This window comes from Xanthomonas sp. F4, assembly GCF_011761895.1.
Map to the genome: position 1 here is coordinate 341,699 of NZ_JAASQX010000002.1, position 57,671 is coordinate 399,369.

47 protein-coding genes and 1 tRNA gene (1 of these 48 cut by a window edge) are annotated in these 57,671 nt (G+C 68.6%); 21 read left to right on the forward strand and 27 right to left on the reverse strand.

Going from position 1 to position 57,671, the window contains the following annotated elements; genetic code table 11:
• Positions 1-76: 76 nt before the first annotated feature.
• From galU to cmk, 8 genes are all read right to left on the reverse strand, one after another.
• Positions 77-958, reverse strand: a complete 882-nt coding sequence (gene galU, locus FHR66_RS09430) for a UTP--glucose-1-phosphate uridylyltransferase GalU (RefSeq protein WP_160960088.1) — start codon at positions 956-958, stop codon at positions 77-79.
• Entirely contained in the window at positions 958-2,868 is a 1,911-nt protein-coding gene (locus FHR66_RS09435) for a polysaccharide biosynthesis protein (protein ID WP_160969914.1), read from the reverse strand. Before FHR66_RS09435 ends, galU begins: the two co-directional genes overlap by 1 nt.
• On the reverse strand, positions 2,868-3,857 hold the full coding sequence (locus FHR66_RS09440) for an MraY family glycosyltransferase (protein WP_160969916.1): 990 nt from the start codon (positions 3,855-3,857) through the stop codon (positions 2,868-2,870). Before FHR66_RS09440 ends, FHR66_RS09435 begins: the two co-directional genes overlap by 1 nt.
• A complete protein-coding gene (lapB, locus tag FHR66_RS09445; RefSeq protein WP_160947820.1) occupies positions 3,857-5,035 on the reverse strand; it encodes a lipopolysaccharide assembly protein LapB in 1,179 nt (392 codons plus the stop codon). The genes FHR66_RS09440 and lapB overlap by 1 nt, the downstream gene beginning before the upstream one ends.
• A 6-nt stretch (positions 5,036-5,041) precedes the next feature.
• Positions 5,042-5,338: a LapA family protein gene (locus FHR66_RS09450; protein ID WP_160969918.1), complete on the reverse strand. Its 297-nt coding sequence runs from the start codon at positions 5,336-5,338 to the stop codon at positions 5,042-5,044.
• 73 nt (positions 5,339-5,411) lie between these two features.
• Positions 5,412-5,732 carry an integration host factor subunit beta gene (locus FHR66_RS09455; protein WP_255419593.1) on the reverse strand — a complete coding sequence of 107 codons (321 nt, stop codon included), beginning with the start codon at positions 5,730-5,732 and terminating at the stop codon, positions 5,412-5,414.
• A 64-nt stretch (positions 5,733-5,796) separates the two neighbouring features.
• Positions 5,797-7,476, reverse strand: coding sequence for a 30S ribosomal protein S1 (gene rpsA, locus FHR66_RS09460; protein ID WP_010342889.1), 1,680 nt, complete (start codon positions 7,474-7,476; stop codon positions 5,797-5,799).
• 232 nt (positions 7,477-7,708) lie between these two features.
• A complete protein-coding gene (gene cmk, locus FHR66_RS09465) occupies positions 7,709-8,380 on the reverse strand; it encodes a (d)CMP kinase (protein ID WP_160969920.1) in 672 nt (223 codons plus the stop codon).
• Between the two features lie 172 nt (positions 8,381-8,552).
• Between cmk and ykgO the strand changes: the two genes are divergently transcribed.
• From ykgO to FHR66_RS09490, 5 genes are all read left to right on the forward strand, one after another.
• Positions 8,553-8,678 carry a type B 50S ribosomal protein L36 gene (gene ykgO, locus FHR66_RS09470; protein WP_010342887.1) on the forward strand — a complete coding sequence of 42 codons (126 nt, stop codon included), beginning with the start codon at positions 8,553-8,555 and terminating at the stop codon, positions 8,676-8,678.
• Between the two features lie 127 nt (positions 8,679-8,805).
• Positions 8,806-9,135, forward strand: coding sequence for a hypothetical protein (locus tag FHR66_RS09475; protein WP_048490248.1), 330 nt, complete (start codon positions 8,806-8,808; stop codon positions 9,133-9,135).
• A gap of 169 nt (positions 9,136-9,304) precedes the next feature.
• A complete protein-coding gene (locus FHR66_RS09480) occupies positions 9,305-10,342 on the forward strand; it encodes an agmatine deiminase family protein (RefSeq protein WP_160969922.1) in 1,038 nt (345 codons plus the stop codon).
• 131 nt (positions 10,343-10,473) lie between these two features.
• Entirely contained in the window at positions 10,474-11,358 is an 885-nt protein-coding gene (locus FHR66_RS09485; RefSeq protein ID WP_160969924.1) for a carbon-nitrogen hydrolase, read from the forward strand.
• 145 nt (positions 11,359-11,503) lie between these two features.
• Positions 11,504-12,796, forward strand: a complete 1,293-nt coding sequence (locus FHR66_RS09490; RefSeq protein WP_160969926.1) for a TraB/GumN family protein — start codon at positions 11,504-11,506, stop codon at positions 12,794-12,796.
• 113 nt (positions 12,797-12,909) lie between these two features.
• Here the strand turns inward: FHR66_RS09490 and FHR66_RS09495 are convergent, their stop codons facing one another.
• The 3 genes from FHR66_RS09495 to FHR66_RS09505 are packed head-to-tail and all read right to left on the reverse strand — an operon-like array spanning position 12,910 to position 20,611.
• Positions 12,910-15,987: an efflux RND transporter permease subunit gene (locus tag FHR66_RS09495; protein ID WP_167087730.1), complete on the reverse strand. Its 3,078-nt coding sequence runs from the start codon at positions 15,985-15,987 to the stop codon at positions 12,910-12,912.
• Positions 15,984-19,490 (reverse strand): efflux RND transporter permease subunit, encoded by a 3,507-nt coding sequence (locus tag FHR66_RS09500; RefSeq protein ID WP_160969930.1) that lies wholly within the window; start codon positions 19,488-19,490, stop codon positions 15,984-15,986. The genes FHR66_RS09495 and FHR66_RS09500 overlap by 4 nt, the downstream gene beginning before the upstream one ends.
• Complete coding sequence (locus FHR66_RS09505; protein ID WP_160969932.1) at positions 19,490-20,611, reverse strand: efflux RND transporter periplasmic adaptor subunit; 1,122 nt, start codon at positions 20,609-20,611, stop codon at positions 19,490-19,492. The genes FHR66_RS09500 and FHR66_RS09505 overlap by 1 nt, the downstream gene beginning before the upstream one ends.
• Before the next feature lie 194 nt (positions 20,612-20,805).
• On the opposite strand from FHR66_RS09505, the gene FHR66_RS09510 reads away from it, so the two are divergent.
• On the forward strand, positions 20,806-21,189 hold the full coding sequence (locus tag FHR66_RS09510; RefSeq protein ID WP_026143839.1) for a c-type cytochrome: 384 nt from the start codon (positions 20,806-20,808) through the stop codon (positions 21,187-21,189).
• A 7-nt stretch (positions 21,190-21,196) separates the two neighbouring features.
• Complete coding sequence (locus FHR66_RS09515; protein ID WP_019800789.1) at positions 21,197-21,658, forward strand: c-type cytochrome; 462 nt, start codon at positions 21,197-21,199, stop codon at positions 21,656-21,658.
• A gap of 406 nt (positions 21,659-22,064) precedes the next feature.
• Here FHR66_RS09515 and FHR66_RS09520 read toward each other — a convergent pair whose 3' ends face one another.
• Together FHR66_RS09520 and FHR66_RS09525 are read right to left on the reverse strand one after the other, a co-directional pair.
• A complete protein-coding gene (locus FHR66_RS09520; RefSeq protein ID WP_167087732.1) occupies positions 22,065-23,792 on the reverse strand; it encodes a transmembrane repetitive protein in 1,728 nt (575 codons plus the stop codon).
• A gap of 13 nt (positions 23,793-23,805) precedes the next feature.
• The gene (locus FHR66_RS09525; RefSeq protein WP_010343876.1) at positions 23,806-24,402 is read right to left on the reverse strand and encodes an NfuA family Fe-S biogenesis protein; all 597 of its coding nucleotides are present in this window, start codon (positions 24,400-24,402) and stop codon (positions 23,806-23,808) included.
• An 85-nt stretch (positions 24,403-24,487) separates the two neighbouring features.
• On the opposite strand from FHR66_RS09525, the gene FHR66_RS09530 reads away from it, so the two are divergent.
• The 4 genes from FHR66_RS09530 to FHR66_RS09545 all read left to right on the forward strand — a co-directional run bounded on the left by FHR66_RS09530 (position 24,488) and on the right by FHR66_RS09545 (position 28,123).
• Positions 24,488-24,829, forward strand: coding sequence for a 4a-hydroxytetrahydrobiopterin dehydratase (locus FHR66_RS09530; protein WP_160969936.1), 342 nt, complete (start codon positions 24,488-24,490; stop codon positions 24,827-24,829).
• Positions 24,830-24,834: 5 nt separating this feature from the next.
• Positions 24,835-25,272: an energy transducer TonB gene (locus FHR66_RS09535; protein ID WP_160969938.1), complete on the forward strand. Its 438-nt coding sequence runs from the start codon at positions 24,835-24,837 to the stop codon at positions 25,270-25,272.
• Between the two features lie 85 nt (positions 25,273-25,357).
• Positions 25,358-26,179 (forward strand): zinc transporter ZupT, encoded by an 822-nt coding sequence (zupT, locus tag FHR66_RS09540; RefSeq protein WP_160969940.1) that lies wholly within the window; start codon positions 25,358-25,360, stop codon positions 26,177-26,179.
• Between the two features lie 126 nt (positions 26,180-26,305).
• Positions 26,306-28,123: a DUF3300 domain-containing protein gene (locus FHR66_RS09545; protein ID WP_167087734.1), complete on the forward strand. Its 1,818-nt coding sequence runs from the start codon at positions 26,306-26,308 to the stop codon at positions 28,121-28,123.
• 45 nt (positions 28,124-28,168) lie between these two features.
• Here FHR66_RS09545 and FHR66_RS09550 read toward each other — a convergent pair whose 3' ends face one another.
• A complete protein-coding gene (locus FHR66_RS09550) occupies positions 28,169-29,158 on the reverse strand; it encodes an RluA family pseudouridine synthase (protein ID WP_048490262.1) in 990 nt (329 codons plus the stop codon).
• Between the two features lie 394 nt (positions 29,159-29,552).
• Here FHR66_RS09550 and FHR66_RS09555 point away from each other — a divergent pair, with 394 nt between their 5' ends.
• Positions 29,553-33,083 carry an Rne/Rng family ribonuclease gene (locus FHR66_RS09555; protein WP_167087736.1) on the forward strand — a complete coding sequence of 1,177 codons (3,531 nt, stop codon included), beginning with the start codon at positions 29,553-29,555 and terminating at the stop codon, positions 33,081-33,083.
• 660 nt (positions 33,084-33,743) lie between these two features.
• Here FHR66_RS09555 and FHR66_RS09560 read toward each other — a convergent pair.
• The gene (locus tag FHR66_RS09560; RefSeq protein ID WP_160947835.1) at positions 33,744-34,391 is read right to left on the reverse strand and encodes a response regulator; all 648 of its coding nucleotides are present in this window, start codon (positions 34,389-34,391) and stop codon (positions 33,744-33,746) included.
• A 432-nt stretch (positions 34,392-34,823) separates the two neighbouring features.
• On the opposite strand from FHR66_RS09560, the gene FHR66_RS09565 reads away from it, so the two are divergent.
• Positions 34,824-35,261, forward strand: a complete 438-nt coding sequence (locus FHR66_RS09565; protein ID WP_456361746.1) for a GNAT family N-acetyltransferase — start codon at positions 34,824-34,826, stop codon at positions 35,259-35,261.
• Between the two features lie 105 nt (positions 35,262-35,366).
• On the opposite strand, the gene FHR66_RS09570 is transcribed toward FHR66_RS09565, so the two are convergent.
• A complete protein-coding gene (locus FHR66_RS09570; RefSeq protein WP_160970637.1) occupies positions 35,367-36,554 on the reverse strand; it encodes a DUF2252 family protein in 1,188 nt (395 codons plus the stop codon).
• Positions 36,555-36,884: 330 nt separating this feature from the next.
• Here FHR66_RS09570 and FHR66_RS09575 point away from each other — a divergent pair, with 330 nt between their 5' ends.
• Entirely contained in the window at positions 36,885-37,463 is a 579-nt protein-coding gene (locus tag FHR66_RS09575) for a DUF3617 domain-containing protein (protein WP_202394984.1), read from the forward strand.
• 393 nt (positions 37,464-37,856) lie between these two features.
• On the opposite strand, the gene FHR66_RS09580 is transcribed toward FHR66_RS09575, so the two are convergent.
• The 5 genes from FHR66_RS09580 to FHR66_RS09600 all read right to left on the reverse strand — a co-directional run bounded on the left by FHR66_RS09580 (position 37,857) and on the right by FHR66_RS09600 (position 42,025).
• On the reverse strand, positions 37,857-39,161 hold the full coding sequence (locus FHR66_RS09580) for a hypothetical protein (protein ID WP_160970635.1): 1,305 nt from the start codon (positions 39,159-39,161) through the stop codon (positions 37,857-37,859).
• Complete coding sequence (locus tag FHR66_RS09585) at positions 39,154-39,699, reverse strand: hypothetical protein (protein ID WP_160970647.1); 546 nt, start codon at positions 39,697-39,699, stop codon at positions 39,154-39,156. The genes FHR66_RS09580 and FHR66_RS09585 overlap by 8 nt, the downstream gene beginning before the upstream one ends.
• Positions 39,700-39,733: 34 nt before the next feature.
• Positions 39,734-40,309 carry a hypothetical protein gene (locus tag FHR66_RS09590; RefSeq protein ID WP_160970633.1) on the reverse strand — a complete coding sequence of 192 codons (576 nt, stop codon included), beginning with the start codon at positions 40,307-40,309 and terminating at the stop codon, positions 39,734-39,736.
• Complete coding sequence (locus tag FHR66_RS09595) at positions 40,306-40,908, reverse strand: hypothetical protein (protein ID WP_237475464.1); 603 nt, start codon at positions 40,906-40,908, stop codon at positions 40,306-40,308. The genes FHR66_RS09590 and FHR66_RS09595 overlap by 4 nt, the downstream gene beginning before the upstream one ends.
• Before the next feature lie 352 nt (positions 40,909-41,260).
• Positions 41,261-42,025, reverse strand: coding sequence for a DUF2306 domain-containing protein (locus FHR66_RS09600; RefSeq protein WP_202394983.1), 765 nt, complete (start codon positions 42,023-42,025; stop codon positions 41,261-41,263).
• A gap of 63 nt (positions 42,026-42,088) precedes the next feature.
• Between FHR66_RS09600 and FHR66_RS09605 the strand changes: the two genes are divergently transcribed.
• Complete coding sequence (locus FHR66_RS09605; protein ID WP_160970631.1) at positions 42,089-43,009, forward strand: AraC family transcriptional regulator; 921 nt, start codon at positions 42,089-42,091, stop codon at positions 43,007-43,009.
• 111 nt (positions 43,010-43,120) lie between these two features.
• On the opposite strand, the gene FHR66_RS09610 is transcribed toward FHR66_RS09605, so the two are convergent.
• The 3 genes from FHR66_RS09610 to serS all read right to left on the reverse strand — a co-directional run bounded on the left by FHR66_RS09610 (position 43,121) and on the right by serS (position 46,098).
• Positions 43,121-43,210: transfer RNA gene (locus FHR66_RS09610), tRNA-Ser, on the reverse strand.
• Between the two features lie 233 nt (positions 43,211-43,443).
• Positions 43,444-44,433 carry a LysR family transcriptional regulator gene (locus tag FHR66_RS09615; protein ID WP_167087738.1) on the reverse strand — a complete coding sequence of 330 codons (990 nt, stop codon included), beginning with the start codon at positions 44,431-44,433 and terminating at the stop codon, positions 43,444-43,446.
• 384 nt (positions 44,434-44,817) lie between these two features.
• Positions 44,818-46,098 carry a serine--tRNA ligase gene (gene serS, locus FHR66_RS09620; protein WP_160970627.1) on the reverse strand — a complete coding sequence of 427 codons (1,281 nt, stop codon included), beginning with the start codon at positions 46,096-46,098 and terminating at the stop codon, positions 44,818-44,820.
• A 131-nt stretch (positions 46,099-46,229) separates the two neighbouring features.
• Between serS and FHR66_RS09625 the strand changes: the two genes are divergently transcribed.
• Positions 46,230-46,883, forward strand: coding sequence for an energy transducer TonB (locus FHR66_RS09625; protein ID WP_160970625.1), 654 nt, complete (start codon positions 46,230-46,232; stop codon positions 46,881-46,883).
• Between the two features lie 105 nt (positions 46,884-46,988).
• The gene (locus FHR66_RS09630; protein ID WP_167087691.1) at positions 46,989-47,240 is read left to right on the forward strand and encodes a hypothetical protein; all 252 of its coding nucleotides are present in this window, start codon (positions 46,989-46,991) and stop codon (positions 47,238-47,240) included.
• A gap of 67 nt (positions 47,241-47,307) precedes the next feature.
• Here FHR66_RS09630 and FHR66_RS09635 read toward each other — a convergent pair whose 3' ends face one another.
• Positions 47,308-47,535, reverse strand: a complete 228-nt coding sequence (locus FHR66_RS09635; RefSeq protein ID WP_167087693.1) for a hypothetical protein — start codon at positions 47,533-47,535, stop codon at positions 47,308-47,310.
• A gap of 90 nt (positions 47,536-47,625) precedes the next feature.
• A complete protein-coding gene (locus FHR66_RS09640; protein ID WP_160970623.1) occupies positions 47,626-49,080 on the reverse strand; it encodes an aminotransferase-like domain-containing protein in 1,455 nt (484 codons plus the stop codon).
• Positions 49,081-49,467: 387 nt separating this feature from the next.
• Here FHR66_RS09640 and FHR66_RS09645 point away from each other — a divergent pair, with 387 nt between their 5' ends.
• From FHR66_RS09645 to FHR66_RS09660, 4 genes are all read left to right on the forward strand, one after another.
• Positions 49,468-51,936: a TonB-dependent siderophore receptor gene (locus tag FHR66_RS09645; RefSeq protein WP_160970621.1), complete on the forward strand. Its 2,469-nt coding sequence runs from the start codon at positions 49,468-49,470 to the stop codon at positions 51,934-51,936.
• An 85-nt stretch (positions 51,937-52,021) separates the two neighbouring features.
• Positions 52,022-53,794, forward strand: coding sequence for an ABC transporter ATP-binding protein/permease (locus FHR66_RS09650; RefSeq protein ID WP_167087741.1), 1,773 nt, complete (start codon positions 52,022-52,024; stop codon positions 53,792-53,794).
• Positions 53,795-53,837: 43 nt separating this feature from the next.
• On the forward strand, positions 53,838-54,170 hold the full coding sequence (gene trxA, locus FHR66_RS09655) for a thioredoxin (protein WP_160970992.1): 333 nt from the start codon (positions 53,838-53,840) through the stop codon (positions 54,168-54,170).
• Between the two features lies 1 nt (position 54,171).
• On the forward strand, positions 54,172-56,979 hold the full coding sequence (locus FHR66_RS09660) for a S9 family peptidase (RefSeq protein ID WP_202395006.1): 2,808 nt from the start codon (positions 54,172-54,174) through the stop codon (positions 56,977-56,979).
• A 208-nt stretch (positions 56,980-57,187) separates the two neighbouring features.
• Here the strand turns inward: FHR66_RS09660 and aroA are convergent, their stop codons facing one another.
• Positions 57,188-57,671, reverse strand: the end of a protein-coding gene (aroA, locus tag FHR66_RS09665) for a 3-phosphoshikimate 1-carboxyvinyltransferase (protein WP_202395005.1). The gene runs 833 nt beyond the window's last position; the window shows 484 of its 1,317 coding nt (coding positions 834-1,317); its start codon lies off the right edge, out of view; the stop codon is at positions 57,188-57,190.

Here is a 57,671-nt window from a genome sequence, read left to right on the forward strand (position 1 = left end):
ATCGAATCAGCGGCTTGACGCTCTTGGATCAGCACTCAGCCGGCGCGCCGCCCTGCAGCGGCGCGCGGCGCCAGGCTCACTCCTCGGCGAGCATCTGGGTGAGCTTCTCGCGCGCCGGCTTGGCCAGCTTCTTGTTCTCCAGCGCGAAACGGATCGTCGCCTCGACCAGGCCCAGGTGGGTACCGCAGTCGAAGCGGGTGCCCTCGAAACGATAGGCGTCGACTTCTTCGCTCTTCAGCAGCGCGGCGATGGCGTCGGTCAGCTGGATCTCGCCGCCGGCACCGGTGCCGGTGCTTTCCAGCAGTTCGAAGATCTTCGAGCTGAGCACATACCGCCCCACCACTGCCAGATCGCTCGGCGCGTCTTCCGGCTTGGGCTTCTCGACGATCTGCGCGATACGGCCCTTGCGGCCGTCGAACGCCTCGGTAGCCACGATGCCGTAGCTGGCGGTGTTCTCGTGCGGCACGTCTTCCACCGCGATCACGCTTGCACCGCTGCGCTCGTTGAGATCGGCCATCTGCTTCAGCGCGCCGTCGCCACGGTTCCAGATCAGGTCGTCCGGCAGCAGCACCGCGAACGGCTCGTCGCCGATCACCGACTTGGCGCACAGCACCGCATGGCCCAGGCCCAGCGCTTCGGCCTGGGTCACGAAGATCGCGCGCACGCCCTCGGGCAGCACGTGGCGGATCATTTCCAGCTGCTCGTGCTTGCCCGCACGCTCCAGCTTCTGCTCCAGTTCGTAGGCCTTGTCGAAATAATCCGCGACCGCGTGCTTGTAGCGGTTGGTGACGAAGATCAGGGTGTCGCAACCGGCTTCGATCGCCTCGTCCACGGCGTACTGGATCAACGGCCGATCGATGATCGGCAGCATTTCCTTGGGAACGGTCTTGGTGGCGGGAAGGAAGCGGGTACCCAAACCTGCCACCGGGAATACTGCCTTGCGGATTCTCTTGCTCATCAGAGCCTTCTGGCCTCGCGTGCGGGGAATGGAACGATGGTAGCGGAGCCGTCGTGATCGCCTTGCTGACGCAGAGGAGCGAACTCCGGCATGGTCATGCGCAGCACCTTCTCGATGGTCTCGCTGTCGTAGTCGGCCACCGCCGCGCGCAACTGCTGCACGCCACGCAGCACGTCCTCGCGCGAGAAGCTGCGCACGCCGGCCTCCAGGATCTTCGGATGCGACGTCGGCCGATAGTTTTCGTCGGCGTAGAACAAGGTCTCGTGCAGCTTCTCGCCCGGACGCAGGCCGGTGTAGACGATGGCGATGTCGCGCCCGGGCTGCTTGCCCGCCAGGCGGATCATCTGCTCGGCAAGCAGGCGGATCGGTACCGGCTCGCCCATGTCCAGCGTGTAGATGGCGCCATGCGACGCCGACGCGGCTGCCTGCACGATCAACTGGCTGGCTTCGGGGATGGTCATGAAGTAGCGCGTCACCTGCGGATCGGTGACCGTCACCGGACCGCCCTGGCGGATCTGCTCGCGGAACAGCGGCACCACGCTGCCGGCCGAATCCAGCACGTTGCCGAAGCGCACCGTCACGAAGCGCGTGCTGACCGCCTGGTCGTCCAGCGACTGGCACACCATTTCCGCGTAGCGCTTGGACGCGCCGAGCAGGTTGACCGGGTTGACCGCCTTGTCGGTGGAAATGAACACGAAGGTCGAGACCTTCGCCGCGACACAGGCACGCGCCACGTTCTCGGTGGCCAGCACGTTGTTGCGCACCGCCTCGCGGCACTGCCGCTCCAGCAGCGGCACCTGCTTGTAGGCGGCGGCATGGAACACCGCGTCCGGCTCGGCCACCTTCATGGCGTGGCGGATCACCGCCGGATCGCCGCAATCGCCCAACACGCAGTCGATCTCCAGATCCGGGAAGGTGCGGTGCAGGTCGGCATGGATGGTGATCAGCGCCAGTTCGTTGATCTCCAGCAGCACGATCTTGCGCGCGCCGTGACGCGCGCACTGCCGGCACAGTTCCGAACCGATCGAACCGCCGGCGCCGGTGACCAGCACCGTGCGCCCGGACAGCCAGCCCTTGATCAGCTTCCAGTCCGGTGTCACCGGCTTGCGCCCGAGCAGGTCCTCGATCGCGACCTCCTTCAGTTCGCCCGGCAGGTAGTGGCCCTCGAGGACGTCGACCAGCCTCGGCACAGTGCGGAACGGCAGGCCGGTGCTCTCGCAGATCGCCACCACCCGCTGCATGCCGGCCGCGTCCAGTGAGGGGATCGCGATGACCAGCAGCTTGGCCGCGGTTTCCTTGGCGATCGCGCCGGCTTCGTCGATGCGACCCAGGATCGGCAGGCCTTGCAACTTGGCGCCGTGCAGGTGGCCGGCGTCGTCGACGAAACCCACGGGCTGGTAGGCACCGGAGCGGCGCAGGTCGCGCACCAGTGCCTCGGCGGCACGGCCAGCGCCGACGATCAGCACGCGCCGTGCAGTGTCGTCCGAATGGGCGATCTGATAATCCTTCCAGGCGCGGTACAGCAGGCGGGGCGCGCCGAGCAGCGCCGACAACGCAAACGGATACACCATCAGCACCGACAGCGGGATCGCATCGAAGCGGCTGTAGGCCAGCCCCAGCACGATCGCCACCAGGCCATAGAAGCTGGCCTTGAAGATATTGAGCAGGTCGGGAACGCTGGCGAAGCGCCACAGGCCGCGGTACAGGCCGACCTTCCAGAACACCAGCCCCTGCGCCACCAGCACGATGGCGGTGTTGAGGTTCCACAGCGGCAACGGATGCTCGCCAGGCAGCATGGTGTAGCGGGCAGCATGCAGCAGTTGCCAGCAGACCCAGACGATGGCCAGATCGTGGACGACCACGGAGGCCTTGGGAAACAGCTCGGTGAATCGGTCGCGCGTGGAAAGCATCAGTGATCCGTGAGAGTTCGGCGCATCCGGTTGCGCAAAGCCAGCCAAAGCACACCTGCCGAACAGAACCAGGCGATCGTCAGACCGGCCTGGACGCCCGCATCCAGGGGCCTGCCCAGCCGCGCGATTGTAATCGCGACGATGCTGAACAGACCGTAGGCGAGCGTGACGACAGTATGGCTACTGCCGGTGTGTACCCAACGCTGATAAAAATGTTGCGCGTGCGGTTGCCACCAACGTTCGCCCGCGAGCATGCGCGAGGCGAGCGTGAAGCCTGCGTCGATGGCGAAGGCCGACAGCGGCAATGCCGGCAGCCATGGCGCCTGCTCACCGGCCACCAGACACCAGGCGAACAGCGCGGCGATCAGGTAACCGAGTGCGCCACTGCCGACATCTCCGAGGAAAATGCGCGCCCGGGGATAGTTGAACGGCAGAAACCCCGCACAGGCGACCAGCAGCACCCAGCATGGCCACCGCAGCGGCGCCGGCAGCAACCAGGCGAATCCCATGGCCGCGATCATCGCCTGGCTGCTGGCCAGGCCATTGATGCCATCCATGAAATTCCAGATATTGATCAGCGAAACCGTTGCAAACCACACCAGCGCGACCACCCACAACGGTTGGCTCGCACTGTAGACAAGTGCAGCGAGCAGGGTCGCCGCCACCGCATGCACCAGCAATCGCAGCGCCGCCGACAGCGGCCGGTGGTCGTCCCACCAGCCGATGCCGGCGACCAGCAGCAGGCCGGCCGCGAAGGTGGCGACGCCGGCACCGTGCTGCGGCCACTGCAGCGCCGCCCAGCCGCAGGCGAGCAGCACTGCCGCCACGATCGCCACGCCGCCACCGCGCGGCGTCGCCACGGTGTGGCTGCGCCGCTCGCCGGGTGCGTCCATCAACTTGCGTTTGAGTGCGTAGCGGCGCGACAGCCAGGTGCCGGCCGCGCTGAATGCCCCGAGCGCCAAGAGCAGCGCGGCTCCTGCGATGGGCATTACACCACCGCGTAGTTGAGCAGCGGCTTGACCGTGCCCCACTCCTTGCAACTGGGGCATTGCCAGTGGTGGGTACGCGCACCGAAGCCGCAACGGGTGCAGCGGTAGCTGGGATTGCGCACCAGCAACTGGTCGGTGATGTGCTTGAGGTCCTGCAGGGTCGCGGTGGAGTCGGCACCCTCGGCGAGGGTCAGGTCGATCAGCGCGGACTCGCCGCGCACCGACGGGCGGTCCTTGAGCTGCCGGCCGAGATAGGAGCGCGCGGCGGAAATACCTTCCTGCGACTCCATCAGACGGGTCAACGCCAACACCGGGGCGATGCCGCGATAGTGCTCGGTCATCTCCGACAGGAACGCACGCGCGCCGCTGAGATCGTTGCCGCGCCGGTAGCAGTCCATCAGCGCAGGCATGATCTCCGGCAGGTAGTCCGGGTCGTGGCGGGCGGCGCGCTCAAAGGCGCGGATGGCGGCCTCGTCGTTGCCATCGTCGACGTCGATGCGTCCCTCCAGGATGCCGGCGCGCACCGACTTGGCATCGGCCTGGTAGGCACGCGCGATCGCCGCCCGCGCCAGGTCGTTCTTGCCCGACGCGCGATAGCGGTCGGCCAACTCGCATTCGAACTGGGCGATCAGCTTGCCCATCGGCTCGCCGGTCACCTCTTCGTAGCGGGTGGCGTTGTCGATGGCCTTTTCCCAGTCGCGTTCGGCCTGGTAGATGCCGATCAGGTGCTTGAGCGCCTGCGGCGCGCGCTGGTCGATCTGCGCCAATTCGGTGAACACGGTTTCGGCGCGGTCCAGCAGCCCCGACTTCATGTAGTCCTCGCCCAGCGCCAGCAAGGCCTGCACGCGCTGCGCGTCGCTCAGGTCGCCGCGCTGGACCAGGCCCTGGTGCAGGCGGATGGCACGGTCGACCTCACCGCGGCGGCGGAACAGGTGGCCCAGCGCGACCTGGGTCTCGAAGGTTTCCTTGTCCAGTTCGGCGATGTGCAGAAACAGCTCGATCGCCTTGTCCGGCTGCTCGTTGAGCAGGTAGTTGAGGCCGCGGAAATAGGTACTGGAGAGCCGGCTGACCTGGGTATCGCCATGGCGCTGGCCGCCACGGCGGCCGATCACCCAGCCACTCAGCGCTGCCAGCGGCAGGAACAGGAAGAACCAGAACCACTCGGTCAGAAAGTCCATCGAAGATCAGCGTCCGTCCAAGGGCTGGGCATGGGAAGAAACCGGCGTGACGGCCGGGGTCGCGGCGTTCGCTGCCTTGTTGGCGCGACGCAGCTTGGCATACAGGGGGATCACCAGGGTCGCCAGGACCAGCGAAGCGCCGATCAGCACGCCGGCGAACAGCGAGACGATGATGGCGATGCCGGAGGTGGTGGCGATGCTGGAGAACACGAAGTTGATCTGGATCGGCTGCGAATTGAGCGACCCGATGACCAGGCCGGCCAACAGCAACACCAGCAGGATCAGCAGTCGTGCAATCTTCATGAGCAACTCCAGCGTCGGGAGACACTAGATTAGCCGAACAGGCGTGGATTCCGGCAAACGCCGGACGCCGGACTCAGGGCGTGTCGGATTCGACCGGAACGACGCCGCTCACGCGCTCGCGCAGCTCCTTGCCGGGCTTGAAATGCGGCACGTGCTTGCCGGGAAGCGCGACGGACTCGCCGGTCTTGGGATTGCGTCCCAGGCGCGGCGGCCGGTAATGCAGGGAAAAGCTGCCGAAGCCGCGGATCTCGATGCGATCACCGCCGGACAGGGCGCCGCCCATCATTTCCAACAACGACTTCACCGCCAGATCGACGTCGTCCGACTTCAGATGCGCCTGCTTGCGCGCCAGGATTTCGATCAGCTCGGATTTTGTCATTGCGGATTCGTGCAGTGGGGTCGCAACCTGGCACGGCCCGGGAACACCGGGCCGTGCCAGTAACGCTGCGTGTGGCGGATTACTCGGACTTGTTGCCGTTCAGCTGTGCACGCAGCAGCGCGCCCAGCTGGGTGGTGCCGCCCGACGCGGACTGGTATTCCTCCAGCACTTCGCGCATTTCGGCATCGTCCTTGGCCTTGATCGACAGCTGCAGGGTGCGGCCCTTGCGGTCCATGCCCACGAACTTGGCTTCGATCTTGTCGCCGACCTTCAGGTGCTGGCTGGCGTCGTCGACGCGCTCGTTGGCGATGTCGCGCGCGGCAACGTAGCCTTCGATGCCGTCGGCCAGGTCGATGGTGGCGCCCTTGGCGTCCACTTCACGCACCACGCCCTCGACCTTCGAGCCCTTCGGGTTGGCGGCCATGTACTGGCCGAACGGATCCTGCTCCAGCTGCTTGACGCCCAGGCTGATGCGCTCGCGCTCCGGGTCCACCGCCAGCACCACGGCTTCCAGCGTGTCGCCCTTCTTGAAGTTGCGCACGATGTCTTCGCCGGTGGTGTTCCAGCTGATGTCGGACAGGTGCACCAGGCCGTCGATGCCGCCGTCCAGGCCGATGAAGATGCCGAAGTCGGTGATCGACTTGATCTGGCCGGACACCTTGTCGTTCTTCTTGTGGGTGGCGGCGAAGGTCTCCCACGGATTGGCGGCGACCTGCTTCATGCCCAGCGAGATGCGGCGACGCTCTTCGTCCACGTCCAGCACCATCACTTCGACTTCGTCGCCGACCTGCACGACCTTGGACGGGTTGACGTTCTTGTTGGTCCAGTCCATCTCGGACACGTGCACCAGGCCTTCCACGCCCGGCTCGATCTCGACGAACGCGCCGTAATCGGTGACGTTGGAGACCTTGCCGAACACGCGGCTGTTGGCCGGGTAACGGCGGGCGATGTTGTCCCACGGATCCTCGCCCAGCTGCTTCAGGCCGAGGCTGACGCGGTTACGCTCGCGATCGAACTTCAGCACGCGCACGTCCAGTTCGTCGCCGACGTTGACCACTTCGGACGGATGGCGCACGCGCTTCCAGGCCATGTCGGTGATGTGAAGCAGGCCGTCGATGCCGCCCAGGTCCACGAACGCGCCGTAGTCGGTCAGGTTCTTGACCACGCCCTTCAGGATCGCGCCTTCCTGCAGCTTGTCCATCAGCTGCTCGCGCTCTTCCGAGTGCTCGCTCTCGACCACCGCACGACGCGAGACCACCACGTTGTTGCGCTTGCGGTCCAGCTTGATCAGCTTGAACTCCAGTTCCTTGCCTTCCAGGTAGGCCGGGTCGCGCACCGGGCGCACATCCACCAGCGAACCGGGCAGGAACGCGCGGACATCCTTGATGTCCACGGTGAAACCACCCTTGACCTTGCCGCTGATGCGGCCGGTGATGGTCTCGTTCTTTTCCAACGCTTCTTCCAGCTCGTCCCACACCATGGCGCGCTTGGCCTTCTCGCGCGACAGCACGGTCTCGCCGAAGCCGTTCTCGAGCGAGTCGAGCGCGACCTTGACCAGGTCGCCTTCGGCGACGTCGATCTCGCCAGCGTCGTTACGGAACTGCTCGATCGGCACGATGCCTTCGGACTTCAGGCCGGCGTTGATCACCACCACGTCGCCGCGGACTTCCACGACGGTACCGGTGACGATGGCGCCGGGCTTCAGCTTGGCCAGATTGGCTTGGCTGGCTTCGAACAGTTCGGCAAAAGATTCGGTCATTTGAAATTACTCTAGTGGACACACGGACAGGGCGTTTTTCTTCTGGAAAAACAGCGACTGCCCACCTGTTAGTCGGCCCGAACAGCGGCCGGGTGTGGAATGGAAAAACCGCAGCGCGGGATTGCGCAGCGGAGCCTTTGACACTATCGGTGGAACCTGGATGTAGCGTGTTGCGAGGAACCGGTGGCATGCATGCCACCACCACTCTGCTGCCCTGCCCTGCGCACTGCTCTCAGACTGGCAACAACTGCAGGACGCGGCCCACCACCTGGTCGATGTCCATGCCGGTGGTATCGAGGAGGACGGCATCGTCTGCCGGCCTCAGCGGGGCCACCGCGCGTTGGGCATCGCGTGCGTCGCGGGCCATGATCTCGCGCAGCAGGTCGTCGAATATAACGGAAACCCCTTTTTCCTTCAACTGCTTATGCCGGCGCTGGGCGCGCTCCTCGGCGCTGGCGGTCAGGAACACCTTGTACGGGGCGTCCGGAAAAATCACCGTGCCCATGTCGCGGCCGTCGGCGACCAGACCCGGCGCGGTGCGGAAGGCGCGCTGGCGCTGCTTCAGCGCCGCGCGCACCTCGGGAATGGCGGCAATCGCCGAGGCCACCGCGCCGGTGGTCTCCAGGCGCAGTTCGTCGGTGGCATCGGCGCCGTTGATCCGGACCCGCAGGCCGCCGCCGGCGACCTCGTCGAAATCCACCCGGGTGTCGAAGGTGCAGCGCACCAGGGCGGCGGCGTCGGAAATGTCCAGATTGGCCCAGCTGGCCGCGACCCCGACCGCCCGGTACAGCGCCCCCGAATCCAGGTAATGCCAGCCCAGGCGGGCGGCGACGATGCGGCTGACGGTGCCTTTGCCGGCCCCGGACGGGCCATCGATGGTCAGGACGGGAGCGGGCTCGTTCATGCGGTTCCTCGGACGGGGGGCGGCGCATTGTAGCGCCGACGCCAGCCCGACTGGCGCAAGCAGTTGAAACCATGAAGAAAACCAGGCTACAATCGCCGGCTTACTGATCCCGCGCCATGGTTTCGGCCGTGCCGCCCTCCTTCGAATCCACAAGTTTACGCCGAGGTGTGCCATGAAAGTCCTGTCCTCCCTGAAGTCGGCGAAGGCCCGTCACCGCGACTGCAAGGTGGTCCGCCGCCGCGGTAAGGTCTTCGTGATCTGCAAGTCCAACCCCCGTTTCAAGGCGCGCCAGCGCTGATCCGACCCGGCCTACCCTGCCGCGCTGCGCGCAGCGGTGGCCGGTCGTCGACGAAAGCCGCCTTCGGGCGGTTTTTTGTTGCCGAAGTTTGCTGTAATCGGCGCTCGTCCTCTGGGGAGTACACGTGATGAAGCATCGTCTGTCCGTCCTGCCGCTGTTGGCCGTGTTGGGCCTGGCCGGCGGCGCCCACGCCGAGACCCTGCTGGTCGAGCGGGTCAAGGAAGAACCCGCCGCGGCGATGCCGACCCGCGGCCTGAGCATGGCCCAGGTGCAGGCGCGCTACGGCGCCCCGCAGCAGAAGCTGGAGCCGCGCGGCGGCCAGAAGCGGCAATGGCCGACCATCAACCGCTGGGTCTATCCGGCCTTCACCGTGTACTTCGAGAAGCAGAAGGTGGTGGACGTGGTCGCCAACAAGGCCGACGCCAACGAGATCGGCCCCAAGCCGGCGATCCGCTGACGTCGGTCCTGCGCCCGGTTGCGCGTGCGCCTGGCCGAACACCCCGGCGCTGCCGCTGGCGACCGTCCCGTCCCGCGGTCCTGCGCAACGCCCCCGCGCCCGCCGGTGCGGGGATATGAACGACACACGCCCTGGCGCGATGCCGGGCACAACCTGAGTACTGGTCGCAATGACTGATCGCCTTCGCCTTCCCGCAGAATGGGAACCGCAGTCCGCCATCCTGATCGCCTGGCCGCATGCCGGCACCGACTGGGCCGAGCGCCTGGCCGAGGTCGAGGAGACCTACATCGCCCTGGTCGCGGCGATCGTGCGCTTCCAGCAGGTGCTGATCTGCGTGGCCGACGCCGACCTGCAGATCTATGCCGAGGCACGGCTGCGCTCGGCGCGGGTGGACATGCAGCGGGTGCGCTTCGTCGAGGCCGAGTACGACGACACCTGGCTGCGCGATTCCGGCCCGATCACCCTGGCCCGCGCCGGCGGCGGCTTCCAGTTGCTGGATTTCCGCTTCACCGGCTGGGGCGGCAAGTTCCAGGCCAGCCGCGACGACCAGTTGGTGAGCGTGCTGGCCGAGCAGGGCCTGTTCGCCGACTGCGACGTGCGCCGCATCGATTTCGCCCTGGAAGGCGGCGCCATCGACTGCGACGGTGCCGGCACCCTGCTGACCACCTGGCAGTGCCTGCACGAGCGGCACCCGCAGCGCAGCCGCGAATCGCTCAGCCACGACCTGGCCGACTGGCTGGCGCAGCAGCGCGTGCTGTGGCTGGATCACGGCTATCTGGAAGGCGACGACACCGATGCGCACATCGACACCCTCGCCCGCTTCGCCAGCCCCGACGCGATCGTCTACCAGGCCTGCGACGACGCCGGCGATTCGCACTACGCCGAGCTGCAGGCGATGGGCGCCGAACTGGCCGCATTGCGTACCGCCGACGGCGCGCCTTATCGGCTGTTTCCGCTGCCGTGGGCGCAACCGGTGATCGACGATGGCCGGCGCCTGGCCGCGTCCTATGCCAATTTCCTGATCGTCAACGGTGCGGTGCTGATGCCGGCCTACGGCGACGCGGCCGATGCGCAGGCGCAGGCGGTGATGGCGCAGGCCTTCCCTCAGCACGAGATCGTGCCGATCCCCTGCCGCGCGCTGATCTGGCAGAACGGCAGCCTGCACTGCATCACCATGCAGCTGCCGGCCGGATTGCTGGCGGACTGAGCCGCCGCGCCTGCGCCGCACGCCGGCGCAGCGCCGACCACACCACGCGCGGCGCGGGATTCATCTCCCCGGAACCTGCCGCGCGGCCATCCGCGCTACCATGCCGGTTTACCGCGAACCTTGATTCCGCAATGACCCGAACCACTCTTTCCGTCGCGCTGATCCAGGAGCGCAACCACGGCGACGCCGCGGCGAACCTGGCAGCGATCGAATCGCGTGTGGCCGAGGCCGCCGCGCAGGGCGCGCAGTTGGTGCTGCTGCAGGAGCTGCACAACGGCGCGTACTTCTGCCAGCACGAGTCGGTGGACGAATTCGACCTGGCCGAGCCGATTCCCGGCCCCAGCACCGAGCGCCTGGGCGCGCTGGCCAAGCGCCACGGTGTGGTTCTGGTCGGCTCGCTGTTCGAGCGCCGCGCCGCCGGGCTGTACCACAACACCGCGGTGGTGTTCGAAAAGGACGGCAGCCTGCTGGGCAAGTACCGCAAGATGCACATCCCGGACGATCCGGGCTTCTACGAGAAGTTCTACTTCACCCCGGGCGATCTGGGCTTCACCCCGATCCAGACCTCGGTCGGCCGCCTCGGCGTGCTGGTGTGCTGGGACCAGTGGTACCCGGAAGCGGCGCGACTGATGGCGCTGGCCGGCGCCGAACTGCTGCTGTATCCGACTGCGATCGGCTGGGATCCCAACGACGAACAGGCCGAGCAGGAACGCCAGCGCGATGCCTGGATCCTCAGCCATCGCGGCCATGCGGTGGCCAATGGCGTGCCGGTACTGAGCTGCAACCGGGTCGGCCACGAGCCCTCGCCACTGGGCGCGTCGGGCATCCAGTTCTGGGGCAACAGCCACGTGCTCGGCCCGCAGGGCGAGTTCATCGCCGAGGCCGGTGGCGAGCCGACCGTGCTGGTCTGCGACGTGGACCTGCAGCGCAGCGAGCACGTGCGGCGGATCTGGCCGTTCCTGCGCGACCGCCGCATCGATGCCTACGGCGACCTGCTGAAGCGCTACATCGACTGACCCGCAGCGCCGTGCCGGGTTTTCGCCTGTGCGGCGCCGCTCCCTGCGGCGCAGCGCGCCCCGGCCGCAGGCGCCCATGCCGGTCGCGGCCAATGCCCTCACACCCCCTGCCTGCTGAGCCCCGGCGCTGCCGAGGCGCCCTCCGATGAGTGATGGAATGAACGAACTTTCCCAGGCCGACGGCGACGACGCGCTGTTCGACGGCCAGCCGTACCGCATCGTCGAACGCGACGGCATCCGCTACACCCTGCTCGGCACCGCGCACGTGTCCCTGGCCAGCGTCGCGGCCGTGGAACGGGCGATCGGCAGCGGCCGTTTCGATGCGGTGGCGGTGGAACTGGACTCGCAGCGCCTGCAGGCACTGACCGATCCGGACGCACTGACCAAGCTGGATCTGGTGCAGGTGATCCGCAAAGGCCGCGTGGCTCTGTTCGCCGCCAACCTGGCGCTGGCCGCCTACCAGCGGCGCCTGGCCGAGCAACTGGGCATCGAGCCCGGCGCCGAGCTCAAGCGCGCGGTACTGCTGGCGCGCGAGCGGCAGTTGCCGGTGTACCTGGTCGATCGCGAAGTCGGCCTGACCTTCAAGCGCGCCTCCAGCCGGCTCGGCTTCTTCGGCAAGCTGAAGCTGGCCAGCGGCCTGCTCGGCGGCCTGTTCGCCTCCGACGAGGTCGGCGAGGCGGAGATCGAGAAGCTCAAGCAGGGCGACATGCTCGAGGCCAGCTTCGGCGACTTCGCCAGCGAAAGCCCGGCGCTGTACGACACCATCATCGCCGAGCGCGACCGCTACATGGCCACGCGTCTGCGCGAGGAACAGGCGCGACAGCGCACGCTGCCGCTGGCCGGCAACGCCGAGCCACTGGACGGCTCCACCGGTGCCGGCGTGCGCGAGGTACTGGCGGTGGTCGGTGCGGGCCACCTGGCCGGCCTGGCGCGGCACCTGCAGGGCGACCAGGACGATCCCGCGACGCTGCGCAAGGCGCTGGAAGAGGTGCAAACCAAGAAGAAGGTGCCGTGGATCACCCTGACCCTGACCGCGCTGGTGCTGGGCGGCGTGGCCTGGGGCTACTGGCATGGCGGCTTCGCATTAGGTACCGACCTGCTGCTGCAGTGGGTGCTGTTCACCGGCGGCCTGGCCGGGCTGGGCTGCATCCTGGCCGGCGGCCATCCGCTGAGCGTGATCGCCGGCGCCATCGCCGCGCCGCTGAAGCCGTTCCGCCCCGGCGTGCCGGCCGGTGCGTTCAGCGCCCTGGTCGAAGTGCACATGCGCAAGCCGGCCTATGGCGACTTCCTGGCGCTGCGTGACGATGCGCAGAACCTGCGCGGTTGGTATCGCAACCGCGTCTCGCGGGTAGTGCTGACCTTCCTGCTGACCAACCTGGGCAGCATGCTCGGCGTGTGGCTGGCCGGCTTCCGCATCTTCGGCAAGCTGGCGGGTTAAACCAGCCGAAGCATTGACCTCGTAGGAGCGGCTCTTGTCCCCTTTTGCGGGATCAGCCGCGACGGGCCTTCCCTGGGACGCCTGTCGCGGCTGAAGCCGCTCCTACGAAAAACTCATGCGGCTTGCGGTGCGGCGACACCACGCGCGCGCCGCACCAAGCCCGCCGCGCCATTGCTGAGATCGTCGAGCATCGCGTAGATGGTCGGCAGAAACAGCAGGCTGACCACGGTCGAGAACGCCAGGCCGCCAGCGATGGCGCGGGCCATCGGGTAGTAGGCCGGACCGTCGCCGAACATCTGCGTGGTGGTCAGCGAGATCGGCACCATCGCCAGGATCGCCGTGCCCATGGTCATCATGATCGGCCGCAGGCGCTCGCGCGAGCCTTCGATCAGCGCCTCGGTGCGGCCCAGGCCGCGCCGGCGCAGATTGTTGATGTGCTCGATCATCACGATGCCGTTGTTCACCACCACGCCCATCAGCACCAGGATGCCGATGAAGGCCATGATCCCGAAGCTGGTGCCGGTGATCCAGAACAGCCAGAACACGCCGAACACCGAGAACAGCACGCCGCTCATGATCGCCGCCGGGAACAGCAGCGATTCGAACACCGCGGCCATCACCACGTAGATCATCAGCAGCGCGATCAGCAAGTTGAACAGCATCTGCTGGCTGGCCTGGTCGTCGTCCTGACCGTCCGCACCGTCGAAGCTGTAGCGGTAGCCGACCGGGAAGCTGACCGCCTTGAGCGTGTCCTCGATCGCCTGCTTTGCTTCCGGCGCGGTGACCTTGGCGCCGAGATTGGCGGTGATGGTCAGCGTGGTCTGGCGGTTGGTGCGGGCGATCTGGGTCGCGGCCGCGCGCGGTTGCGTCTCGACCAGGCTCAGCAGCGGCACGCTGCGCCCGTCCTGGGTGCGCACGTTGAAGCTGTCCAGATCCTCCGGCGAGGTTTGCTCGGCGCCGGCGAAGCGCACCCACACCGGCACCTCGTTGTCGCCGTGGCGGAACTCGCGCAAGGAGGCGCCACGCAGCGCCAGGCCGACGAAGCTGGCAACCTGCTCGGCGCTGAAGCCGAACGCGGCGGCACGCTCGCGGTCCACCCGCACCGCCAGTTCGGTGCTGCGGTCGCCGCTGTCCACGCGCACGTCGCGCAGTTCCTTGCGCCGCGCCAGCACCGGCACCACGTCGTCGGCCAGCGCGCGCAGCGCCTCGGTGGAATCGCCGACCAGTTGCACCTGCACGGTCTGCCCGCCGCCGTTGCCGCCATCGCCGCCGTTGCTGTTGCCGACGTGGAAATCCACCCGCGCCGAGCGCGGCAGTTCCTTGCGGATGCGTTCCATCAGCGCCGGCAGGTCGCGGACCTGCTTCAGGTCCACGGTCAGCGTGGTGCTGCTGCCCTCCTCCTCGCTGAACCAGGAATACACCTGGGTCACGTGGTATTGCGCGCGGCGCGCATCGATGAAGCGTTCGAGCCGGGTCACTTCCTCGGCCATCTGTTCGCGCGTGTAGGCGCCCTTCCATTGGTAGCCGATGAAGACCTGCTCGCCGCCGTCGCCGCCGAACATGTCCTTCTTGGTCTGCATCATCGGGATCACGCTCAGCGCGCTGATCAGCACGATCGCGCTCACGCTCCAGCCGCGGTGCGCCAGCGACCAGGCCAGCACCCGCGCGTAGCGGCGCTGCAGGCGCGGGATCAGTCCGTGCGGGGAATGCACCAGCGCCGGGGTGCGCATGCGCGCCGACAGCATCGGGATCAGGCTCACCGCCACCAGCCACGACGCCAGCAGCGACACCGAGATGGTGATGGCGATCTGCGACATGAAGATGCTGATGTTGTTGGTCTCGCCGAACAGGTTCGGTACGAACACGATGCAGTGGCACAGGGTGCCGGCCGACAGCGCGATGGCAACGTTGCGGGTGCCGACGATGGAGGCGCGCTGCGGCTGGTCGGGCATGCGCTCGCGCTCCTGGTAGATGCTCTCCACCACCACCACGGCGTTGTCCACCAGCATGCCGACGGCCAGCAGCAGGCCCATCATGGTCAGGATGTTAAGGGTGACCCCGGCGAAGTACATGAAGCCCAGGGTGATGGCGAAGCAGATCGGGATCGCCAGGGTCACCATCAGCGTCGACGGCCAGTGGCGCAGGAAGAAGAACAGCACCGTCACCGACAGCAGCAGGCCCACCGCGCCGGCTTCGGCCAGTTCCGCCAGCGACGAGGTCACCGCCTTGCCCTGGTTGTCGATGACCTTGATCTGCACGTCGCTCAGCGCCGGCTGCTTGCGGATCTGCTCGACCTCGGCCAACACCGCGCGCGAGACCTCGACTAGGTTGGCGCTGCGCTCCTTGAACACGTCCAGGCCCACCGCCGGGCGTCCGTCCAGGCGCCGGCCGTAGCTCATCCGGGTCGGCTTGAGCCGCACCTGCGCGATGTCGCCCAGGCGCAGGCCCTTGCTGTCGATGACCAGATCGCGCAGTTCCTGCAGGTCGCGCAGTTCGCCGATCGGCTGCACCCGCAGGCGCTGGCCGTTGTCGTCGATCTGCCCGGCCGACAGCGAGAAGTTGAGCTTGCCCAGGCGCTCGCTGAGCTGGTTGAGGCTGAGGTTGTGCGCGCTGAGCCGGTCCGGGGCGATGGCGATCTCGACCTCGTTCGGCGGCGCGCCGGACACCGACACCTTGGCCACGCCGGGAATGCGTTCCAGGCGGCGCTTGAACTCGCGATCGAGCATGTCGTAGGCGCCGGTCAGGTCGGCCGCGCCGGCCAGGCGCACCTTGAGCACCGGCTGGTCGCTGCTGGACCACTTGAACACGTTGTAGCGCCGCAGGTCCGCCGGCAGATCGGCGCGGATCGCGTCGATGCGCTCGCGCGCGTCGGAAGCGGCGATGGCGATGTCGCGGTCCCAGTCGGAGAACTCGATGAAAATGTTGGCGCCGTCGGCGGTGGCGGTCGAGCGCATGCGCTTGATCCCGGTCATCGTCGCCAGCGCTTCCTCGGTCGGCCGCACCAGGTTGCGCTCGACCTCGTCCGGGGTCGAGCCGGTGTACGGCAGCTGCACGAACAGGAACGGCGCGGAGATGTCCGGCAAGGCCTCCAGCGGCAGGCGGAAGGCCGCGATCAGCCCGACCACCACCAACGACACGAAGCACATGATGGTGGTGACCGGACGGCGGATGCTGAACTCGGCGACGCTCATGCCGGTGCGCCCTCACCGTCCTGCAAGCGCTGCTCGCCGTGCTCGCGCTGCCGCGCGCGCCGTCCGCGCTCGGCGTAGTACGCGTCGGCGCGGCGATCCAGGCGGTCGTAGACCACCGGGATCACCAGCAGGGTCAACAGCGTCGACACCAGCAGCCCGCCGATCACGGTGATCGCCATCGGCGCGCGCACCTCGGCGCCCTCGCCACTGGCGATCGCCAGCGGCAGGAAGCCGAACAATGTGCACAGCGTGGTCATCACGATCGGCCGCAGTCGCGAGCGCGCCCCTTCGATCAGCGCGGCGCGCTTGGCCACGCCCTCCTCGCGCAACTGGTTGACCTTGTCGATCAGGATGATCGCGTTCTTGGTCACCAGGCCCACCAGCAGGATCAAGCCGATGAACACCACCACCGACACCGGCTTGCCGGTCAGCAGCAGCGCCAGCACCGCGCCGACCAGCGCCAGCGGGATGGTGAACAGGATGACGAACGGATGCAGCAGCGACTCGAACTGCGAGGCCATCACCAGGTACACCAGGAACACCGCCAGGCCGAACGCGAACAGCAGCGAGCGCGCGGACTGCGCCAACTCCTCGCCCTGCCCGCCGATGTGCATGCCGACGCCGGCGCCGAGCGGATCGCGCGCCACCATCTCGCCGACCTCGCGCACCGCGCCGCCCAGGTCGATGTCGCGCAGGTTGGCCGAGACGATCGCCACGCGGATCTGGTCGGCGCGGTGGATTTCGCTGGGCCCGGTGGTGGCGACGACGTCGGCGACCGCGTCCAGGGTCACCGGCCGGCTGCTGCCCGGATTGACGATCAGCCGACGGATGCTGTCGACGCTGGCGCGGTCGCTCTGCTGCGCGCGCACCAGCACGTCGATCTTGCGGTCGCGGAAGCTGTAGCGAGTGGCGACGTCGCCGCGCACCTTCTTCACCACCACGTCGGCGATCTGCCGCGTGGTCAGCCCCAGCGCGCCGGCGCGCTCCTGGTCGAAGCGGATCTGGATCTCGGGGAAGCCCTCCTCCACCGTGGATTTGACGTCGGCGAAGTGGCCGTTGCCGCGCAGCAGCGCCGCCAGTTTCTGTCCGGCATGCTGGATGGTCTGCAGATCCTGGCCGCGCAGTTCGATCTCCAGCGGCGTGGAGAAACTGAACAGCTCCGGCCGGCTGAAACCGACCTGCACGCCCGGGTGGTTACGCATCGTCGCGCGCATGCGCTCGCTCTGCTGCGCCTCGAACTGCGCACTGCCGCCGCCGGCCATGGCGATGGTCAGCTTGCCGATGTTCTCGCCGCTCTCGGTGGGGCTTGCGTCGAGCCGGGTGCCGCTGCCGCTGACCCCGTACAGCGCCTGCACGCCCGCATCCTTGCCGTGGACCTCCTGCAGTTCGCGCACCAGCGCGTCGGTCTGCCGCAACGGCGTACCGGCCGGCAGTTTCACGGTCATCTCGAAGCGGTCCTGCGCCAGCTGCGGGATCAGGTCGGCGCCCAGCAGCGGCGCCACCGCCAGCGTCGCGGCGAAGGCCAGCGCCGCCAGCCCCAGCACCCAACCCGGACGCGCCAGCGCGCCCGGCAACAGCCGCAGGTAGCCGCGCTCGGCCAGCGCGTACGGCGCCATCGCCAGGTCGCTGGCCTTGCGCATCACCGGCGCGACCACCGCCATCGCGCCGCGCCACAGCCGCACGCACGACCAGGCCACGCCGAAGCACACGCCGCGCACCGCCACACCAGCGCCGCGGCGGCTCCAGGCCAGCGGCTTCAGCCAGCCGCGCTGCGGCTGCCAGCGCGGCGCCGCCGGCTCCACCGGGAATGCAAGCGGCGGGCGGCCCTTCAGAGAACTGAGCATCGGGATCAGGGTCATCGACACCACCAGCGAGATCGCGATGGCGATCGCCACGGTCAGCGCCTGGTCGCGGAACAATTGCCCGGCCACGCCTTCCACGAACACCAGCGGCAGGAACACCGCGATCGTGGTCAGGGTCGAGGCGACCACCGCCATGCCGACCTCGCGGGTGCCGACGATCGCCGCATCGAGCACGCTCAGGCCGCGCTCGCGCGCCTTGGCGATGCTTTCCAGCACCACGATCGAGTCGTCCACCACCAGGCCGGTGGCCAGCGCCAGCCCGCCCAGCGACATCACGTTGAGGCTCAGCCCGAGCTGGCCCATGAAGAAGAACGTGGTCACGATCGACACCGGCAGCGACAGGCCGATCACGAACGTGCTCCAGCCATCGCGCAGGAACAGGAAGATGATCAGGATCGCCAGCAGGCCGCCGATCACCGCATCCTTCTTGACGTCGCCGATGGCGTGCTCGATGAAGCGCGACTGGTCTTCCAACGTGGTCAACTCGGCGTCGGCCGGGATCTGCGCCTGCAGCTGTTCCAGGCGCTTGCGCAGCGCCGCGGCGGTGGACACGGTGTTGGCGTCGCCTTCCTTGTAGATGGCCAGTTCCACCGCTTCCTTGCCGCCCAGGCGGATGATCGCCTCGCGCTCCTTGTAGCCCTGCCGCACCTGCGCCACGTCCTTGAGCCGGATCGGCATGCCGCCGGCGACTATGGTGGTCGTGCTGGACGTCGCGCTCTGCGCGGCCGACGCGGCCGCGATCGCGGCTTCCGAACCGGTGGAGGCGGCGATCGCATACATCTGCTGCAAGGCGGCGTCCGCCGCGTTGCCGCCGGCGCCCTGGGTGGTGAGCAACAGGTTGCGGATCTCGTCCAGGTCGGCGAACTGATTGACCGTGCGCACCAGGTAGCGCTGCGTGCCCTGCTCCAGGCGCCCGCCGGAAAGATTGACGTTCTCGTCCTTGAGCCGCGCGATCACCGTGTCGATCGGCATGTTGAGCTGCGCCAGTCGCTGCTGGTCGATATCCACCTGGATCTCGTCCTCCAGGCCGCCGCCGACCTTGACCGCGGCCACGCCCGCCACCGGCTCCAGCTTCTTCTTCAGATCCTCGTCGGCGTAGCGGCGCAACTGGGTCAGCGCGCGCACCGCCTCGGCGTCGCTGTGCGCGGCGGTCTTGCTCGACAGCACCAGGCGCATGATCGGCTGGGTGGAGGGGTTGAAGCGCAGCAGCACCGGCGCCTTGGCCTCCAGCGGCAGCGACAGCGCCTCCATCTTGTCGCGCACCTCCAGGCTGGCCTGGTCCATGTTGGTGCCCCAGGCGAACTCCAGCACCACGTCGCTCTGCCCGGTGCGCGACACCGACTTGAGCTTGCGCAGGTTCTTGACCACGCCGACCGCTTCCTCCACCGGCTCGGTCACCAGCGTCTCGATCTCCGACGGCGCGGCGCCGGCGTATTCGGTGCGCACGGTCAGGGTCGGATAGCTCAGGTCCGGCAGCAGGTTGACCTTGAGTCCGTGCAGCGCGATCGCGCCGAACAGCAGCATGGTCAGGGTGATCATCGCGATGGTCACGCGGCGGCGGGTGGCGAATTCCACCAGGCCGCCGCCGTGCGCAGCGGCGGGCGCAGGCGGCGCGTGCGCGTCGGGATCGGCGCCGTGCATCAGCGCGCTCCGGCGGCGGTGGCCGGCGCGGCGTCGGCGACCTCACGCTGCGGCGCGATCACCTGCACGCGGCTGCCGTCGCGCAGCGCGACCTTGCCGGCGGTGACCACCTGGTCGCCGGGCTGCAGGCCCTGGCGGATCTCCACCCATGGCCCTTCGGCATAGCCCAGCGTCACCGGCACCCGCGCGACCTTGCCGGCGACCACGCGGAACACCGCCGGCTCGCCATCGTCGAGCAACGCCAGCCGCGGCACCACCAGCGCATCGGCGCGCTGGTCGTAATCGATGCGGATGCGCCCGAACATGCCCGGCTGCAGCGCCTGCGCCCCCTCGTCGAAGGCGCAGACCACGCGGAAGGTACCGCTGCCGGCATCCACCACCGGCGCGATGCGGTCGACCCGGCCGCGGAACTGCTTGCCCGGCAGCGCATCGGCCAGCAGGGTCACCGGCTGCCCGGTCTTGAGCGTGGCCAGTTCGCGCTCGGGCACGTTGAGCGTGGCCTCCAGGCGCGAATCGTCGACGATGCGGAAGATCGGCGTGTTGATCTGCACGAAGTTGCCGGTCTTGATCGAGCGCGAGGCGATCACCCCGGAGATCGGCGCCGTCACCGTGGCGTAGGACAGTTCCAGCGACGCCAACTGGTGTTGCGCGCGCACGTTGGCCAGGTCGTACTTGATCTGGTCGACGTCGGCGGCGCTGACCAGTTGCTGGCCCACCAACTGCTGCGAGCGCCGGTAGTTGTTCTCCAGCTTGCGCAGCTGCGCCTCGCTCTGCGCCAGCGCCAGCCGCGCACGGTCCGGATCCAGCCGCACCAGCGGCTGCCCGGCGCGCACCTGCTGGCCCTCCTCGGCCAGCACCGCCAGGGCCACGCCGGAGGTCTTGGCCACCACCTGCGATTCGGCGCGGGCCTCCAGCGCCGCGGTGCCGCTATAGCTGGCCGCCACCGCGCGGCGGCTGGCCGCGGCCACCTCCACCGGCACCGCCTCCGGTGCCTTCTCGCTGTCGGCGGCCTTGGCCTTGGCTTCGGCCGCCGGCTTGCAGGCGCTGAGCAGCAGCAGCGTGGTGGTGACCAACAGCGCGGCAGCGCAACTGGCAGTGCGGCGCGTGAGCGGTCGCGTCATCGTCGTATCCCCGGTGGATGGCGTAAATGGTGTTGTAGATAAGTAGATCACCAATCGACGCCATGCCGAATGCCCCAAAGGTCACGGGTCCCTCGCCACGGCCAGTTTCGGAGCCGCGAAAGGTGAGGCTATACTCGGGCCGTTCCGTGTTCCCCCACGCCGGAACCCCAATCCGTCCTCCGGACCACGAAACCATGCGCACGCAGCCGCTAGCCGCTTGTTTTGCTCTGGCCGTACTCGTTTCCGTTGGGGCCGCCCCGGCCATGGCGCAGACCGCGCCGGCGCCCGCCGCTCCCGCCGCCGCAGCCGCGGCACCCGCGCCCGTGCAGGGCAATGCCGCCAATGGTCGGGTGCTCACCTATACCTGCCAGGGCTGCCACGGCGTCACCGGCTACAAGAACGCCTACCCCAGCTACCGCATCCCCAAGATCGGCGGGCAGTCGGCGCAGTACCTGACCCAGGCGCTGACCGAATACCGGCTCGGCAAGCGCAAGCATCCGACCATGCAGGCCCAGGCGGAAAGCTTCTCCGACCAGGAGATCGCCGACATCGCCGCTTTCCTGTCCACCCTCAAGTAGGCCTCCCATGCCGAACGCCGCGCACGCCTTGCGTCCCGCCCTCGTCCTGCTTGCCGCCCTGTGCCTGGGGGCCTGTTCGCAATCGCAGGTGGAATCCACCAGCAAATCCGCCGGCGACCCCGGCCACGCCAGCGGCGAGCACGGTTCCGGCTCCTCCGCCGGCCTGCCCGGCGGGCGCATCGAGGCCGGCGACAAGCTGGCCCACGCCAAGGGCAAGGCCACCGGGCAGAGCTGCATCGACTGCCATGGCGCCGACGGCAACGCGCCGATCGACCCGACCTATCCCAAGCTCGGCGGCCAGTACGGCGACTACCTCGCGCACGCACTGCAGGCCTATCGCGGCGGCACCCGCACGCATCCGCTGATGAGCCCGCAGGCGGCGCAACTGAGCGACCAGGACATCGCCGACCTGGCCGCCTATTTCGGTTCGCGCAGCAGCCAGTTGCGTGACCTGCACGGCGTGAACTGAGCGGACCACCGCCAGGGACCACGCGCGTCGTCGCATGACGTGCGGGATGCCTGGGCAACGTCTCAGGCACGCATTGCAGCGCGGCGAGTCGTGGGCGCCTCCTACCACGACGCACGCCCGACTGTAGGAGCGGCTTCAGCCGCGACGGGCACTCCCTGTGACGCCCCTCGCGGCTGAAGCCGCTCCTACCAAAGCGTCACGACGTGTCCGCTTGAGCCGCGGCAACGCGCGTGATTAGAGGTGCCCTAGTGTCGTCCCACGATGCATGGGTCCGCATGCCCCAGTTCGCCGCCGGAAGCATCCGGTGGTACAGCAGGCATGGCGCCGGCCCTGCACCGGCGCGCCCGGCAGCGCACAGCGACGACGAACCCTTCCTTCCTCCCTTCCCTGAGCGTGGGAAGGCCGCTCAGCGGCTGCCGTTGTCTTCCTGCAACTCTCGCTTGAACGGCACGTTCGGCGGCGGCCGCGCGCCGGCCGGCTGTTCGTTGAGATTGGGATCGGTGATGCCGCAGCCGCCGCCCACCTGCAGGATCGAGATCACGCAGGAAATGCTGCTGGTGGTGCCGGGAATCGGGATCTTCACCGACTTGATGCCGCGCCGCACCCACTCTTCGAGCAGGGTCGCATTCGGCAGCCAGTACTTGTCGAACGAGGTCGGCGTGTAGTCGTACGGCGGACGCTTGAGCCACTCCCCGGCCTTTTCGATGCGCTCGCGCGTCCAGGTGTCGGTCTCGGAGCCGGGCGCGCTGCGCGCCGGCGCCTGCTCGTTGCCGCGGCCATCGGCCAGGCGCACGCTGCCGTCGGCATTGAATAGACCGCCGCCCTTGCTGGCGCCGGCACCGGCATCGCCGGGGCGGTTGCGTGCGGCCGCGCCCCAGTCGTCGCCGCGCTGCGGCGTGGCCCAGCCGCCATCGCGGGCGACCGGCGCCGGACCGCTGCCCGGGGTCGCGGCCTGGCTGCCGGGCGGCGCGGTGCCGGCCGTGGGCGCGGTCGGCTTGGCGGGCGCGCTGGCGGTGGCAGCGGCCGATGCGGGCGGTGCCTGCTGCGGTGTCGGCGCGCTGGCCGGCGCCGCGTCCGGGCTGGCCACCGGGGCGGCCGCCGGTGCCGGCGTCGGCGCGCTCGCGGTCGCGGTGCTCGGTGTCGGCACTTCGATCTGACGCACCTGCGGCACATCGGGGCTGCGCAGCACCGGCGTGGACGCCGGCGTGCGCAGCTGGGACGCCGGAACCTGCACCTGCGGCAACGGTGCCGGCACCTCGCGTTCGCGCACCTGCAGCGGCGGCGCGACGGGGCGCGGCGCCGCCACCTCGCGCGGGCGCAGTTGCGCCAGCGTCGGCACATCGGTGACCACCTCGACCTCGCGCACTGGCACCTGCACGTCGGGCGGCACGACCGCGCGCGGGGTCGGCACCGGCACGCGCACGCTGGGCGGCGGCGGCAGCACGAAGTCGCGCGTGGGCGTCGGCGTCTCGGTCACCTGCAGCGGCTGCTCCGCCGGCGGCGGTGGCGCACTGGCTTTGGCCTGCGCGGGCGCCGGCGGTACCGGAGCGGGAGCCGGAGTCGGCGCTGCGGTCGGTGCGGGCGCCGACGCTGCAGCGACCGGCGGCGACGGACGCGAGCGCGCAGACGCGGCACGCTGCGCACGCGGCGGGGTCGGCGACGCCGCCGCTGCAGCCGCCTCGGCCGGCGCACCGCCACCGCTCTCGGCGGGTGTGCCGCGGCCGACGAATTCCACCTGCACGCGTCCGGCGGCGTCCGCATCGGTGCGTGGCGGCAGCCAGCGCACGAATGCCACCCACAGCAGGAACACCGCGAACAGCAGATGCAGCAGCAAGCTCAGCAGTACCGCGATGCGCCGCCACCAGCGCTGGTCGTAGGGCGCCGGATCCCAGTGCTGCCACCACAGGCGGCGAAATGCCTGCCACAGCGGCAAGGCCGGCAGGCGCATGGTCGCGGGCGGCTGCGCCGGCGGCATCGCCGCGATCAGCTCGGGCGCCGCGAACGGCCGCGGCACCGCAGGTTGCGCCGCGATCCAGTGCGCCCATGCGTACGGCAGGCCGGTGCGGCGATCGCGCAGCAGCTTGCGCGGCGTGCGCGCCAACAGCGCATCGAGGATGTCGGTGGCGCGCGTCACCGGTAGTGGAAAGTCAGGCGGCCGAATCGCGCGGAATGTAGGGGGCGCTGCCGCTGTCGTGGTCGGTGGCGTCGCGCACCGCGGTCACCCCCGGCACACGGCCCATCAGGGTCTTCTCGATGCCCTGCTTCAAGGTCACGTCGGCCATGCCGCAGCCGTGGCAGCCGCCGCCGAAGCGCAGCAGGACCACGCCATCGGCGGACACTTCCTGCACCGCCACGCGGCCGCCATGCTGGGCCAGCTGCGGATTGACCTCGTTTTCCACCACCCAGCGCACCCGTTCCACCAGCGAGGCCGCCTCGCCCGGGGCTTCGCCCTTGATCTTCGGCGCCTTGATGGTGAGTTGCTGGCCGGTGCCCTGGGTGACGTAGTCGATTTCCGCGCCGTCGAGCCAGCCGACGCTGTCGGCTGCCACGTACAGAGTGAAGCCGGCGCAATCGATCGCCCATTCGTCGCCGGCCAGGTCCGCCGGCTCGGCGAACTCCAGCCGCGCATCGGCGCGCGGGGTGCCGGCATCGACCGCGCTCAGGCGTACGCCCATGCCGGGCACGGCCTCGCGTTCGAGCAACTTGCGGAAATGGGCCTGTGCGTTGTCTGAGATCTGGATCATGCGGGTATTCTAGACCCTTCCACGCCCTGCGCTCGTCGCCGGCGGTATGTTGACCGGCCCTGTCCGTTCCACCGCAGAGACCACCATGAACGACCTGATCCCGCTCGTCCAGGCCCATTGCTCGCCCTGCAAGGGCAGCGAATACAAACTGACCCAGGCGCGCCTGGCCGAACTGCTGCCGCAGGTGCCCGGCTGGGAAGTGGTGGAAAACGGCACCGCGATCAGCCGCACCTTCCGCTTCCCCGACTATTACCGCACCCTGGCCTTCGTCAACGCGCTGGCCTGGATCGCCCACCGCGAGGACCACCACCCCGACCTGGGCGTGCACTACGACCGCGTGGTGGTGCGCTATTCCACCCACGATGTCGGTGGCCTCAGCGAGAACGACTTCATCTGCGCCGCCAAGGCGTCCGCGCTTCCGGAATGAACCCGATGACCGCCACCGCTACCGCCCGCCGTCTGCTCCCCCTGGCCTGCCTGAGCGCCGTGCTGCTCAGCGCCTGCGGCCAATCCCAGCAATCGCAGCAACACACCGTGGCGCAGCCGCCGACCGAGGTCGCCGCGGTGAAGACGCCGCCGCCGGACTATCCGATCGACGTCGCCTGCGCCGGCGTTGGCGGCAAGGTGGTGCTGAAGGTGGTGGTCGGCGTGCAGGGCAAGCCGACCGAGGTGGACGTGGTTGCCGGCAGCGGCCAGGCCAAGCTGGACGCCTCGGCGCAGGACGCCGTGCGCGGCTGGACCTTCAAGCCCGCCACCCGCAACGGCCAGGCGGTGCCGTGGACCATCCAGGTGCCGGTCAATTTCAATCCGCCGCAGCCGCGCCCGGACCGTTGCTTCGCGCTGGACGCCCAGGCGCACAAGGCTGGCTGAACCATGGGCGCGCGCGGCGCGCCTTCACGCGACACCCGCACCGCGCCGGGTTTGATCGACGCCTCTTCCTAGGAGCCGCCGGCGCATGCTGGATATCCCGCTGCACAACGTCCTGGTCGCGCTCGGCGTGACCCTCGCCGCCGGCCTGGCCACCGGCCTGGGCAGCGTGCTGGTGTTGTTCAGCAAGGGGCCCAATCCGCGCCTGCTTGCCTTCGGCCTGGCATTCTCCGCCGGCGCGATGGTGTACGTGTCGCTGACCGAGATCCTCGGCAAGTCGATCGCCGCCTTCAGCGAAGCCTTCGATCCGCGCCTGGGCCAGGCCTACGCCACCCTGGCGTTCCTGGCCGGCATGGTGCTGATCGTGACCATCGACCGGCTGGTACCCAATCCGCACGAAAGCCTCAACAGCCGCGATCCGCTGTTCCGCGACGACAACCGTGCCTACGTCAAGCGTGTCGGCCTGCTCACCGCGGTGGCGATCACCGCGCACAACTTCCCCGAGGGCCTGGCCACCTTCTTCGCGACGCTGGAAAGCCCGGCGGTCGGCATGCCGCTGGCCCTCGCCATCGCCGTGCACAACATCCCCGAGGGCATCGCCATCGCGGTGCCGGTGCATTACGCCACCGGGCGCAAGTCCTATGCCTTCGGCGCCAGCCTGCTGTCCGGCCTGGCCGAGCCGATCGGCGCGCTGATCGGCTACGTCGCGCTGGCACGCTTCCTGTCCGATGCGGTGTTCGGCGCGGTGTTCGGGCTGATCGCCGGGGTGATGGTGTTCCTGGCCCTGGACGAATTGCTGCCGGCGGCCAAGCGCTACGCGCAGGGGCACGAGACGGTGTACGGCCTGGTCGCGGGCATGGCCACGCTGGCGCTTAGCCTGGTGCTGTTCCGCCTGTCCGCGCCGGTCTGAGCGTGCCCGCCGGCGCCGCCTGAACGCGCGCTCGCTGGCCCGCGCGGCGACGCTGCGCAGAAAGGTCGCAGACACCCAAGGCGGCGCATGCTGCGGCCACCTTCGCCCCGCTCGATGAGGTGTCGCATGGAGTTCCGTCCCCTGCCCCCGGCCAGGCTGGCCCTGTTCACCGCGCTGAGCGTGGTGGCACTGGGTGCCTGCCAGCGACAAGACGCCCCCGCCCCCGCGGCACAGGCCGATGCGCCCGCGCCCGCCGCGGCCCCCGCGCCCGCCCCCTACGTACCGCCCACCGCCGACCAGCTGTATCAACTGGTGGCGCCGATCGCGCTGTTCCCGGACAAGCTGCTGGCGCAGACCCTCGCCGCCTCTGTGTATCCGGACCAGGTGGTATCCGCGCAGGACTGGCTGCGCAACAACCGCACCCTGTCCGCCACCGACCGCCTGCAGGCGGCCGCGGCGCAGCCCTGGGACCCCAGCGTCAAGGCGCTGACCGCCTTCCCCGACGTGGTCGACCAACTGGCCGGCAACGGCGACTGGACCCGCTCGCTGGGCGATGCCTACGCCCACGACCCCAACCAGGTGCTGGACGCGGTGCAGGTGATGCGCCAGCGTGCGCAGGCGCAGGGCCACCTGCGCAGCACCCCGCAACAGCGCGTGCAGGTGGTGCAGCGCACGGTGGTCGAACCGGCGCCGGCCTATGCCGACGCGGTACCACCGCCGACCCGCACCATCGTGATCGAGCCGGCGCAGCCGGACGTGGTCTACGTGCCGCGCTACGACCCCGACGTGGTCTACGGCGCACCGGTCAACGTCTACCGCGAGTACCGCTACCGCCCGCCGCGCCCCTACTACGACACCGGCGACCTGGTCACCGCCGGCATCATCTCCTTCGGCGTCGGCGTGCTGGTCGGCGACGCGCTCGAACATCACCACCACAGCGTGTTCGGCTGGTTGGAACCGGCACCGCCGTGGCACAGCTGGGGCTGGAACAACTGGGGGGTGAACTGGAACGCGCCGCCGTCGGCGCCGAACTACGTGGTCTACCGCAACAGCGTGTACGCGCCGCGCACCACCATCATCAACAACCACTACGACAACCGCAGCTACGTGCACAACGACTATCGCGGCGCGCCGCCGCCGGCCGTACCGATGGGCGGGCCGGGCGGTCAGCAGGCCTTCGCCGCCACGCATGCTCCAGGTGCCGCAATGACCGCCGCGGCGATGGGCGCACGCATGCCGGCCGCGGCGTTCGGGCCGGCCCGCGCCCAGCCGGACGCGATGCCGCAGACCATGCCGCACTTCACCCACCAGATGCTGCAGGCCGGCCGCCCGGTCGCGGCGACGCCGCCGCCGGTGCAGCGCCTGCCGGCCCCGGGCACGCCAGCGGCCATGGCCGCCGCGCGCGATCCGCGGCTGCTGCCCGGCTTCGCCCAGCATGCCGCAGCACCGCAACGCACCTTGGCGATGGCCCAGCCGAACGCACCGCACGCGGCTCCGTCGATGCCGGTCCCGCAGTTCCATGGCCGCCCGGTGCCGCAGGCGCTGACGCCCACGCCGGTGCCGCACGAGGCCGTCGCCAATCGTGGCGGCATGCCGGAAGCTCGCGTCGCCGAACCGTCGCGGCACGGCGACCCGGGCATGCAGCCCTCCGGCTTCGCGCGCGAGATGGCACGCACGCAGCCGCCGCGCCAGGCGATGCCGGCCGACGCCCCGCGGGCCCAGGCCTGGCATGCGCCGGCGCCCGAGCGCCAAGCGCGGGCGCCGGAGATGCCGCGCGAGGCGATGCGCGCGCCGATGCCGGAACCACGCCAGGAGCAGCGCGTTGCCCGGTTCTCGCCGCCGCCGCGCATGCCGGCGCCGCGTCCGGCCGAGTCGCATCCGGCACAGCGGCCGGCCCCGGCCCACCACGACGGGCGCCACGACCACGACCACCACGAAAGCTGAGCGCAACCCGGGAGCGGCCGCGATGCCGCTCCCGGCGCGTCCGCCTCAGCCGAGGCGGTTCAGCGCCTCGGCCAGTTCGTCGGCCAGTGGCGCATTCAATAGATAAGGCGTCTTGCCGTCGTCCAGGCTGAACTCCAGCGAGGCGGCATGCAGGAACAGGCGTTTGAGCCCAATCTGCTCGCGCAGGCGCTTGTTGACCGCCGGATCGCCGTACTTGTCGTCGCCGGCGACCGGATGTCCCAGGTGCTGCGCATGCACGCGGATCTGGTGGGTGCGGCCGGTCTCGATCCGCACCTCGCAATAGGAATGCCCGCCGCGCCGTTCCAGCACCCGGAAATGGCTCAGCGACGGCTTGCCCGCCGCGTTCACCTGCACGTGGCGCTCGCCGCCCTGGCGCAGGCCGATGTGCAGCGGCGCGTCCACGCTCATGGTGCCGTCGGGCATGCGTCCGACCAGCAGGGTCAGGTAGCGCTTGCTGATGCCCCGCCCCTGGACCCGGTCGTCCTCGCGCATCAGCGCCTGCAGCTCGGTCAGCGCCGAGCGCTTCTTGGCCACGATCAGCAACCCGGAGGTGTCGCGGTCGAGCCGGTGTACCAGTTCCAGCGACTGATTGGGACGCAGCGCACGCAGCGTCTCGATGGCGCCGAAACTGATCCCGCTGCCGCCGTGGCTGGCGACGCCCGACGGCTTGTTCAGCGCCAGCAGCCGTGCGTCCTCATAGACGATGGCCGCCTCCAACCGGGCCATGAACGCATCCGGCGGCGCGCTCTTCTCACCCTCCTCGGCCAGCCGCACCGGCGGGATACGCACTTCGTCGCCGGCCTCGAGCTTGCGCTCGGCCTTGGTGCGGCCGCCGTTGACCCGGACCTGGCCGCTGCGCATCAGCTTGTAGATCAGGCTGCGCGGCGCGCCCTTGAGCTGGCCGAGCAGGAAATTGTCTACGCGCTGTCCGGCCCTGTCTTCCGGGACCTTGAGAATGCGCACCGCGCTGGTCGCGACATCGCGCGGCTTTGGAGGGATCGGGGGGGAAGTCATCAGGCAGTTTATTCTGTTACACTCGGGGGGCGAGATAAGGGTTTGATTTCGTTGGAAGTTAGTTGAGGGCCAGAAGCCCGGCTTACGACGATTCCGGCACAGTGCGCGACCACCGCCCCCGGGGCGGCCATGTTAGCGGCTCACCGGCCTACCCGGCCATCGCCGGATGCCGCAAGCGTCCGCGCTGAACATGCCCCGTGCGGCGCCCAGCCTGGCTGGAGTCGCCGCCGGTCCTGAACCACCTAAAAGCAAGAAGCGCTCCCGCGGCTCGCCGTGGTGTCGTAGCGCTGGAAACCCAAGACGCCCACCCCGCGCCTGCGCGATGGGCGACGAAGCGTGACCAGAAGCGAAACCCCATGGCGTTCCGCGCGGTAGCAGCGCGAGGAACGCAACAATGAAGCGAATGCTGATCAACGCCACGCAGGCAGAAGAACTGCGTGTGGCCATCGTGGACGGCCAGACCCTGTACGACATCGACATCGAGCAGCCGTCCAAGGAACAGAAGAAGTCCAACATCTACAAGGGCCGCATCACCCGGCTCGAGCCCTCGCTGGAAGCGGCCTTCGTCGAATACGGCGGCGAGCGTCACGGCTTCCTGCCGCTGAAGGAAATCTCCCGCGATTACTTCCAGGCCGGCGTCGACCACAACAAGGCGACGATCCGCGAACTGCTGCGCGAGGGCCAGGAAGTCGTGGTCCAGGTGGACAAGGAAGAGCGCGGCAACAAGGGCGCGGCCCTGACCACGTTCATCTCACTGGCCGGCCGCTACATGGTGCTGATGCCGAACTCGCCCACCGCCGGCGGCGTCTCGCGCCGGATCGAGGGCGAGGACCGCGCCGCGCTGAAGGAAGCGCTGGACAAGCTGAACATCCCCGACGACATGGGCGTGATCATCCGCACCGCCGGCGTCGGCCGCGATGCCGAAGAACTGCAGTGGGACCTGGACTACCTGCTGCAGGTGTGGAAGTCGATCGCCGAGGCCGCCCTGGCCAAGCCGGCGCCGTTCCTGATCTACCAGGAATCGCGGCTGATCATCCGCGCCCTGCGCGACTACCTGCGCGCCGACATCGGCGAGATCCTGGTCGACACCGCCGAGATGTACGGCGACGCCCAGGAGTTCATGCAGCAGGTGATGCCGCAGAGCCTGCGCAAGCTCAAGCACTACACCGACGACATCCCGCTGTTCAATCGCTTCCAGATCGAGTCGCAGATCGAGGCCGCCTACGAGCGCAGTGTGCGCCTGCCGTCCGGCGGCTCGATCGTGGTCGACCAGACCGAGGCGCTGACCGCGGTGGACGTCAACTCCTCGCGCGCCACCAAGGGCAGCGACATCGAGGACACCGCGTTCCAGACCAACCTGGAGGCGGCCGAAGAGGTCGCGCGCCAGTTGCGCCTGCGCGACCTCGGCGGCCTGGTGGTGATCGACTTCATCGACATGGCCTCCAACAAGCACCAGCGCGAGGTCGAGAACCGCCTGCAGAACGCGCTCAAGTACGACCGCGCGCGGGTGCAGATCGGCCGTATCTCGCGCTTCGGCCTGCTGGAGATGAGCCGCCAGCGCCTGCGTCCGTCGCTGGGCGAGTCCAGCCAGATCGTCTGCCCGCGCTGCGATGGCCACGGCCGCATGCGCAGCGTCGAGTCGCTGTCGCTGTCGATCATCCGCGTCGCCGAAGAGCACGCGATGAAGGAGAACACCGGACAGGTGCTGGTGCAGGCCCCGGTGGAGATCGCCAACTACCTGCTCAACGAGAAGCGCCGCGCGCTCAGCGAGATCGAGAAGCGCCACGACGCGCCGATCGTCATCGTCGCCGACGAGCAGATGCACACCCCGCACTACGAAGTGACCCGCCTGCGCGAGAACGAACTGGGCGAGGAAAGCACCAAGCCCAGCTACCAGCGCGGCACCCCGCGCAAGCTGCCGGTGCATGCGCTGACCAAGGCGCAGTTGAACATTCCGGCGCCTGCGGTGACCAATGTGAAGCACTCGCAGCCGGCCCCGGTGCGCGAACCGGCCGAGGAACCGGTGGCCGCGCCGGCACCGGCGCCGGTCGTCGCGCCGACCCCGGTCGCACCGCCGGCCACCGGCGTGGTCGGCTGGTTGAAGCGCATCTTCGGCGCCGGCGACAACCCGGCCGCCGCCCCGGCCGCCGCCGAGCCGGCACAGCGCCAACGCCCGCAGGACGGCAACCGTAACCGCAACGACCGTGGCGATCGCAACGACCGCAACGCGCGCCGCAACGGCGGCCAGGGCGGCAATGCCGCCCGCGGCAACGGCAACGGCGGCAATGCGCGCCGCGACGAACGCCGCAACGGCAACGGCAATGGCGCCACTGCGCCGGCCGCGCAGCAGAACCAGCAGCCCAAGGCACCGCGCAACGAGCAGGCCGCGCAGCAGGCCAAGCCGCAACAGCAGCCGCAAACGCCCAAGCCGCCGAAGCAACAGCAGCCGCAGAACCCGCCGCGCCAGCCGAAGCCGCAGCAGGATCCGGCACAGGCCGCCGTGCAGGGCGACAAGCCGCCGCGTCAGCCGCGCGCCGACGAGGCCGTGGCCAAGCAGCAGGCCGCGCCCGTCGCCACCGCACCCGTGACGCCGATGCAGGACGCCACCACCCTGGCCGCCGCTGCGGTCGCCGGTGGCGCGAGCGCCGCGTCCCAGGAGCCGGCAGTGGTTGTCGAAGCCGCCGCCGCACCGGTGCAACAGGCGCCTGCCGCCGCAGCAGCCGGCATCGATGAACGCGAAAGCGCCGCGGAAACCGCGCAGGCCGTGCCCGCCGGCGAAGGCGCCGAGGGCGAGGACGGCACCGGCGACGCCGGTGGCCGCCGTCGTCGCGGCCGTCGCGGTGGACGTCGTCGTCGTCGTGGCAATGGCGAAGCCGGTGCCGCCGGCGATACCGCCGGGCTGGACGATGCCGATCTGGATGCCGGCGACAGCGACAGCGACGGCGAAAGCGCGCCGGCGCCGAGCCGCAGCCAGCCGGAGTTCGACTTCGACGACGACGGTGCCACCGACGCACCCGCGCCCAAGCCGCCCGTGCAGGAAAAGCGCGAGCCGCAGGAAAAGCGCGAGCGCCGTGAGCGTCCGGCTGCCGTCAGTGCAGCGGCACCGGCCAGCGACGCAGCCCAGGCCCCCGCGCCGATCACCGTCGACCCCGTGCCTGCGCCAGCCACCGCACCGATGCAGCCGTCCGCGTCTGCCGACACCGTGATCGCATCGCCCGCGCCGACGGCGCCGGCCGCAGCGGCTCAGGGCGTGAGCGATGCGGCCGTTGCCCATGCCGACACGGTGGTGGCGGCACCGGCAGCACCGACGCCGGTCGCCGAGACCACGCCGGTCGCACAGGAGACTGTGGTCACCCGCGCCGCGGCACCGGCCGAACGCGCCACGCCTGCCGTCGCCCCGACCACGCAGCAACCGCAGGCAGTCACCACTGCCGTCGAGCAACCGACCGCCACCGCCGCCAAGGCGCCGGTCGCGGAGCCGGACGCCGCAGATACCACGACCACGGTCGAGGATCCGGCGGGCGTCACTGCGCCGGCGGAAGCTGCCGTCGTTCCGCCGAGCGCAGCGCCGGCCGTCACCGCCGCGCCCACCGCTTCCGTGGAGCCGCGTGCCGAAGAGGCTACCCCGGCCAAGCCGGCTTACGTCCCGGTGCAGACCACCCTGCTCGACGCCTTCGCCGATGCACCGGCGCAGGCTCCGCACGGTGGTGCGGCAGCGGCCGCAGCGTCGACTGAGAGCGTATCGGCCACGCCGGCAAGCGACGACACCGCAACGTCCGTTGCCGCCCCGGCTGCGCAGGCGCAGGTCGTGTCTGCAGACGAGGCGGCGAAGAAGGAACGCGCCGCCACTGCCGCGCAATCCGCAGCGCATGCGCCGCATTCCGCGGACAAGGCGGACGGCGACGAGCACAAGGATCGCAGCTGATCCACGCTTTTCCCGTTGCAGCATGAAAGAAGCGGCCTTCGGGCCGCTTTTTTTATGGGCGCGCTGCAGCGCAAACAGCGCAGCGGCTCAAGGCGATATGCCCGCATGCGCGAATAGTCAGCGCGATCCAGTTGCGCTGCACCGCCGAAGCAGCAGCTTCACGTCACCTCCAAAACACGCTTTTGCGGCAGCAACGACACTCGATCACCTCGTAGGTGCGGCTCTTCCCCTTTGCGGGATTAGCCGCGACAGAGCATTACCGGTCGCCTGTCGCGGCTGAAGCAACTCCTACAAGAACACGCGGTGCGCGGCGTACATAGCCCGTGGCGAAAGCAGGCGACTGGAGGTGTCCTGCAGACACGACACACATGCGCGCGCGCTTCCTTGGGAGCACGCACGCGCGCTTCGCCAAAGATTGCCGTGATGGGCGCTGCGCCCGCACAGAGTGCCGTGCTGCTTCGCCGCCACACCTGCGTCGAGCGCTGCCACGCGAAGGCACTCAGCCATTGCGACCGCTACTGTCGCGAGGCTGTGTGCGGCGTGCGCGAGGCCGACGGCGATTGCAGTCGATCGACACCGCGAACGGATCTTCCTTCGCGCCCGCACAACGCAAGAGCGGCCCGAAGGCCGCTCTCGTGTCACTTCGACAGGCGATGCCGATTACAGCGGATGCGTCGGATCCAGCAAGCCGTATTGCGTGGCCAGGCGCGCCAGGGCGATGTTGTCCTGGATGCCGACCTTCTCGAACAACCGCGCCTTGTGCGTGTTGACGGTCTTGGCGCTGAGGCTCAGGCGCTTGGCGATGTCTTCCTGGCGCAGGCCGCGGGTCAGCAGCAAGGCCACTTCCAGTTCGCGCGGCGACAGCGCATCGAACGGCGAACCGCCGCCTTCCAGATTGGCCAGCGCCAGGTTCTGCGCGATGTTGGCGCCGAGGTAGCGCTTGCCCATCGCCACGTCGCGGACCGCGCGCAGCAATTCCTGCGCGTCGCCGGCCTTGCCGACATAGCCGGACGCACCGGCTTCCAGCAGGCGCTTGGGCAGCGGGCCGTCTTCCAGCACCGAGACGATGATGACCTTGGTGCCGTGGTCGCCCTTGACGATGCGCTCGGTGACTTCCAGCCCGCTGACGCCGGGCATGTGCAGATCGCACAGGACGATGTCCGGCTTCAACTGCCGGATCTGCGGGAGCGCGGTTTCGCCGCTGTCGGCTTCGCCGACGATTTCGATATCCGTTTGATTCGACAGGATCAGCTTCATGCCCGTGCGGACAAGAGCGTGATCATCGACCAGAAAAACCCTGATGGCCATCTCGTATAACCCCAACGCAGCGGATACCGCACTATCCAGACTATCTGCGTGAATTATTCAGGGCAATACAAATTTGTAGACAAACGAAGACGCTTCACGGTGTGCTCATCTGCACCTCGCGAAACGTCATGTTGTCGTCATCAAAACCCTGCCGAGCTTACTCAAGGCTCGGCACGCAGGGTCGAGTGACCTGCCAGCGCTTTCCTCGTAAGGCGCGCGACGGTCCCTGCGTCAGGCCGAGGCCAGTATGCTGCCGCGGCGGGAAAAGCGTTATCAGGACAATCCTGATCTCACGTCAGAATTATCTGACCCTCCCCCTTCCCGCTTCCGGACACCACCGCGCTGCGGATCCCGGACAGGCCCGGCGAAATTTTCCGACATGCACTTCGGAAATGGCCGATGCAGGGCGCGCGCACTCGACACAACCACGACTTGACCGACCGCCTGCGGCACACTGCCCGGGTGAACACCGTCCGTCCGTATGCCGCGCAAGACCACGTCGCCTGCCTGGCGATGTTCGACAGCAACGTCCCGCAGTTCTTCGATCGCAGCGAGCGCGCCGGTTTCGACTGCTTCCTGCAGCACGACACCGGTGCCTGGCATTACCTGGTCATCGTCCGCGCGGGCGCGGTCGTAGCCTGCGGCGGCCACGCGCTGAGCGCAGACGGCCGCGTCGCCAGCTTCGGCTGGGGGATGGTCGAGCGTCGCCTGCACCGCCAGGGCCTGGGCCGGGCGCTGACCGAGGCCCGGCTCGACGCCTGCCGGCGCAGCACCGGCGTGGCGCGGATCGAACTGGACACCAGCCAGCACACGCAGGCGTTCTACGCGCGCTTCGGCTTCAGCGTCGACCGCGTGGTCGCGAACGGCTAAGGCCCGGGCCTGGATCGTTGGGACATGGCGTTGAACCTGGACAACGCGCGCGACTGAAGCGGATCGCGATGCGACGCCAGTCGGCCGCACCTCACGGAACTGCCGTCATGCGGCCAGCGCGTAGCGGCGGCAATGTTCGAGATAGCCGGCCTCGTGAAGGCCGGCGAGCGCGACCACGCTCTCCCACAGCCACGACGGCGTGTCGATCGCCTTGCGCCGGTCGGCGTCCAGCAGGTGCAGCCACGCGGCGCGTATTTTGGGCTTCATCTGCCGCGCATGCGCCTTGCCGACGACGAAGGCGAGATAGCGCGCCGAGCGCATCGCCTCGACGTGATTGAACTGGTCGACCTCCAGCTTCAGGTCGCGCGGCGAGAGTTCGCGAATGAACAGCGAGCGGCCCAGCAGATGCACCGGCAACATCCTGCTGCCCAGGTACGGCGACAGCGCCCGCGCCGCGGCGGTCACACGCTCGGCGTTATCCGCCGGCATCCGTGCATCGGGCGCCGCCGGCGCGATCGGTGCGATCGCCTCCTTCAGATCGACCAGCGCGTAGGACCAGTGGCCCTTGCCCGTCTTCAAGGCGACGATCGCCGCATAGCGCAACAGGCCCAGCGAACTGCAGCCCTTCATCCAGTACGCCGCATCGACCAGACGCACCTCGCGGTCCTTGGGCTTTCCCTTCAGCGACAGCACCATCCGCGCCACCGCCGGATCGGCGAACAGCCGCTCCAGTGCCTCGCGTTCTTCCGGTGCCAACGCCCAGAACTTCTCGCCCAGCGGAATGTGCGGCTCCACCGCCTGCAGACGCTCCTTGGCCAGGTGGCGCCAGCGCCGGCCGAAGGCCTCGCGCCGGATGCTGCGCACGGTCTCGGGTTCGGCACCAGGGTGATCGCGCGTCGGATCCTCGATGGCCGCGCAATAACCGTCGATCATCGCCTCCATCATCCGCGCGGTGGTGACGCCGGGCAGGTCCGAACCGCGTGCCGCGGTGGCCAGCGACAGGCCCAGGCGGATGAGGTCGTGCGCGGGATTGCCGATCACGCCCTGGTCGAGATCGCGGATCTGGATCTCGACGCGCCCCTCGCCATCGGCGACCGGCCCCAGGTTGCCTAGGTGGCAGTCGCCGCAGATCCAGATCGCCGGCCCCATCGGCACACGCCGCGCCGCCGGCGACGCTGCCAGCCATTCGTAGAACCGGGCGGTATTGCCGCGCACGTAGGCGTGTGCGGAGCGCGCCATCTTCAAGGTGCGCTTGCGTTCGAGGATGACAGGGCGTTCGGCGAGACTGGGCATCGAAGGTGGGACCTGGAGCGGATGGCGTGGGGACACGCGCGGCGGCGCAGACGCTAGCAGAGCCGCATGGAATTGGCCGTGCACGTCGGATACGTCGGCATGCGCTCGCGGTGGCCGGGATCGTACGGCCTGGACCCGGATGCGGGCGGCTTGAACGACTGCGCGATATGTCCGGCTGTCTTCCAGGCCACTGAGCGCGCCCTCAGCGATAGACCCTCGCCCTCCCCCGACGCCTGCTGCATGGTCAGGGCGCGGTCTCCGACGTCGACGTGATCTTAATCACGCCCCCGGCTATGCTCCGCGCACCTCACATAACTTAGGGAGAAGTTCATGCGTCTGACCATGCCGGCAACGGTTGCTGTGTGTGTGCTGCTCGCCGCCTGTAGCAAGGGCGGCGACAAGAACGGCGACAACGTCGCCATGTCCAACGCCTCGGTCGCCGACGTGGCCAAGGTGCAGGCGGCCAAGCTGCAGCCCGGCCAGTGGGAGATGCGGATCGAGCAGGTGAGCAGCGAGACCAGCGGCGGCTCCGGCAACATGCCGCAGATGCCGAAGGTGCCGCCGAGCACCGCCAAGGTGTGCCTCACCGCCGAGCAGATCAACGATCCCGCCAGCCTCTTCGGCAGCGCCTCGCCGATGCAGAAGAACTGCGTGTACGACAGCTTCAGCATGAAGGACGGCAAGATCGACGCGAAGATGCACTGCACGATGGGCGACATCAAGGTCGCGGGCACCAGCACCGGGACCTTCAGTGCCACCGAGATGGCCTCCGAATCGCATTCCACGATCACCGGCCTGCCGGGAGGCATGTCGATGAAGACGCACATGAAGCTCGACGGCAAGCGCCTGGGCGAATGCCAGCCGGGCGACATCAAGGCGGGCGATACCAAGGCGCCGGCTGCCGGCTGAGCCAGCCTGTTCCCTCGGGGCGTTCCGAGGCACCCGCTCTGAGTTTCTGCCTTGTGTTGCAGCGCCGCGATGGTTCGCCATCGCGGCGCTTTTTACTGGCTACGGTACAACGCTCGCTCGAGCGCGAGGCCCTGGCCGCCTGAGCGTTCTTGTCCTACGTTGCCGCCGTCCGCTCCGGTCACGGGACACGTGAGCGCAGTAAGGCCTGGTCCCACATGCTGTTTCCCACGCCACACGCGGTGGCCAGTGCCAGCCACGCGCCGCCAGCTTCCGATGCCGACCTGACCGTGCATCGACGCTACTGGGATGCACCGGCTAACGCACCATCATTCGCGCCGAAGCCAGACATGCGCCAGGTCCGCACCGCTGCGAAACGGCGCGCAACACTCCAGGCTACTTCAACGCCCGCCAGCTTCGACCGGCACGGAAGGCACGCTCGAGCGTCGCCGCGAGCAGGCAGATCTTCAGCGTCTGCGGCAGGATGCCGTCGCCGGGGTCGCTGGGCGTACCCAGCACCACCGACAGCTGATTGGCGATCGCCTGCCACACCACCTGCGGATGCGGGCCGATCAGACGGGTCAGGCCCATCCAGGCCCAGGCCGAGGCCCAGTCCAATGCGCGATACAGCACGATCAAGGTGACCAAGGCGGCCAGCCCGGTGGCGCCGGCGAGATGCACGCTGTTGGCCGCGGCGCGATAGCGCGAGACGGTGCCCGCCCAGAAATGGCCGATGAAGTCACGCAACCAGGTCGGCAGTTTCCGCCACAGCCCGAGCGTGCCGTCGACCTTGCTCGACCACTTGGCGGGCGCATTCAATTCGGCGTTGTGCACGTCGTAGCGGTAGATCAGCGCGGCCAGCGCCAGCCAGACCACCGGCAACAAGGCCGAGAAGAAGATCACCACCAGCGTGTCGGCCACGCCCGGCGGCGCCTGCTCCACCGCGCCCGGCAGCGCGGCATGCGCAACGCCGATCGGATGACTGATGCCCTGCCACAGTTGCTGGCCGAGATCGGCGATGCGCAGATGCGCCAGCCAGCGGAACACACCGCCCTTCCATTCGGTCAGCACGTACATGCCGACGAAGGTCCAGCCGGCCTCACACAGCACGATCAGCACATTCCACGCCGGATGCGGGCTGCGCTGCTTCTGTTTTTTCGCGCCGCGCCGGATCAGCCACAGCAGCGCCACCGACGCCGCCAGCCACCAGCCACCCGACACCTCGAACAGCGATCCGCGGTAGGTCGGATCGAACGGATTGAACTGCCCCAACCCTTCGCGCCCGTAGGCGCGGATCGTCTCGCCGAGGAAACCCCAGGCGGCGTAGTAGGCGAAGAACGGCACCAGCGCCTGCGAAACGATCGCCGACAGGCGACGCCAGCGTGCCCTGCCCTCTTCCTCTGCGGCCGTCGCATCGGCCTGGTCGGCCAGCGCCGCACTTGCGATCCCCGGCAAGGCCGGGCGCAGCGTTTCGAACAGCAGCACGAAGATCACCAGCTTGACCAGCACCACCAGCGTCAGCGACAGCAGACCGGCGAGCCGGTTCTGGTAGCCGATCCACACCGCGGCCTGCAGCAGCAGTTCGTTGAGCAACACGCCGGCCAGCGCCACGGCGAGCAATTGCGGCAGGTAGCGAACCCACAGCCGCAGCGTGTCGCCGATCAGCCCCACCGGCCCACCGCGCAGCGCCAACTCAGTCATGGGCGTGCTCCCGCGCGAAACGCAGATAGTGCGGACGACCGCCGCGCGTGCTCACGGTGAGTTGCAGTTGCGCGGCCACCGCACGCGGCACCAAGTAGTAGCCGTCGACCGCCAACGGCACGCCCGGCTTGGCCGCAGACACGGCCAGCCCATCGCAGGCGACGCCGGGCGGTTCGCCCGGCTTGGCCAAGGCACGCTGCAACAGGTCCGGCACGGTGTCGATCGCGGACCAGGAACGATCGCTGGCGTCGACCAGCTTGAGCGTGCAATCGCTCCACTGCGCACCGGAGGCACCCGGCACCAGCGTCAGCCGCGTGCGCACGAACGTGCGATCGGCGGGCAGTCCCGCCTCGAACGGCAGCACATCGACCGACGCGAGCCGAACGGCGGCACCGTCGTAGTCAACGGTCTGCGCCATCGCCACATCCACCGGCCGCCATTCGCGCGCATGCAGCAACTCCCGCACATCACGCCAGCCGGTCGCGACCATCGTGCACGGCACCAGCACCACCAGCGCCGCCAGCGCGAGCCAGCGCATGCGCCGCTCGGAAACGGCCGGGGCCACGTCGCGGTCAGAGGCGTGCATGCAGCGCATCCAGATCGAGCACGTCCACCGGAGACCCGGCGGGGATTGGCGGATAGCGCACCTGCGCCTCGGCCGTCAGCTGTGGGTCGCGGTCCTCCGACAGCACCAGCGTGCCGCCTGCCCTGGCGAGCGCGGACGGCAACTCGAAGACAAGCACGTCCTTGCGTTCCAGCCCGGGCTGCAGCGCCTTGATCGACGACAGCACCGCATCGCCCATCTCGGCGCGGCCGCTGGCGCGATAACGGCGGCCGTCGGGCGTCGCCCAGACCCGGCCGTACACGCGCGCCGTCGCGCGCGCGACCTTCGACCGCACCGGCACCACCAGCCACACGCCGCCGCTGTCGCGTTGCTGCACCGCGCCCGCCGCCTTGAAACGGATCGTGCGCGCGAGCTGCGGCGTGCCGGCGTTCACGGCCAGATTCTCGGTCTGCACCCAACTGCCAGGCGCTCCGGACACCGCGATCGGGCCGGTGATGCGCTCGTAGCGCGGCATCGTCCAGCGCATCCCGGCAAGCAGCACGAAGCCCAGCAGCAGGATCGCGATGGCGGCCAGCCGCTTCACGGTTCACCCGCCTGTGCGCCGGCACGCGACACACCAAGCGGCAACTCCACGACCCCGACCGGATGCGGATCGGTCCACAGCGGCTGCGCGTAGAGATTGTCGAAGGCCTTGAAAGTCCTGGCGGTGACGTCGAAGCGCACGCGCGCGGCCGAGTGCTCCTTCACCGGATAGGTCCAGACCAAGGCGATCTGCTCCGGCAGGCCCGGCTGCAATTCGGTGGTCGCCGCACGATCCCGCAAGAGATAGGCCGTCGGCCGCGCATCGGCCCCGCGCGGCGGCGTCTTCAACGCCACCGCCTGCACCAGCGAGCCGCTGGTCTGCGTGGTGCGATTGGTGGCCTGCAGATACAGCACGATCGCCTTGCGACCGTCGCGCGACACCACCTCGCCATTCGGCAGCCGATCGCTGGTCTCCACGTGGTCGAAGCGCAGCGACCACTCGCCGGCGGCAATATCCTTCCCGGCCTGCAGCGCGGGCGGCACCGGCACCTCCTTGGCCTCGAACAAACCGATGCCCCATCCCACCACGATCGCGGCAATGCCACCGATCCCGGCCAGCATCCGTGTCCGCCACTGTCCTAGAGACGCTTTGCTCGCCAACCCGGGGAGTCCTTTTGGAAGCTCGGCCGGACGGTATCACCGGGTTGCGACGCCATGCAACCTGGAACTGAATGAAGAAAACATGGCATTCCGGCCGAACCGTAGATCCTGCTTGCAGGCCCTACTTGCGAATGACGAGGAGAAGGACGGGGGCGCTTATCGCGCAACAACATACACCTGCAAAAACACGTCAACCTTACGATTAACGCCGAGGCTCTTAACCACGGTATCGGCCGTTTCCGCCACGCCGCCTTCTGACTACGTCATGACCCGCGCCCGTCAATGCGTCAAGGGGGAAACGTACCATTGGCTTGCGCGACGCCGATTGACCGATCCCTCTCGCATCAGATGCCTATGTTGAGCGCTTGAAATCGGAACTGACGTCGTCTCGCCCGAGGACCGGCCGGGGAGCTTTAATCAGCCACTCGGCCACCAGAAGATTCGGTAGCCAGCATAACCAGGCAATCGCCCGATAGGCCAAGACAAATTCGATGCCCAAGATAAACGTCGAGAAAGGCAGGTAAAGACGCAGCGTCACCGCAGACAGGGTCAAGGCGAAAGAGCGCATCATCCATTGCCGATGCTCAGCCAGACGACCTGTCAGGACCTTGCGTAACGCGATGGCCGTTGTCGCCATCCAAGCGATGCCGAGCGCACCAAACCCCACGCCAGCGACAGGCCCGGTGGATATCCCGGCGGCAAGAAACAGGGCGGAGATGCCTCCGACCATGCAGCCCGCGACATAAACGCGTCCGGTCGCCCGATGCCACCCTGGGTGACGCAGACGAAGACGGCGAACGAACTGGAAGGGCCCACAGAGCAGCGCCGTCGCGGCGCTGGTCGCGTGCACGATCAACCACGGATGCACGTGCCGGTTGGCTGCGACCCCAGGCGGCACGGGACCTCGGTCGAACAGATAGCGATAAGACACCAGGGCTACCGCGCCGCTCAACACAGCGAGCACTCCCCATGCGTAGCTCGACCGCCTGGATTTCGCTGTCGCGCCTGCCTGCGACCGATACGTCGAATTCATCATGCTGCTTCCCGGGGAGACAAATGCGGCCATCGGCCGGACTTCAAGCCGCGGCGTGTCTGCCACGTCCTTCAGGTGCAACACTACCGTTGCCGCGCAGCCGAGCCCATGCTAGATCGTCGAAACATCTGTCGCTATCGTCCAGACATGACCGACCCGCTTTCCGACATCCTCGGCCTCGTGCAGCTCAACTCGTATGGATTTCGCGGATTGGACGCAGGAAGCGATTGGGGACTGCGTTTTCCACCAGCCGAGGGTATCCGCTGTTTTGCCATCGATTCGGGGGAATGCAGGCTCGCGATGCAGGACGCCGGCTCTTCGATTGCCCTGGAACCGGGGGATGTGATTCTTGTGGAAGGAGGAGCCGCCATGCAGCTGTATGCTGGCACCCCCGTGACGTGGCAAGACGCCATCGCATTCCTGACACAGGTGCCGCCGGGCCACGTTGCTGAAATCAACGGCGGTGGGGTGTGTCGAGGCATCGGAGGTTTCTTTTCGTTGCGTGGCCAACATGCTGCGGCCATCCTTTCAGCCGTACCGCCGGTGGTCCACATTCGGTCCCAAGACCACAAGGCGGCGCTTCAAGCCAGCGTACGGCGCCTCATCGTCGAACTGCGCGAACCTCGGCCAGGCAGCGATCTGCTTGCTGGACACCTTGCGCAGGCGCTCTTGATCGAGGCCTTGCGCGCACATCTGGAGACAGGCCAGCAGCAGGTGGGGTGGCTGGCCGCGCTCGGCGTGCCCGCGCTCAATCGTGCCCTGACGGCCATGCACGCAAACGTCAGCCATCGGTGGACGGTCGCAGAATTGGCTGCTGCCGCACGCATGTCGCGCTCCAGCTTCGCCGCCCATTTCGAGCGCGTCACCGGCGAGACGCCGATGGATTATCTGACCCGGTGGCGCATGGCCCTGGCGTCTCATCGCCTGCTGACCTCCACGCTGTCCGTCGGCACGATCGGCATTTCCGTCGGTTATTCGTCTGAAAGCGCGTTCACGGTTGCATTCAAGCGCAGCTTCGATGCGTCGCCCAGCCAGTATCGCGCGCAATCGGTGCCGGCCACGCCGTGACTTTATTGATGCCTCCAGGACGTAAACGTTGCAGAGGTCCCGCCCCGCTAGATCAACGCAGGCGGCCCGCCCTCAGACTCCACATATGCCATCACGCCTTGCCCGCCAGCGTGGCGGAGAGAGTGGGATTCGAACCCACGGAAGGTTTGACCCTTCGCCGGTTTTCAAGACCGGTGCCTTAAACCGCTCGGCCATCTCTCCGTTTGCGAACGCGGCGGTGCTGCGGAAGAACGTCGCAGCCGCTTAAAGCGCACCGCCGCAGCAGCGCGACGCTGCAGTGCCTGCCCCGCCTAAAAGCGGTCGGTGCCTCTGACGGCACCTCATGCACCCCGAACCCAGAACCACCAGCACGGGCGCGCATTTTCGCACGCCCGCGGCGGTTTTGCTCGGCCGCGGCGGTTTTGCTCGACCGACGTACTCGGCCGGCGTCTTGATCAACCCGCCTCGACCGCCATGGCGCCCAGTGTCGAGTGCCGGGCCTTGGTGCGTTCGGGGCAGTCGCCGCCGCAGTCCAGGCGCGAGGCCTCGATCTGGCGCGGCAGGTGTTCGGCGAGGAAGTCGATGAACACGCGCACCGCCGGCAGCAGGCCGCGGCGCGAGGCGAACACGGCGTGGCAGATGCCCTGCGGCAGCGACCACTCCGGCAGCACCACTTCCAGTTCGCCGTTGCGCACGGCTTCGGCGCAGACGGTCTCGGGCAACAGGGTGATGCCGAAGCCGTCCTTGACCATGGACTGCAGCAAAGGGAAGTCGAAGCCGGCCACGCGCGGCTGCAGGTCGACGCGACGCACTTCGCCGGCCGGGCCATGCAGTTCCCAGCGCTGCCGGGCTTCGTCCTCGCTGATGCTGAGGGTGACGTGCGAGGCCAGTTCCTCGGGGTCCTTGGGGCGGCCGGCGCGGTCCAGGTACTTGGGGCTGGCGACCAGCAGTTCCTGCACCTGGCCGAAGCTGCGCATCACCAGGCTGCCGTCGTCGTCCAGGCGCGAGCGCACGCGCAGGGCGACGTCGTAGCCTTCGTTGATGATGTCGACACGGCGATTGCTGATGTTCAGTTGCAGCCGCACCTTGGGGTACTGGTCCAGGAACACCGGCAGCAGCTTGGGCAGCTGCATTTGAGCCAGCGACACCGGCACGCTGACCCGCACCAGCCCGCGCGGCTCGGCGCTGAGCCGGTCGACCACTTCGCGCGCGGCCTGCGCCTCGGCCAGCATGGTCTGGGCGTGGCGGTGCACGCTCATGCCCAGGTCGGTGACGGCGAAACGGCGGGTGGAGCGCTGCAGAAGGCGCACGCCCAGGTCGCTTTCCAGCTGGCTGATGCGACGGCTCAGGCGCGACTTGGGGATGCCCAGGGCGCGCTCGGCGGCGGCGAATCCGCCGTGGTCGACCACCATGGCGAAGTAGTACAGATCGTTGAGGTCGTGCATGTTCTTTCGATATTTAGAACGATGGGGACAATCGGATCCGGTTCATTCTACTCCTACAACGATTCACGCTGCAGGGACGCTGGTCGCGCTCGCGCGGTGGCTCAGGCACGGATGTGGACGCACCCAGGGTAACCCCGGCTTGGCTAGCGCGAAGTGACGGGGACGGGAGTTCGGCGCACGCGGAACGCCGTTTGCGGCGGGTGCGGCAGTGGGCAATGCATGCGAACGCCCTGCCCCGTCCGGGTCGAAGACCCACTTGTGGCGCAAGGCGGGGCATTGCCCGCATCAGGACAATTTGCGTGAGCGCAGGGACGGACAGGAGGGCGTCGCCGCAGCAACGGCGACGCGAGGCGCGCCCGAGGTGGATGCCCCGGGCCCGGTCGATCAGCCGATCCGCTCGGCCCCACCCATGTACGGGCGCAGCGCGTCGGGCACGGTGATCGAGCCGTCGGCGTTCTGGTAGTTCTCCATCACCGCGATCATGGCGCGGCCGACCGCGGTGCCGGAACCATTGAGCGTGTGCAGCAGTTCGGGCTTGCCGGTGGCCGGGTTGCGCCAGCGCGCCTGCATGCGCCGCGCCTGGAAGTCGCCACAGTTGGAGCAGGAAGAAATCTCGCGATAGGTCTGCTGCGACGGCAGCCAGACTTCCAGGTCGTAGGTCTTGCTGGCGGAGAAGCCCATGTCGCCGGTGCACAGCAGCATCTTGCGGTACGGCAGGCCGAGCGTCTCCAGCACCACTTCGGCGCAGCGAGTCATGCGCTCGTGTTCGGCGGCGCTGTCCTCCGGGCGGCACACGCTGACCAGTTCAACCTTCTCGAACTGGTGCTGGCGGATCATGCCGCGGGTGTCGCGGCCGCCGCTGCCGGCCTCGGAGCGGAAGCACAGCGAGTGCGCGGTCATGCGCAGCGGCAGGCGCTCGGCCTCGACGATCTCGTCGCGCACCAGGTTGGTCAGCGAGATCTCCGAGGTGGAGATCAGGTAGCGCTTCTGTTCGCCCAGCGCGGTGGCGAACATGTCTTCCTCGAACTTCGGCAACTGGCCGGTGCCGTACAGGCTGTCGGCGTTGACGATCACCGGCACGTTGGTTTCCTGGTAGGCATGCGGGCCGGTGTGCAGGTCCAGCATGAACTGCGCCAGGGCGCGGTGCAGGCGCGCGATCGGCCCACGCAGCACGGTGAAGCGCGCGCCCGACAGCTTGGCCGCCGACTCGCCGTCCAGCCAGCCATGGCGCGCACCGAGTTCGACGTGGTCCTTGACCTCGAACTCGAAGCTGCGCGGGGTGCCCCAGCGCTGCAGTTCGACGTTGTCGGCTTCGTCCTTGCCGGCGGGCACGTCGGCCTGCGGCAGGTTCGGAATCTCCAGCGCCAGCGTCTCCAACTGCGCGCGGATCTCGTCCAGGCGCTGCTCGGAGGCCTTCAGTTCGTCGCCGAAGCCGGCCACTTCGGCCATCAGCGCGCTCACGTCCTCGCCCTTGGCCTTGGCCTGGCCGATCGCCTTGGAACGGCTGTTGCGCAGGCTCTGCAGCTCCTGGGTCCGCACCTGGATGCGCTTGCGGTCGGCCTCCAGGGCCTCCAGGACGGCCACGTCCAGCGCATAGCCGCGGCTGGTGCGCAGGCGCTCGGCGAGGTCGGCGGGCTGTTGGCGAAGCAGAGCGGGATCGAGCATGGGCGCGGGGTGCCAGGGGAACGAACCCGGGATTATCGCCTGTCCGTCGCGGTTTTGCCGACTCGCTCCCGCCGCGGCGCGCGATTCACCGCGGCTATGCCAGAATCGAGCGGTTCCCTACGGTGAGTCCCATGTCCACGTCGCCCTCGTCTTCCAAGTCCGGCATCGTGCTGCATCTGCCGCGGCGCCTGCTCGCGATCGTCGGCATCGCCTTCGCCGTCGGCCTGCTGCTGTTCCTGGTGGTATGGCTGGTCGGACGCAAGGACAACGATTTCTACAAGCCGCAGCCGGCGCAGGTGCAGCAGGAGACCGAGCAGGTGAAGCCGCTGCCCGAGCCGCTGCCGGCCGGCAGCGCCGCCAGCAGCATGCCGCAGGCCAAGCCCGCGCCCGCTGGCGATGCGCCGAAGCTGGTGGAGACCGCACCGACGCCGCCGCCGACTACGCAAGGCCCTGCCCCGGCTGCGGGCAGCGATACCGCCGGCGGCACGGCCACCGCGCTGGCCCCGGGCGACCGTCCGGTGCCGCTGGAAGGACAGACCCCGCCGCCGCGCTATCCGCCGGCGGCGCTGCGGCGTGGCGATGCCGGTACTGTGGTGGTGCGGGTCGAGGTCGATGCCAGCGGTGCGCCGGCCGGCGTGGCGCTGCTCCGGCGCAGCGGCTCGCGCGACCTGGACCGCGCGGCGATGGAGACCGTACGCCGCTGGAAGTTCCGCCCGGCGCAGCAGAACGGCCATGCGGTGCCGGCCAGCATCGAGATTCCGTTCGACTTCAAGCCGGGGCCGTAACTGAATCGCCACCCGGACGCGCGGGCGGCGTTCACATGGGGGTGACACCCCTGAGGCGGGTCCTGGGCGACACTGGACCCGTCCCACGGCACCGGAGTTGCCGCCATGCCCACCCCGTACAAGTCGACACAGCCGCTGGATGCGTGGAAGCGCCCTGCCCGCCCGTCGTCTGCGCGCCGGCAGCCGCATGCGCGCGCCGATCATGGGTCGCCCTGGGCCTGGATGATCGTGATCGCGCTGGCTCTGGCTGTCGCCGGGTGGTGGCTGGCAGTGGATCGCGACGACGACGGCCGCAGCGAACGGGCGACGCAGTCGACGCCTGCCAACGATCCACCTCGCCCGCAGCCGTCGCACTAATTTCCCGAATCCACGCATCGATGCTTGCACCGGCCACGTTCGTACGCGGCCGGTGCCATTAGCGCGCTTACACAGTGCGCAATCCGGAACCGGTGCCGCGCGCCAGCGTGTCGAAGCCCGGGAACGACGTCGCCACGTTCGCCACATGTTTGATCCGCACCTCGCCCTGCAATTCGCTGCCAGGCGAAGGCGATGCTGATGCGTGGTCGCAGTGGCTGCCGAGAATGTACGCGCCCAGTTTGATGCGTGATGCCGCCGAGCGTTTGTATCCAACGGTGCATTGCCGCGGGTCCATCGCCACCGGTTGGCAGGACCTGCCAGATTGGGCAAGACAGATCGCCAGGCGTCCGCACGCCTGCCGTCAGGACATGGCGTGCCGCCGCGGCTATTCGGCGACCTTGGCGACCGCAGCGGCGATGCGATCGAGCATTGCGTCGTCGGTACGCGCGACGTTGAGGCGCACGTGCCGATCGGCGCCATCGCTCGAGAACACGCTTTCGGTGGCAAGCATCATGCCGTCCGCGCGCAGCACGTCCGCAACCGCGCGTGCATCGACGTCGTCGCCAAACGACGTCCACAGGTACATGCCCGCTTCGGTGTCGCGCGCCTGCCAGCCGCGGGCCCGTATCTTCGTCAGCAACGCCTTGCCGCTGGCGGCCAGCTTCCTGCGCAGCTTCTCGCAGTGCGGCTCGTAGCCGCCCTCGGTGAGCGCGTGGTGCACGAGTTGGTCCGTGAGTAGCGAGGAGTGGATGGCGCCGACCGATCGCATCAGCAACAGGCGCTCCATGCGCTGGCTGTTGGCCGCCAGGAAGCCCGACCGCAGGCCGGGCGCCAGGGTCTTGGAGAAGCTGCCGACGTGGATGACGCGCTCGAAGTGATCGAGCGCCGCCAGGCGCGTGACCGCCCCCTGCCGAGCGCGTGGGAGCAGGTCGCCGCAGGCATCGTCGTCCACGATCCACAGGTCGTGCTGCTCGGCGAGCCGGAGCAGTCGATGCGCATTGCGCGGAGACATGCTGGTGCAGGTCGGGTTCTGCAACACCGAGCTGCAGAACAACGCCTTGGGCCGGTACTGCTCGCATAGCTGCGCGAGCTGCTCCAGGTCGGGTCCGTCCTCAAGGCGGCGCACGCGCAGGATCCAGAGGCCATTGGCCAGGAGCCGCTGGGTGTGGATGAAGGGCCCAGGCTCCTCCACCACCACGTACTGGCCCTGGTAGAGGAACGACCAGACGATCAGGTCCAGGGCGTCGGTGGCGCCGGCCGTGGTCACGATCTGCTCGGCGGCGGCGCCGATCCCGGCCGTGCGCAACCTGGCGCTCAGCGCCTCCCGCAAGGGCAGCCAGCCCCGAACGTCGGCATAGTCGAACAGGCTCCTGCGCGGCCGGGCCGCCACGGCCCGCAGCGCCTCCGACAGCACGTCGGCCCCGCCCCATTCGGCGGGCAGCGTGCCGAGCGCCGAGCCGTCATGTGGTCCCTCCGCCTGCAGCAGATGGCCCCAGGCGACCCGAGCAGAGGGGCCGTTCCATCGCTGCTGCGACGCCGGCGCCCCCGCCTGGCGGGCCCCGGGCGACACATAGAAACCCGATCCGCGGCGCGCTTCCAGATAGCCCGCCGCCGTGAGTTTGTCGTAGGCACGCAGCACGGTCTCGTTGCTGATGGCCATGCTGGCGGCCATTGCCCGGACCGACGGCAGGCGCTCGCCGATCTCCAGCGACTGCTGCTCGATCCGGCTCCTGACGTCGTCGAAGATCCGGTCGATGAGCGGGCCACTGGCGCGGGCAGCCGGCGCGGCTGCCTTCCGCGTGCGCTTGGCGCCGGGCTTCGATGGAGGAGAGGCTGGCATGGGCGGGGAGCAATGGCAAGGCGAAGAGCCCAGGATGATAGACCGTCGGCAGGACTGGCTGGCGGATTCGAAAAATTGATGCGGACAGTTGCGCGGCGCCATGTTGCGCCGCAGCGGTGCACAGACCGCACCACCCTGGGGCGCAGCACTGCCGTCACCTGCACTTCCAAGCCACTAGCGCGCCCCAGCGAGGTGCACTGCGGCGCAGGTGGCCGGGCTTCTACATCCCACCCCCTACACGCGTGTGACATGACATGAATTTCAACTGTACCAAACACTTTTGACGTGGCATGCTCGGCCCGAAGAGCTTTCCGGCAAGCCATATATGGCAGGGAATCGCCCGAGGTAGATCGCATGAAAAGTGTATGGAACAGCTGAATTGCACCCATGGACCATGAATCGCGTCCGTCGATCGCGATTCCGCACGCCACGCCACGCCACGCCATCGCAGAGGATTCCACCGTGTTTCCCATCAAGTCCCTGACGCTTCGCCCGGCACCGTCCCGTTCCACCGCGCTCTATGCGGCCCTTGTGCTCGCGCTGTCAGGCGTTGCCCACGCCCAGCCGCAGGACAGCGCCGGCGCGACCAGGCAGGCGGCGCCGGAAAGCCGGAATTTTTCCATCCCGGCCGGCCCGCTGTCCGCCACTCTGCAGGCGATCGAGCGGATCAGCGGAACGCCCATCCAGTTCCAGGCGTCGGACGTGAAGGACATCCTCGCCCCGGCCATCGCCGCCCAGACGACCGCGCAGGGAGCCGTGCAGGCGGCGGTCTCGGGCAGTGGCCTGACCATGGCATCGGCGCCTGACGGCTCGATCCGGGTCTTCGTGCAGCAACTGGATTCGGTCGTGGTCACCGCCAAGCGCGACGAAGCCGAGACCGGCTTCCGCGCCTCACGTTCCTCCACCGCGACACGCGGCGACGCCGACCTGCGCGACGTGCCGCAGTCGGTCACGGTGCTGACGGCCAAGGTGTTCGAGACGCAGCAGACGGCCACGGTGGAAGACGCGCTGCGCAACGTGGCCGGCGTGGTCGTGCGCCCCGGCGCGCAGGGTACCAGCGGGTTCAGCATCCGCGGCTTCGGCACGGCCAGCAGCACACTGTCCAATGGTTTGAGCGATCCCAACTCGGTCAAGACCAACATCGCCGGCGTGGAACGCGTCGAGGTGCTGAAAGGACCGCAGGCATTGCTCGCCGGCGCCAACGCCCTGGGCGGCACACTGAACATCGTCACCAAGAAGCCGACGACCGACCCGATCCGCGACGTGACGCTCAGCTACGGCAGCCATGCCGAACGCACCGGCACCGTCGACCTGGCAGGCGCCCTGAACGACAGCAAGGAACTCAGCTATCGGCTGATCGTCTCGGGCACGCACGCCGGCAGCAGCGCCGGAGGCTACGACGGACGCACGCAGAACTACGGATTGGGCGAGATCCGCTGGAAGAATGCGGACACCGATTTCATCGCCGGCATCTCGGCCGACCTGTCCCGCGTGCCGCCGGACCGGTACACCGTGGCGATCCGCGGCTTCATCGAACCTCCTGCCCCTACCCGGCCCGGCAACCGCGACGATGGCGCGGATACCTATACGCACTCGGCGTTCTACACCCTCGAGCATTCCTTCACCGACGCGCTGCAGTTCACCAGCCGCATGCAGCGCACTCGCAACGACCTGGATCTGGCGATATGGACGGCGCAGTACCCGGTCGACACGGCCACCCTGCTACTGAACTACAGCGGCACCTTGGCCCAAACGAAACAGACGACCACCAGCGGCGACCATTACCTGAGCTACACGTTCAATACGGGGCCGCTGGAGCAACATCTGGTGGCGGGCGCCAACCACATCAACTACGACTTCGATACGACGCAGTACTCGAGCGTGCGGATCAACAACCGATTCGATGCGCCCACGCAGTACCCTTTCCCCAAGCTCGAACGCAGCGATGGCAACCGCTCCTTCGGCAGCGCCCAAGCGCAAACCCAACGCGGCCTGTATCTCCAGGACACGGTGAAATGGGATAGGTGGACCCTGGTGGCAGGCCTGCGTCATTCGAGCATCGACATCGGCCAGGGAACGACCATCGTGTATCCGGCGCCGCCCACGCCTGGTGCCGTGCTCACTTCGAAGGCGCATTCGCTCAGCAAGAACACCGTCAATGCCGGGCTGATCTACAACCTGAGCTCGAACACGTCCGTCTACGCCAGCTACGCCGAAGGCTTTTCGCCGCTGTTTTCGGATCTGGTGGTCTGCGGCACCGATTCGACGTCCGTCCCGCCCACCCAGTCGAGAAGCAAGGAGCTGGGCATCAAGAGCAACAACGCGGACAACACCTTCTCGTGGTCGGCCGCCGTCTTCCAGATCGATCAACTCAACCTGCTGCAGCGCAACCGCCCACGCAACTGCAACGACCTGATCGACGGCCAACGCTCCCGCGGTGCGGAACTGGAAGCCTCGGGCAAACTCATGCCCGGGCTCAACCTCATCTTCAACTACTCCTATGTGAAGCTGGAGAGCCTGTTCGATCCGACCCTGCGGCCGGGCGGACAGCCGCGCACCCAGGTGAGCCTGTGGAGCACCTACGACTTCCAGTCCGAACGCCTGCGCGACCTGAGCCTGGCCTTCGGCATCAGCGGCTGGAGCGACTCCATCCTGGGAGTACGGGAAACCGACCCGCGTTCGCCGGGCGGCGCCCGCCTCGATGCCGGCATCGCCTATACCCGGCCGACGTGGTCGCTGCGGCTCGGTGCGAAGAACCTGGCGAACCGCACGCTGTACGGCTACTCCACCAGCAGCGGGTACGTGCCCATCTACGACAAGCGCACCTTCACACTGACGTACGAACGCAAGCTCTGACCATCGCGTCGCCTAGCGCGCGGCAACGCCGCGCGCCACGCACTCCACGGCCTGTCCCTGCGCCCCTCCCAGGTTCCCAACGCCCATGAACGCCCCCCACCACCACCGTCCCCGTCTGCGCGACCTGATCCTGCCCTATTGGACGTCGCGGGAAAGCTGGCGCGGCTGGATCCTGCTGGCGATCAGGCTGACGCTGATGTTCACGAGCATCTATCTGGCGGTCTGGAGCAACCAGCTCCAGGGCCAAGTGGTGGATGCGCTGGTGAAGCGGCAATGGGACGACATCTGGCACAGCCTGGGCCTGTCCTGGATCGCCGGCATGCTCACCATGCTGCTGGCGATGGTGCTCCTGTTCGCGATCACGCAACTGCAGCAATACGAATGGCGTACCGCCATGACCCGCTGGCTGCTGCGCGCGTGGACCCGCCGGCGCGCGTACTACGCCATCGAGCGCGACGGGCGCCTGGACAACGCGGACCAGCGCATCTCGCAGGACGTGGCGCGCTTCATCGAACTGACGCTGCAGCTGTTCCTGGATCCGATCCATGTGCTGGTGTCGGCCATCTCCTTCACCGTCGTCCTGTGGAACCTGTCCGGCACGCTGCACTTCACGCTGTGGGGCATCGATTTTGCGATTCCGGGGTACATGGTCTATCTGGTGTATGCATACTCGGCCGGCATGCTGCTGGTGTCGCACCTTACCGGGCGGCCGCTGATCCATCTGTTCAATCTCCGCCAGACCGTCGAGGCCAACTTCCGCTACCGCGGCATGCAGTTGCGCGAGAACGCCGAGCAGATCGCCTTCTACGATGGCGGCGCGCAGGAGCACAAGCGCCTGGACGACGCATTCGAACAGGTGCGCGCCAACTGGCGGGACATCATCGCGCGCAACGCCAAACTGATGCTGGCGCGCGAAACCTACAGCAACACCTTCTCCTCCCATCTCCTGCCGACGGCGGCGGCGATGCCGCGCTACCTCTCCGGCGCCATCACGATGGGCGACGTGACGCGCGTAGGCGGCGCTTTCAGCGCCGTCAGCAGCAGCCTGGCCTTCTTCAGCCAGGCCTACGTCACCTTCACCGAGTGGTGGGCACTCGGCAACCGACTGCGCGACCTGCTGGGCGCCTTGCAGGATGTCCACGCACAGCCTGCGGGCATCCACGTCTCGCAGACGCCCGAGTCTGCCATCGCCACGCACGGCCTGGCCCTGCACAGGCCCGATGGCGCGCCGCTAACCACCATTCCCGCGCTGCGGATGCGCCGTGGCGAACGCTGGCTGCTGCGCGGCGCCTCCGGTGCCGGCAAGAGCACGCTGCTGCGCGCCGTGGCCGGCATCTGGCCCTACGGCGAGGGCGAGATCGACAAGCCCCGGGATGGCCGGCTGATGTTCCTGCCCCAGCGCAGCTACATCCCGCAGGGCACGCTCAAGGCGGCGCTGTGCTATCCCGGGCAACCCGAGGACTTCGACGACGGGCGCGTGCAGGACGTGTTGCATGAGGTCCGCTTGTCGACGCTGGCCGGACGGCTGCACGACAGCGACCGCTGGCAGCAGACGCTCTCCGGCGGCGAACAGCAACGGCTGGCGATCTGCCGTGCGCTGCTGCACCGGCCCGACTACCTGTTCCTGGACGAGGCGACCAGCGCGCTGGACCCCGACACCGAGCGCGCGCTCTACCAGGCGCTGGTGCACGCGCTGCCGGACAGCACCCTGATCAGCGTGGCGCACCGCGAATCGCTGGCCGCCTATCACGACCACGTGCTGGACATGACGCCGCAACGCAGCCAAGGCGGAGGCGAGGACGGCCACACGCACGATGGCGACGGCCACGGCTTCAGTCCCCCTCCGGTACCCGCCTGAATCCCCCTACCCCCCCTTTCCGACCACTGACAGAGGCCGAACCATGCCCTCCAAGCTCATCTCACTCACCGACGCGACCTTCGCAGAACAGGTCCTCCAATCCTCCGGCCCGGTCCTGGTGGACTTCTGGGCCGAATGGTGCGCTCCCTGCAAGCAGTTGCTGCCCATCGTGGACGACATCGCCGAGGAATACGCGGGCGAAGCCCGCATCTGCAAGATCAACGCGGACGAGAACAAGGACACTGCGCAGCAGTTCCAGGTGCGCGGCCTGCCCACCATGATCCTGTTCATGGACGGCAAGGAAAAGGCCCGCCTGGTGGGCCTGGTCTCCAAGACGCGGATCGCCCAGGTCATCGACGAATGCCTGGAGGCCTGACATGAGCATGCACGCATACCACGGCGACCCGCAGCTGCGTCAGCAAGTGATCGACCAGCTGTACGGCCTGGAACACGCGGGCCGCTGGGAGTACCGGCCTCTTTACTGGAACGGCGAGGTCGGCAGCGTCGTCGGCAGCCTGCTGCAGAGCGACGACCTCGACCGCTGGGAGGCGGACTTCGGCCTGCCGAAGTGGCTCGCCCTGGCAATCGACTCCATGGTCGCCGGCAATTCGACCCTCGGCGTGGCATGGGGCATCCACCTGCTGCAGGGCATTCCGCCCGGCATGCCGATGGATACGGTGGGCAGCCGTACCCTGCTGGAGCTGTTGAAGGGCAAGACCCACGGTCTGCACGGCCTGGAAGCGGCCGCAGGCCTGGCCGAGGCGCTGGAAGGCGTTGCCGCGCTGCATGCTGCACGCCTGGAGGGCCAGGACGTCGACGGCGCCCGCTGGCGCAAAGCCCGCCGCGCTGCGGTCGAGCAGACCAATGTCCAGGAGCCCGGGTCGGTCGCCGCGGCCGTGGGATCGTGCATCGAAGCCGCCGCCTGGGACCCGATGCAGTCCCGCAGTGCCGTGTCCGACACGCTGCGCGGCTGGATGAGCGCACGGATCGCGGCGGGCATGGCCGCCTACTCCTGGAGCAAGGCGGACGACGACGACATGACGCAGGTGCTGGGAGCCTTGCATGAGGAAGATAAGGCCAGCCGCGAGCCGGGGGACACCGAATACACCAATGTCTTCCTTCTACTGGAGCAGAAGCATCCCGAGAAAGCCAAGCGGCTGAGGGCCTTCTACAGGTACCAGAGGAACCAGTACGCCAAGCAATGGCGCCAGGCAGCGCTGGCGCTGCAGAACATCCTGCATGCCGCCGACGGCTCCGCGCCCGCCGCGCTCATCCCGCGCAAGCACCTGTTCGCCAACCCGGCGCGGGCGGCCATGAGCATCAGCCCGGACGGCCAGTGGCTGGCCTGGCTGGCCGACGGCGATGGCGTGATGAACATCTGGGCGGCGCCCAGCGCCAGCCAGCAAGAGGCGCGGCAGATCACCCACGACGTGCGGCGGGGCATCCAGGCCTTCGACTGGACCTACGTCCCCGGCATGCTGCTGTTCTCGCAGGACCGCGACGGCGACGAGAACTTCCAACTGTTCGGCGCCGATCTCGCCGACGGCACCCTGCGCGCCCTCACGCCCGCCGCGCCGGGCGTGCGCACCGGCGTGCAGAGCATCAGCCGACAGCGGCGCGACGAGATCGCGATCGTGTCGAACGCGCGCGACGCGCGTTTCTTCGACGTGCATTTACTGAATCTGCGCAGCGGTGAGCTGCAGTGCCTGGAAGAGAACCCGGGCTTCGCCGGCTTCGTGCTGGATGCGCGCTACGAGCGCAAGCTGGCCGTACGCAACACCCGCGATGGCGGCAGCGAATGGCTCCGGCGCGATGCCGCCGGACACTGGCAGCCCTGGCAGGTGTTCTCCGCCGAAGACGCGCGCAGCTCGGGGCCCTCGCACTTCGACGAGCAGGGCCACACCCTGTATGCCTACGACAGCCGCGGGCGCGACACCGCCGCGCTGGTCGCGATCGATTGGGACAGCGGCACCGTCAGCGTGCTGGCCGAGGACCCGCGCGCGGACATCGGCGGCATGCTCACCGATGCCGCCAGCCACCGCCCCCTGGCCTACGGGGTCACCTACGAGCGCTTCAAGCTGCACATGCTGGACGAAGCTCTATTGCGCGACATCGAAACCCTCGACGATGCCGCCGGCAACGGCGAATGGCGCATGACCGCACGCACCGAGGACGACCAGCGCTGGATCGTCGCCCTGTCGTCGGACACGCGCCCCTCGTCGACGTGGCTGTACGACCGCCAGGCGCGCACGTTGCAGCACCTGATGGACCTGCGGCCCCGGCTGACCTGGGCGCCGCTGGCACGGATGCAGCCGGTGGTCATCCCCGCGCGCGACGGGCTGCCGCTGGTGTCCTACCTCACCGTGCCCGTGGAGGCCGACGCGGGCGATCTGCGCGCCGCCAATCCGCTGCCGCTGGTGCTGTTGGTGCACGGCGGCCCGTGGTCGCGCGACGCCTTCGGCTTCAACCCCATGCACCAGTGGCTGGCCAACCGCGGCTACGCGGTGCTGAGCGTCAACTTCCGCGGCTCGACCGGATTCGGCAAGCGCTTCGTCAACGCGGCAGACGGCGAATGGGGCCGCAAGATGGACCAAGACCTGGACGACGCCGTGGCCTGGGCGCTGCAGCGTGGGATCGCCGATCCGCAGCGCTTGGCCATCTTCGGCGCCAGCTATGGCGGCTACGCCGTGCTGTCGGCGCTCACGCGGGATCCGACGCGCTACGCCTGCGGCATCGACGTGGTGGGGCCCTCCAACCTGGAGACGCTGCTGGCCTCCATTCCCGCCTACTGGGAAGCGGACCGCGTGCGCCAGCACCGTGCGCTGGGCGACCCGGGCACCGACGCAGGCCGTGCGCAGTTGCGTGAGCGCTCGCCGCTGCACCGCGCCGCGCAGATCCGCACGCCGCTGCTCATCGCCCAGGGCGCCAACGACCCGCGCGTGAAGCAGGCCGAATCCGAGCAGATGGTGGCCGCGCTGCGGCAGAGCGGCATCGCGGTGACCTACGCGCTCTACACGGACGAGGGCCATGGCTTCGTGCGGGAGGCCAACCGCATGTCGTTCAACGCGCTGTGCGAGGACTTCCTGAGCTGCCACCTGGGAGGACGCGCGGAAGCCTGGTCGGAAGCGGACTATCCGGGCCATTCGCTGCTGCTGGCACAGCACTCCGCACGCCAGGTCGCGTAATCGGCGCGGTCTTCGCCACCTCGCCGCGCCCTGCGTCGCGGCGGGTGGCCGGGATCGCGTACGCGAGGCTCCAGCGCCTTGCCCCGATCACGCCCGCCAAGGCCGGTGACGCGCTCGGCACGGACGCTCCGCCAGATGGATCGCGCACCTGGCGATCGATGATCGAGGCGTGCACTGCGGCCTGCGCTCGGCAGGCCGCAGTCAGTCCTCAACCGGCAGCGCGCAACCCGAATCCAGCGCCGCGCGCCAGCGCGTCGAAGCCCGGGAACGACGTCGCCACGTTCGCCACGTCCTCGATCCGCACCTCGCCTTGCGACAGTTGCCCGGCGATGGCAAAGGCCATGGCGATGCGATGGTCGCCGTGGCTCTCGATCGTTCCCGCGCCCAGCGTGCCGCCGTGGATGGTGGCGCCGTCCGCGGTTTCGTCGACGACGATGCCGAGGCTGCGCAACCCGGTGGCCATCGCCGCCAGGCGGTCCGACTCCTTGACCCGCAACTCCGCCGCACCGCTGACCACGGTCTGCCCTTCGGCCGCGGCCGCGGCCACGAACAGCGCCGGGAACTCGTCGATCATGTCCGGCACCACGCTCTCCGGAATCGTCGCACCACGCAGCGGCGCGTAGCGCACGCGCAGGTCGGCGACCGGCTCGCCGCCATGCTCGCTGTGGTTGTGCTCGACGATGTCCGCCCCC

Coding starts and splice junctions, on each gene's coding strand:
- galU (WP_160960088.1), bottom strand. CDS start 958: ATGAGCAAGAGAATCCGCAAGGCAGTATTCCCGGTGGCAGGTTTGGGT.
- FHR66_RS09435 (WP_160969914.1), bottom strand. CDS start 2,868: ATGCTTTCCACGCGCGACCGATTCACCGAGCTGTTTCCCAAGGCCTCC.
- FHR66_RS09440 (WP_160969916.1), bottom strand. CDS start 3,857: ATGCCCATCGCAGGAGCCGCGCTGCTCTTGGCGCTCGGGGCATTCAGC.
- lapB (WP_160947820.1), bottom strand. CDS start 5,035: ATGGACTTTCTGACCGAGTGGTTCTGGTTCTTCCTGTTCCTGCCGCTG.
- FHR66_RS09450 (WP_160969918.1), bottom strand. CDS start 5,338: ATGAAGATTGCACGACTGCTGATCCTGCTGGTGTTGCTGTTGGCCGGC.
- rpsA (WP_010342889.1), bottom strand. CDS start 7,476: ATGACCGAATCTTTTGCCGAACTGTTCGAAGCCAGCCAAGCCAATCTG.
- cmk (WP_160969920.1), bottom strand. CDS start 8,380: ATGAACGAGCCCGCTCCCGTCCTGACCATCGATGGCCCGTCCGGGGCC.
- ykgO (WP_010342887.1), top strand. CDS start 8,553: ATGAAAGTCCTGTCCTCCCTGAAGTCGGCGAAGGCCCGTCACCGCGAC.
- FHR66_RS09475 (WP_048490248.1), top strand. CDS start 8,806: ATGAAGCATCGTCTGTCCGTCCTGCCGCTGTTGGCCGTGTTGGGCCTG.
- FHR66_RS09480 (WP_160969922.1), top strand. CDS start 9,305: ATGACTGATCGCCTTCGCCTTCCCGCAGAATGGGAACCGCAGTCCGCC.
- FHR66_RS09485 (WP_160969924.1), top strand. CDS start 10,474: ATGACCCGAACCACTCTTTCCGTCGCGCTGATCCAGGAGCGCAACCAC.
- FHR66_RS09490 (WP_160969926.1), top strand. CDS start 11,504: ATGAGTGATGGAATGAACGAACTTTCCCAGGCCGACGGCGACGACGCG.
- FHR66_RS09495 (WP_167087730.1), bottom strand. CDS start 15,987: ATGAGCGTCGCCGAGTTCAGCATCCGCCGTCCGGTCACCACCATCATG.
- FHR66_RS09500 (WP_160969930.1), bottom strand. CDS start 19,490: ATGCACGGCGCCGATCCCGACGCGCACGCGCCGCCTGCGCCCGCCGCT.
- FHR66_RS09505 (WP_160969932.1), bottom strand. CDS start 20,611: ATGACGCGACCGCTCACGCGCCGCACTGCCAGTTGCGCTGCCGCGCTG.
- FHR66_RS09510 (WP_026143839.1), top strand. CDS start 20,806: ATGCGCACGCAGCCGCTAGCCGCTTGTTTTGCTCTGGCCGTACTCGTT.
- FHR66_RS09515 (WP_019800789.1), top strand. CDS start 21,197: ATGCCGAACGCCGCGCACGCCTTGCGTCCCGCCCTCGTCCTGCTTGCC.
- FHR66_RS09525 (WP_010343876.1), bottom strand. CDS start 24,402: ATGATCCAGATCTCAGACAACGCACAGGCCCATTTCCGCAAGTTGCTC.
- FHR66_RS09530 (WP_160969936.1), top strand. CDS start 24,488: ATGAACGACCTGATCCCGCTCGTCCAGGCCCATTGCTCGCCCTGCAAG.
- FHR66_RS09535 (WP_160969938.1), top strand. CDS start 24,835: ATGACCGCCACCGCTACCGCCCGCCGTCTGCTCCCCCTGGCCTGCCTG.
- zupT (WP_160969940.1), top strand. CDS start 25,358: ATGCTGGATATCCCGCTGCACAACGTCCTGGTCGCGCTCGGCGTGACC.
- FHR66_RS09545 (WP_167087734.1), top strand. CDS start 26,306: ATGGAGTTCCGTCCCCTGCCCCCGGCCAGGCTGGCCCTGTTCACCGCG.
- FHR66_RS09550 (WP_048490262.1), bottom strand. CDS start 29,158: ATGACTTCCCCCCCGATCCCTCCAAAGCCGCGCGATGTCGCGACCAGC.
- FHR66_RS09555 (WP_167087736.1), top strand. CDS start 29,553: ATGAAGCGAATGCTGATCAACGCCACGCAGGCAGAAGAACTGCGTGTG.
- FHR66_RS09560 (WP_160947835.1), bottom strand. CDS start 34,391: ATGGCCATCAGGGTTTTTCTGGTCGATGATCACGCTCTTGTCCGCACG.
- FHR66_RS09570 (WP_160970637.1), bottom strand. CDS start 36,554: ATGCCCAGTCTCGCCGAACGCCCTGTCATCCTCGAACGCAAGCGCACC.
- FHR66_RS09575 (WP_202394984.1), top strand. CDS start 36,885: ATGCGTCTGACCATGCCGGCAACGGTTGCTGTGTGTGTGCTGCTCGCC.
- FHR66_RS09580 (WP_160970635.1), bottom strand. CDS start 39,161: ATGACTGAGTTGGCGCTGCGCGGTGGGCCGGTGGGGCTGATCGGCGAC.
- FHR66_RS09585 (WP_160970647.1), bottom strand. CDS start 39,699: ATGCGCTGGCTCGCGCTGGCGGCGCTGGTGGTGCTGGTGCCGTGCACG.
- FHR66_RS09605 (WP_160970631.1), top strand. CDS start 42,089: ATGACCGACCCGCTTTCCGACATCCTCGGCCTCGTGCAGCTCAACTCG.
- FHR66_RS09615 (WP_167087738.1), bottom strand. CDS start 44,433: ATGCACGACCTCAACGATCTGTACTACTTCGCCATGGTGGTCGACCAC.
- serS (WP_160970627.1), bottom strand. CDS start 46,098: ATGCTCGATCCCGCTCTGCTTCGCCAACAGCCCGCCGACCTCGCCGAG.
- FHR66_RS09625 (WP_160970625.1), top strand. CDS start 46,230: ATGTCCACGTCGCCCTCGTCTTCCAAGTCCGGCATCGTGCTGCATCTG.
- FHR66_RS09630 (WP_167087691.1), top strand. CDS start 46,989: ATGCCCACCCCGTACAAGTCGACACAGCCGCTGGATGCGTGGAAGCGC.
- FHR66_RS09635 (WP_167087693.1), bottom strand. CDS start 47,535: ATGGACCCGCGGCAATGCACCGTTGGATACAAACGCTCGGCGGCATCA.
- FHR66_RS09640 (WP_160970623.1), bottom strand. CDS start 49,080: ATGCCAGCCTCTCCTCCATCGAAGCCCGGCGCCAAGCGCACGCGGAAG.
- FHR66_RS09645 (WP_160970621.1), top strand. CDS start 49,468: ATGGACCATGAATCGCGTCCGTCGATCGCGATTCCGCACGCCACGCCA.
- FHR66_RS09650 (WP_167087741.1), top strand. CDS start 52,022: ATGAACGCCCCCCACCACCACCGTCCCCGTCTGCGCGACCTGATCCTG.
- trxA (WP_160970992.1), top strand. CDS start 53,838: ATGCCCTCCAAGCTCATCTCACTCACCGACGCGACCTTCGCAGAACAG.
- FHR66_RS09660 (WP_202395006.1), top strand. CDS start 54,172: ATGAGCATGCACGCATACCACGGCGACCCGCAGCTGCGTCAGCAAGTG.